Source organism: Curtobacterium sp. MCBA15_005, from assembly GCF_001864855.1.
Taxonomy (GTDB): domain Bacteria; phylum Actinomycetota; class Actinomycetes; order Actinomycetales; family Microbacteriaceae; genus Curtobacterium; species Curtobacterium flaccumfaciens.
This window is the reverse complement of the sequence record NZ_MJGL01000003.1, coordinates 32,916-86,495: the sequence shown is the minus strand read 5'-3', so window position 1 is coordinate 86,495 and position 53,580 is coordinate 32,916. Positions and strand designations below refer to the sequence as shown.

Annotated in this window: 63 protein-coding genes and 1 pseudogene (1 of these 64 cut by a window edge); 32 read left to right on the top strand and 32 right to left on the bottom strand. The window is 70.7% G+C overall.

The genetic code is table 11. The features are described 5' to 3' along the window. On the bottom strand, window positions 1-444 hold the 5' portion of the coding sequence (locus BIU89_RS01615) for a biliverdin-producing heme oxygenase (protein ID WP_071244537.1). The gene continues 240 nt to the left of window position 1, outside the view; only the first 444 of its 684 coding nucleotides appear in the window; its start codon is at window positions 442-444; the stop codon falls past the left edge of the window. A gap of 84 nt (window positions 445-528) precedes the next feature. Here BIU89_RS01615 and BIU89_RS01610 point away from each other — a divergent pair, with 84 nt between their 5' ends. Both BIU89_RS01610 and BIU89_RS01605 read left to right on the top strand, forming a co-directional pair. Then, a complete protein-coding gene (locus tag BIU89_RS01610; RefSeq protein ID WP_071244536.1) occupies window positions 529-1,374 on the top strand; it encodes a siderophore-interacting protein in 846 nt (281 codons plus the stop codon). A gap of 552 nt (window positions 1,375-1,926) precedes the next feature. After that, window positions 1,927-2,493: a GIY-YIG nuclease family protein gene (locus tag BIU89_RS01605; RefSeq protein ID WP_071244535.1), complete on the top strand. Its 567-nt coding sequence runs from the start codon at window positions 1,927-1,929 to the stop codon at window positions 2,491-2,493. 28 nt (window positions 2,494-2,521) lie between these two features. Here BIU89_RS01605 and BIU89_RS01600 read toward each other — a convergent pair whose 3' ends face one another. The 4 genes from BIU89_RS01600 to BIU89_RS01585 form a co-directional block, all read right to left on the bottom strand. Next, entirely contained in the window at window positions 2,522-4,072 is a 1,551-nt protein-coding gene (locus BIU89_RS01600; protein ID WP_027465434.1) for a GMC family oxidoreductase, read from the bottom strand. Beyond that, a complete protein-coding gene (locus BIU89_RS01595) occupies window positions 4,069-5,454 on the bottom strand; it encodes an alpha/beta fold hydrolase (RefSeq protein WP_071244534.1) in 1,386 nt (461 codons plus the stop codon). Before BIU89_RS01595 ends, BIU89_RS01600 begins: the two co-directional genes overlap by 4 nt. 82 nt (window positions 5,455-5,536) lie before the next feature. Then, window positions 5,537-6,553, bottom strand: a complete 1,017-nt coding sequence (locus BIU89_RS01590) for a hypothetical protein (protein WP_071244533.1) — start codon at window positions 6,551-6,553, stop codon at window positions 5,537-5,539. An 86-nt stretch (window positions 6,554-6,639) separates the two neighbouring features. After that, a complete protein-coding gene (locus BIU89_RS01585) occupies window positions 6,640-6,891 on the bottom strand; it encodes a DUF4287 domain-containing protein (protein ID WP_071244532.1) in 252 nt (83 codons plus the stop codon). A gap of 155 nt (window positions 6,892-7,046) precedes the next feature. On the opposite strand from BIU89_RS01585, the gene BIU89_RS01580 reads away from it, so the two are divergent. The 3 genes from BIU89_RS01580 to BIU89_RS01570 are packed head-to-tail and all read left to right on the top strand — an operon-like array spanning window position 7,047 to window position 9,994. After that, window positions 7,047-8,159, top strand: coding sequence for an amino acid ABC transporter permease (locus BIU89_RS01580; protein ID WP_071244531.1), 1,113 nt, complete (start codon window positions 7,047-7,049; stop codon window positions 8,157-8,159). Beyond that, complete coding sequence (locus BIU89_RS01575; RefSeq protein WP_071244530.1) at window positions 8,159-8,932, top strand: amino acid ABC transporter ATP-binding protein; 774 nt, start codon at window positions 8,159-8,161, stop codon at window positions 8,930-8,932. The genes BIU89_RS01580 and BIU89_RS01575 overlap by 1 nt, the downstream gene beginning before the upstream one ends. Window positions 8,933-8,977: 45 nt before the next feature. Then, complete coding sequence (locus tag BIU89_RS01570; protein ID WP_071244529.1) at window positions 8,978-9,994, top strand: transporter substrate-binding domain-containing protein; 1,017 nt, start codon at window positions 8,978-8,980, stop codon at window positions 9,992-9,994. Between the two features lie 418 nt (window positions 9,995-10,412). Here the strand turns inward: BIU89_RS01570 and BIU89_RS01565 are convergent, their stop codons facing one another. The 3 genes from BIU89_RS01565 to BIU89_RS01555 are packed head-to-tail and all read right to left on the bottom strand — an operon-like array spanning window position 10,413 to window position 14,160. Beyond that, the gene (locus tag BIU89_RS01565; RefSeq protein ID WP_071244528.1) at window positions 10,413-11,555 is read right to left on the bottom strand and encodes an LLM class flavin-dependent oxidoreductase; all 1,143 of its coding nucleotides are present in this window, start codon (window positions 11,553-11,555) and stop codon (window positions 10,413-10,415) included. Continuing rightward, the gene (locus tag BIU89_RS01560) at window positions 11,552-12,937 is read right to left on the bottom strand and encodes an NtaA/DmoA family FMN-dependent monooxygenase (RefSeq protein WP_071244527.1); all 1,386 of its coding nucleotides are present in this window, start codon (window positions 12,935-12,937) and stop codon (window positions 11,552-11,554) included. The genes BIU89_RS01565 and BIU89_RS01560 overlap by 4 nt, the downstream gene beginning before the upstream one ends. Further along, window positions 12,934-14,160: an LLM class flavin-dependent oxidoreductase gene (locus tag BIU89_RS01555; protein ID WP_071244526.1), complete on the bottom strand. Its 1,227-nt coding sequence runs from the start codon at window positions 14,158-14,160 to the stop codon at window positions 12,934-12,936. Before BIU89_RS01555 ends, BIU89_RS01560 begins: the two co-directional genes overlap by 4 nt. Window positions 14,161-14,454: 294 nt before the next feature. Between BIU89_RS01555 and BIU89_RS01550 the strand changes: the two genes are divergently transcribed. Then, window positions 14,455-14,856: a GNAT family N-acetyltransferase gene (locus BIU89_RS01550; protein WP_071244525.1), complete on the top strand. Its 402-nt coding sequence runs from the start codon at window positions 14,455-14,457 to the stop codon at window positions 14,854-14,856. A gap of 41 nt (window positions 14,857-14,897) precedes the next feature. On the opposite strand, the gene BIU89_RS01545 is transcribed toward BIU89_RS01550, so the two are convergent. From BIU89_RS01545 to BIU89_RS01535, 3 genes are all read right to left on the bottom strand, one after another. Beyond that, the gene (locus BIU89_RS01545; RefSeq protein ID WP_071244524.1) at window positions 14,898-15,536 is read right to left on the bottom strand and encodes a Type 1 glutamine amidotransferase-like domain-containing protein; all 639 of its coding nucleotides are present in this window, start codon (window positions 15,534-15,536) and stop codon (window positions 14,898-14,900) included. A 258-nt stretch (window positions 15,537-15,794) separates the two neighbouring features. Continuing rightward, a complete protein-coding gene (locus BIU89_RS19080; RefSeq protein WP_175474952.1) occupies window positions 15,795-16,025 on the bottom strand; it encodes a PLDc N-terminal domain-containing protein in 231 nt (76 codons plus the stop codon). Window positions 16,026-16,040: 15 nt separating this feature from the next. Then, window positions 16,041-16,703: a hypothetical protein gene (locus BIU89_RS01535; protein ID WP_139178733.1), complete on the bottom strand. Its 663-nt coding sequence runs from the start codon at window positions 16,701-16,703 to the stop codon at window positions 16,041-16,043. A gap of 598 nt (window positions 16,704-17,301) precedes the next feature. Here BIU89_RS01535 and BIU89_RS01525 point away from each other — a divergent pair. Continuing rightward, on the top strand, window positions 17,302-18,249 hold the full coding sequence (locus BIU89_RS01525) for a DUF4393 domain-containing protein (protein ID WP_083404104.1): 948 nt from the start codon (window positions 17,302-17,304) through the stop codon (window positions 18,247-18,249). Window positions 18,250-18,633: 384 nt separating this feature from the next. Here BIU89_RS01525 and BIU89_RS01520 read toward each other — a convergent pair whose 3' ends face one another. Next, complete coding sequence (locus BIU89_RS01520; protein WP_071244519.1) at window positions 18,634-19,509, bottom strand: HIT family protein; 876 nt, start codon at window positions 19,507-19,509, stop codon at window positions 18,634-18,636. Window positions 19,510-19,514: 5 nt separating this feature from the next. After that, complete coding sequence (locus BIU89_RS01515) at window positions 19,515-19,997, bottom strand: TIR domain-containing protein (protein ID WP_071244518.1); 483 nt, start codon at window positions 19,995-19,997, stop codon at window positions 19,515-19,517. 279 nt (window positions 19,998-20,276) lie between these two features. On the opposite strand from BIU89_RS01515, the gene BIU89_RS17940 reads away from it, so the two are divergent. The 3 genes from BIU89_RS17940 to BIU89_RS01505 all read left to right on the top strand — a co-directional run bounded on the left by BIU89_RS17940 (window position 20,277) and on the right by BIU89_RS01505 (window position 21,978). Next, window positions 20,277-20,633 carry a hypothetical protein gene (locus BIU89_RS17940; RefSeq protein WP_139178729.1) on the top strand — a complete coding sequence of 119 codons (357 nt, stop codon included), beginning with the start codon at window positions 20,277-20,279 and terminating at the stop codon, window positions 20,631-20,633. 101 nt (window positions 20,634-20,734) lie between these two features. After that, on the top strand, window positions 20,735-21,025 hold the full coding sequence (locus BIU89_RS01510; RefSeq protein ID WP_139178727.1) for a hypothetical protein: 291 nt from the start codon (window positions 20,735-20,737) through the stop codon (window positions 21,023-21,025). Between the two features lie 392 nt (window positions 21,026-21,417). Further along, complete coding sequence (locus BIU89_RS01505; protein WP_071244516.1) at window positions 21,418-21,978, top strand: histidine phosphatase family protein; 561 nt, start codon at window positions 21,418-21,420, stop codon at window positions 21,976-21,978. Between the two features lie 69 nt (window positions 21,979-22,047). Here the strand turns inward: BIU89_RS01505 and BIU89_RS01500 are convergent, their stop codons facing one another. After that, window positions 22,048-23,070: a transporter gene (locus tag BIU89_RS01500; protein ID WP_071244515.1), complete on the bottom strand. Its 1,023-nt coding sequence runs from the start codon at window positions 23,068-23,070 to the stop codon at window positions 22,048-22,050. Between the two features lie 68 nt (window positions 23,071-23,138). Then, window positions 23,139-23,978 (bottom strand): DUF1684 domain-containing protein, encoded by an 840-nt coding sequence (locus tag BIU89_RS01495; RefSeq protein WP_071244514.1) that lies wholly within the window; start codon window positions 23,976-23,978, stop codon window positions 23,139-23,141. Window positions 23,979-24,377: 399 nt separating this feature from the next. Here BIU89_RS01495 and BIU89_RS01490 point away from each other — a divergent pair, with 399 nt between their 5' ends. After that, window positions 24,378-25,604 (top strand): cobalamin-independent methionine synthase II family protein, encoded by a 1,227-nt coding sequence (locus BIU89_RS01490; protein ID WP_071244513.1) that lies wholly within the window; start codon window positions 24,378-24,380, stop codon window positions 25,602-25,604. A gap of 220 nt (window positions 25,605-25,824) precedes the next feature. Here the strand turns inward: BIU89_RS01490 and BIU89_RS01485 are convergent, their stop codons facing one another. Beyond that, complete coding sequence (locus BIU89_RS01485; RefSeq protein WP_071244512.1) at window positions 25,825-26,784, bottom strand: SDR family NAD(P)-dependent oxidoreductase; 960 nt, start codon at window positions 26,782-26,784, stop codon at window positions 25,825-25,827. 75 nt (window positions 26,785-26,859) lie between these two features. On the opposite strand from BIU89_RS01485, the gene BIU89_RS01480 reads away from it, so the two are divergent. Both BIU89_RS01480 and BIU89_RS01475 read left to right on the top strand, forming a co-directional pair. Continuing rightward, the gene (locus tag BIU89_RS01480) at window positions 26,860-27,120 is read left to right on the top strand and encodes a hypothetical protein (RefSeq protein WP_027465422.1); all 261 of its coding nucleotides are present in this window, start codon (window positions 26,860-26,862) and stop codon (window positions 27,118-27,120) included. A gap of 125 nt (window positions 27,121-27,245) precedes the next feature. After that, window positions 27,246-28,097, top strand: a complete 852-nt coding sequence (locus BIU89_RS01475) for a glycoside hydrolase family 16 protein (RefSeq protein WP_071244510.1) — start codon at window positions 27,246-27,248, stop codon at window positions 28,095-28,097. A 42-nt stretch (window positions 28,098-28,139) separates the two neighbouring features. Here BIU89_RS01475 and BIU89_RS01470 read toward each other — a convergent pair whose 3' ends face one another. Together BIU89_RS01470 and BIU89_RS01465 are read right to left on the bottom strand one after the other, a co-directional pair. Continuing rightward, window positions 28,140-28,355, bottom strand: a complete 216-nt coding sequence (locus BIU89_RS01470; RefSeq protein ID WP_138803199.1) for a hypothetical protein — start codon at window positions 28,353-28,355, stop codon at window positions 28,140-28,142. Window positions 28,356-28,378: 23 nt separating this feature from the next. Beyond that, complete coding sequence (locus BIU89_RS01465; RefSeq protein ID WP_071244508.1) at window positions 28,379-28,717, bottom strand: DUF3140 domain-containing protein; 339 nt, start codon at window positions 28,715-28,717, stop codon at window positions 28,379-28,381. 123 nt (window positions 28,718-28,840) lie between these two features. Between BIU89_RS01465 and BIU89_RS01460 the strand changes: the two genes are divergently transcribed. The 3 genes from BIU89_RS01460 to BIU89_RS01455 all read left to right on the top strand — a co-directional run bounded on the left by BIU89_RS01460 (window position 28,841) and on the right by BIU89_RS01455 (window position 31,345). Beyond that, a complete protein-coding gene (locus BIU89_RS01460; RefSeq protein WP_071244505.1) occupies window positions 28,841-30,061 on the top strand; it encodes an alcohol dehydrogenase catalytic domain-containing protein in 1,221 nt (406 codons plus the stop codon). Window positions 30,062-30,186: 125 nt separating this feature from the next. Continuing rightward, a complete protein-coding gene (locus BIU89_RS18335) occupies window positions 30,187-30,333 on the top strand; it encodes a hypothetical protein (protein ID WP_163343702.1) in 147 nt (48 codons plus the stop codon). Between the two features lie 64 nt (window positions 30,334-30,397). Further along, the gene (locus BIU89_RS01455) at window positions 30,398-31,345 is read left to right on the top strand and encodes a methyltransferase family protein (protein WP_071244503.1); all 948 of its coding nucleotides are present in this window, start codon (window positions 30,398-30,400) and stop codon (window positions 31,343-31,345) included. Here BIU89_RS01455 and BIU89_RS01450 read toward each other — a convergent pair. The 3 genes from BIU89_RS01450 to BIU89_RS01440 form a co-directional block, all read right to left on the bottom strand. Further along, entirely contained in the window at window positions 31,326-31,742 is a 417-nt protein-coding gene (locus tag BIU89_RS01450) for a VOC family protein (RefSeq protein ID WP_027465416.1), read from the bottom strand. The genes BIU89_RS01455 and BIU89_RS01450 overlap by 20 nt on opposite strands. A 242-nt stretch (window positions 31,743-31,984) precedes the next feature. Continuing rightward, window positions 31,985-32,314 (bottom strand): DapH/DapD/GlmU-related protein, encoded by a 330-nt coding sequence (locus BIU89_RS01445; RefSeq protein WP_139178725.1) that lies wholly within the window; start codon window positions 32,312-32,314, stop codon window positions 31,985-31,987. A gap of 111 nt (window positions 32,315-32,425) precedes the next feature. Further along, complete coding sequence (locus BIU89_RS01440; RefSeq protein WP_027465414.1) at window positions 32,426-33,382, bottom strand: AraC family transcriptional regulator; 957 nt, start codon at window positions 33,380-33,382, stop codon at window positions 32,426-32,428. 106 nt (window positions 33,383-33,488) lie between these two features. Between BIU89_RS01440 and BIU89_RS01435 the strand changes: the two genes are divergently transcribed. Then, window positions 33,489-33,818, top strand: a complete 330-nt coding sequence (locus tag BIU89_RS01435; protein WP_071244497.1) for a hypothetical protein — start codon at window positions 33,489-33,491, stop codon at window positions 33,816-33,818. A 34-nt stretch (window positions 33,819-33,852) separates the two neighbouring features. On the opposite strand, the gene BIU89_RS01430 is transcribed toward BIU89_RS01435, so the two are convergent. Beyond that, window positions 33,853-34,167 carry a hypothetical protein gene (locus BIU89_RS01430; protein ID WP_071244494.1) on the bottom strand — a complete coding sequence of 105 codons (315 nt, stop codon included), beginning with the start codon at window positions 34,165-34,167 and terminating at the stop codon, window positions 33,853-33,855. A 189-nt stretch (window positions 34,168-34,356) separates the two neighbouring features. On the opposite strand from BIU89_RS01430, the gene BIU89_RS01425 reads away from it, so the two are divergent. After that, window positions 34,357-35,190: an SDR family oxidoreductase gene (locus tag BIU89_RS01425; protein ID WP_071244491.1), complete on the top strand. Its 834-nt coding sequence runs from the start codon at window positions 34,357-34,359 to the stop codon at window positions 35,188-35,190. A 137-nt stretch (window positions 35,191-35,327) separates the two neighbouring features. Then, window positions 35,328-35,825: a hypothetical protein gene (locus BIU89_RS01420; RefSeq protein WP_027465412.1), complete on the top strand. Its 498-nt coding sequence runs from the start codon at window positions 35,328-35,330 to the stop codon at window positions 35,823-35,825. 25 nt (window positions 35,826-35,850) lie between these two features. On the opposite strand, the gene BIU89_RS01415 is transcribed toward BIU89_RS01420, so the two are convergent. The 5 genes and pseudogenes from BIU89_RS01415 to BIU89_RS01400 form a co-directional block, all read right to left on the bottom strand. Next, window positions 35,851-36,048, bottom strand: a complete 198-nt coding sequence (locus BIU89_RS01415) for a hypothetical protein (RefSeq protein WP_071244489.1) — start codon at window positions 36,046-36,048, stop codon at window positions 35,851-35,853. Window positions 36,049-36,423: 375 nt separating this feature from the next. Then, a complete protein-coding gene (locus BIU89_RS18840) occupies window positions 36,424-36,774 on the bottom strand; it encodes a hypothetical protein (RefSeq protein ID WP_254791452.1) in 351 nt (116 codons plus the stop codon). Between the two features lie 73 nt (window positions 36,775-36,847). Further along, window positions 36,848-37,426 (bottom strand): annotated as a pseudogene (locus BIU89_RS19075) (permease); the annotation flags it as partial. 92 nt (window positions 37,427-37,518) lie between these two features. Further along, on the bottom strand, window positions 37,519-38,118 hold the full coding sequence (locus BIU89_RS01405; RefSeq protein ID WP_071244486.1) for a DUF305 domain-containing protein: 600 nt from the start codon (window positions 38,116-38,118) through the stop codon (window positions 37,519-37,521). Between the two features lie 107 nt (window positions 38,119-38,225). Beyond that, complete coding sequence (locus tag BIU89_RS01400) at window positions 38,226-38,735, bottom strand: hypothetical protein (RefSeq protein ID WP_071244483.1); 510 nt, start codon at window positions 38,733-38,735, stop codon at window positions 38,226-38,228. A 258-nt stretch (window positions 38,736-38,993) separates the two neighbouring features. On the opposite strand from BIU89_RS01400, the gene BIU89_RS01395 reads away from it, so the two are divergent. From BIU89_RS01395 to eno, 6 genes are all read left to right on the top strand, one after another. Further along, window positions 38,994-39,500 carry a universal stress protein gene (locus tag BIU89_RS01395; protein ID WP_071244481.1) on the top strand — a complete coding sequence of 169 codons (507 nt, stop codon included), beginning with the start codon at window positions 38,994-38,996 and terminating at the stop codon, window positions 39,498-39,500. Continuing rightward, entirely contained in the window at window positions 39,497-40,243 is a 747-nt protein-coding gene (locus BIU89_RS01390) for a 2,3-bisphosphoglycerate-dependent phosphoglycerate mutase (protein WP_071244479.1), read from the top strand. Before BIU89_RS01395 ends, BIU89_RS01390 begins: the two co-directional genes overlap by 4 nt. Continuing rightward, window positions 40,240-40,743 carry a fluoride efflux transporter FluC gene (locus BIU89_RS01385; RefSeq protein WP_175474951.1) on the top strand — a complete coding sequence of 168 codons (504 nt, stop codon included), beginning with the start codon at window positions 40,240-40,242 and terminating at the stop codon, window positions 40,741-40,743. Before BIU89_RS01390 ends, BIU89_RS01385 begins: the two co-directional genes overlap by 4 nt. Next, window positions 40,740-41,111, top strand: coding sequence for a fluoride efflux transporter FluC (locus tag BIU89_RS01380; protein WP_071244476.1), 372 nt, complete (start codon window positions 40,740-40,742; stop codon window positions 41,109-41,111). Before BIU89_RS01385 ends, BIU89_RS01380 begins: the two co-directional genes overlap by 4 nt. A 32-nt stretch (window positions 41,112-41,143) precedes the next feature. Further along, entirely contained in the window at window positions 41,144-41,629 is a 486-nt protein-coding gene (locus BIU89_RS01375) for an inorganic diphosphatase (RefSeq protein WP_071244473.1), read from the top strand. Window positions 41,630-41,765: 136 nt separating this feature from the next. Next, window positions 41,766-43,100, top strand: a complete 1,335-nt coding sequence (gene eno, locus BIU89_RS01370) for a phosphopyruvate hydratase (protein ID WP_083404101.1) — start codon at window positions 41,766-41,768, stop codon at window positions 43,098-43,100. Here eno and BIU89_RS01365 read toward each other — a convergent pair. Beyond that, on the bottom strand, window positions 43,085-44,011 hold the full coding sequence (locus tag BIU89_RS01365; protein WP_071244469.1) for a LysR family transcriptional regulator: 927 nt from the start codon (window positions 44,009-44,011) through the stop codon (window positions 43,085-43,087). The two genes, eno and BIU89_RS01365, sit on opposite strands and share 16 nt — an antisense overlap. Window positions 44,012-44,081: 70 nt before the next feature. Here BIU89_RS01365 and BIU89_RS01360 point away from each other — a divergent pair, with 70 nt between their 5' ends. The 3 genes from BIU89_RS01360 to BIU89_RS01350 all read left to right on the top strand — a co-directional run bounded on the left by BIU89_RS01360 (window position 44,082) and on the right by BIU89_RS01350 (window position 47,387). Further along, window positions 44,082-45,245, top strand: coding sequence for a TDT family transporter (locus BIU89_RS01360; protein WP_071244466.1), 1,164 nt, complete (start codon window positions 44,082-44,084; stop codon window positions 45,243-45,245). After that, a complete protein-coding gene (locus BIU89_RS01355) occupies window positions 45,242-45,826 on the top strand; it encodes a uracil-DNA glycosylase family protein (RefSeq protein ID WP_071244464.1) in 585 nt (194 codons plus the stop codon). Before BIU89_RS01360 ends, BIU89_RS01355 begins: the two co-directional genes overlap by 4 nt. 403 nt (window positions 45,827-46,229) lie before the next feature. Then, a complete protein-coding gene (locus BIU89_RS01350) occupies window positions 46,230-47,387 on the top strand; it encodes a glycosyltransferase family 4 protein (RefSeq protein ID WP_139178723.1) in 1,158 nt (385 codons plus the stop codon). 165 nt (window positions 47,388-47,552) lie between these two features. On the opposite strand, the gene BIU89_RS01345 is transcribed toward BIU89_RS01350, so the two are convergent. Continuing rightward, window positions 47,553-48,221, bottom strand: coding sequence for an arsenate reductase/protein-tyrosine-phosphatase family protein (locus tag BIU89_RS01345; RefSeq protein ID WP_071244459.1), 669 nt, complete (start codon window positions 48,219-48,221; stop codon window positions 47,553-47,555). 45 nt (window positions 48,222-48,266) lie between these two features. On the opposite strand from BIU89_RS01345, the gene chrA reads away from it, so the two are divergent. Beyond that, window positions 48,267-49,472 carry a chromate efflux transporter gene (gene chrA / locus BIU89_RS01340; protein WP_071244456.1) on the top strand — a complete coding sequence of 402 codons (1,206 nt, stop codon included), beginning with the start codon at window positions 48,267-48,269 and terminating at the stop codon, window positions 49,470-49,472. Window positions 49,473-49,486: 14 nt separating this feature from the next. Next, on the top strand, window positions 49,487-49,879 hold the full coding sequence (locus BIU89_RS01335; protein ID WP_027465394.1) for an arsenate reductase ArsC: 393 nt from the start codon (window positions 49,487-49,489) through the stop codon (window positions 49,877-49,879). Here BIU89_RS01335 and BIU89_RS01330 read toward each other — a convergent pair. Both BIU89_RS01330 and BIU89_RS01325 read right to left on the bottom strand, forming a co-directional pair. Continuing rightward, window positions 49,857-50,657, bottom strand: a complete 801-nt coding sequence (locus BIU89_RS01330) for an alpha/beta hydrolase (protein WP_071244454.1) — start codon at window positions 50,655-50,657, stop codon at window positions 49,857-49,859. The genes BIU89_RS01335 and BIU89_RS01330 overlap by 23 nt on opposite strands. Window positions 50,658-50,659: 2 nt before the next feature. Beyond that, a complete protein-coding gene (locus BIU89_RS01325) occupies window positions 50,660-51,187 on the bottom strand; it encodes a phenolic acid decarboxylase (protein ID WP_017885669.1) in 528 nt (175 codons plus the stop codon). Between the two features lie 63 nt (window positions 51,188-51,250). Here BIU89_RS01325 and BIU89_RS01320 point away from each other — a divergent pair, with 63 nt between their 5' ends. Then, window positions 51,251-51,721 carry a MarR family winged helix-turn-helix transcriptional regulator gene (locus BIU89_RS01320; protein WP_071244452.1) on the top strand — a complete coding sequence of 157 codons (471 nt, stop codon included), beginning with the start codon at window positions 51,251-51,253 and terminating at the stop codon, window positions 51,719-51,721. Window positions 51,722-51,961: 240 nt separating this feature from the next. Continuing rightward, window positions 51,962-52,915 carry a nuclear transport factor 2 family protein gene (locus BIU89_RS01315; protein ID WP_071244450.1) on the top strand — a complete coding sequence of 318 codons (954 nt, stop codon included), beginning with the start codon at window positions 51,962-51,964 and terminating at the stop codon, window positions 52,913-52,915. 25 nt (window positions 52,916-52,940) lie between these two features. Here the strand turns inward: BIU89_RS01315 and BIU89_RS01310 are convergent, their stop codons facing one another. Next, window positions 52,941-53,519 carry a GrpB family protein gene (locus BIU89_RS01310; RefSeq protein WP_071244447.1) on the bottom strand — a complete coding sequence of 193 codons (579 nt, stop codon included), beginning with the start codon at window positions 53,517-53,519 and terminating at the stop codon, window positions 52,941-52,943. Window positions 53,520-53,580 lie beyond the last annotated feature (61 nt).

Sequence of the window (53,580 nt, the reverse complement as noted above, 5' to 3'; positions counted from 1 at the left end):
CCGCTCGGCCAGCACCTGTCCGATCACGTGCCCGCCGGACACGTCGCCGAGGTACCGCGTGTAGTGGTGTGCCACGAAGCCGCCGGGCCACTCGGCCGCGACCTCGTTGAGGCGTCGCACGTACGCGGTCGTCGCGGGCAGCGGGCACACCAGCTCGGACCAGTCCGGGCCGATCAGGTACTCGAGGTCGGCGCGGATCGCCGGCATCCGGGTGAGCTGCGCCGTGACGAACGGCGCCGCCACGGGGTGGTCGGCCATGCGTTCCGCCGCCCGCTCGAGCGCGTCGTACACGAAGGCGTACTGTCCGAGCAGGTCCGCGTAGTCGGCGACGTCGCAGTCGCCACTGAGCAGGTCCTGCATGAAGCCGCTCGTGGCCGAGGCACCGTGCGAGCGCCGCGTGCGACGCCGCAGCAGCTCGGAGAACGGGATGACGGTCGAGTCCATGAGGTAAGGCTAACCTTAGTGATGCGCGCGTCAAGCAGGGATCACCCAGGTGGCGCCGAACCCGCGAGAGGAAGCTCCCCCACGATGAGCTCGAAACCCAAACGCCCCCAGCACGTCTTCGTCGTCGACCGCACCGAACGGCTCTCGCCCCACATGGTGCGCGTGCACCTGGGCGGCTCGGCCTTCGAGGACTTCGTCGCCCAGGCCGACCCCGACCGACTCGGCTCGACCGACAAGTACGTCAAGCTCCTGCTCGCGAAGCCGTCGCTCGGACTGGTGCCGCCGTACGACCTCGAGGCCCTGCGCGAGACCCTGCCGAAGCACGACCGCCCCGCCCGCCGCACCTACACGGTGCGTGCGGTCGACCACGCCACGCGGACCATCGCGATCGACTTCGTCGTGCACGGCGACGAGGGCCTCGCCGGTCCCTGGGCAGCGTCCGCGCAGCCGGGTGATCGGCTCGCCCTGTCCGGGCCCGGTGGTGGCTACGCACCCACCACGGACCCGGCGGTCACGCACGTGCTGCTCGGTGACGACAGCGCCCTGCCCGCGATCGGCGCAGCACTCGAGTCCATGCCCGACTCCGCCACCGGGGTCGCCCTGGTCGAGGTGGCCGGGCCCGCTGACGAGCAGGACCTCCGGCACCCGGCGGGGGTCGACCTGCGGTGGCTGCACCGGGACGCCACCGGCGCCCAGCCGGGCACGCTCCTGCTGGAGACGGCCCGCGGGCTGCCGCGTGCCTCCCGGCCGGTCCAGGTCTTCGCGCACGGCGAGCGGACCGCGATGAAGGCGATCCGTCGGCTGCTGCAGGACGACTGGGGGCTGGAGAAGCGCGAGATGTCGTTGTCGGCGTACTGGGCGCTCGGTCGCGGTGAGGACGAGTTCCAGGAGGAGAAGCGCGAGCCAGTCGGGGTGATCTTCACCGACTGACGGCGGCCTGCGTGCCCGTTCTTTCCCATGGCGGGCGCGATGGCTGGTGGGAACGGGCGTACCTGGTCGGAAGAACGGACCAGGTACGCCCGTTCTCGGTCGGCACGCCCGTTCTTGGGCGGTACGCCCGGCGGCCGGGGCGCGCGGCGGCCGGGGCGCTCGGTTCCCGCAGGTACGCCCGATCCTTCCCAGAACGCGCGCGATGGCTGGTGGAAACGGGCGTACCTGGTCGGAAGAACGGACCAGGTACGCCCGATTCCACCAGGTACGCCCGATTCGACCGGGTACGCCCGATCTCGGTCGGCATGCCCGTTCTCGGTCTGGACGGCCGGCGGCCGGCGGCCGGGCGCCCGGTACCCGCAGGTACGCCCGATCCTTCCCAGAACGCGCGCGATGGCTGGTGGAAACGGGCGTACCTGGTCGGAAGAACACGCCAGGTACGCCCGGTTCGACCAGGTACGCCCGATTCGACCAGGTACGCCAGGCACGCCCAGTGCGCGCAGCGGCCGGGAGGCCCGGAGCACGTCGGTGGATCGGGCTAGCGTTCCGCGCATGGTCACCTCGTCGTGCTGCGTGCCGGGTTGCGCGGGCGTGCTCGCGGACGGTCTCGCGGGAGTCCCCCTGTGCGGTGCGCACGTCGCGTTCGTCGCCGATCTCGCGGCCGAACACCCCGGCATCGAGGACACCCTGCCCGGCCCGTGCCCGGCGTGCGGTTCGCGGATCGGGGTGCGCTACCCCTCGGGCATGGTCTGCGCCCGGTGCGAGTGGCGCTGGGGGGAGGTACCGGACGGCGACCTCGCTCCCCCTCGGGTCGACGTCGTCTACTACCTGCGGATGCGCGACGACTTCGGCGACCGCATCAAGATCGGCACGACGATGAACCCCCGGCAACGGCTCGCGGCGATCCCGCACCAGGACCTGCTGGCGTTCGAGCGCGGTGACCGGACCCTCGAACGCCGACGGCACGCCGCCTTCGCCGCCAGCCGGTACCCGGGTACCGAGTGGTTCCGGGTGACGCCGGAGCTCCTCGCCCACGTGGACGCCGTCGCCGCCGGGGTCGACGACCCGTGGGACCTGCACGCCCGGTGGACGAGCGAGGCGCTCGCGCTCCGGGGATGAGCCGCGACCGAGCCGTCGGAGCGCGTGCTCAGGCGGCCTGCAGCATGCGGTCGGCGGTGCGGAGCGAGAGCGCCATGATCGTCAGCGCCGGGTTCGCGATGACCGCGCTCGGGAACACCGAGTTGTCGGCGATCCACAGGTTCGGGACGTCCCACGAGCGGCCGTCCTGGTCGACGACCGAGGTCTCGCGGTCCGTGCCCATCCGCGCGGTCCCGATGGTGTGCGCCGTGCGTTCGAGCACCCGGACGTCCTGGCCACCGGCTGCCTCGACGATGGTCGTCATCGTGCGGACCGCGTGGCGGCGGATCGCCTCTTCGTTCGAGCCCGGGGTGAACGAGACCCGGGCACGCGGGACACCGTGCTCGTCGAGTTCGTCGGTCAGCTCGAGCCGGTTGTCGTCGTACGGCAGGCACTCGGCGTTGATGCCGACGCCGGCCGAGAACGGGTAGTCCTGCAGCGCCCGGACGAGCTCGGCACCTCGGAGTCCGCCACCCCGCACCAGCGAGGTCGCGAAGGTCTGCGGCTGCACGCCCAGGCTCTGGATGAGGTAGCCGCCCGCGAAGTCGGCGTCCGCCGGTCGGACGAAGTCCTCGGTGATGATCGACGACGGGTACCCGCGGTACGAGCGCATCGACTCGTCGAACCGCGCCCACACCTGGGTGGCTCCGTGCGCGGTGAAGTTCCGGCCGACCTGTCCGCTGCCGTTCGCGACACCGGTGTGCAGCAGCAGCCGCGGTGTCTCGACACCGCCCGCGGCGAGGACGAGGGTCCGGCAGCGCTGGCGGTGCTCGCGCCCGTCGGCGGTGTAGAGGACGGCCTCGACCCGTCCCGCCGCGTCGAGCTCGATGCCGTGCACGAAGGACTCCGGACGGATCTCGGCACCGAACGCCACGGCGGCGGGCAGGTAGGTCGTGTCCATCGAGACCTTCGAGCCGTTGCGGCAGCCCTGGTGGCAGGAGCCGCAGGACACGCAGGCCTGGCGCAGCCCGTGGTGTTCCTGGTGCCGGTCCTCGGTGGTCAGGCCGACCGGGGCATCGGTGGCGGTGATCCCGACCGCCGCGGTGCCGCGCATCATCATGTCCGACGAGGCGTTCCGGGCCGGCGGGCGCATCCGGTAGCGACGGGACGGGTCCCACGGGTAGTGCTCGGGGCCGGCGACACCGACGTCGTGCTCGACCTGCTCGATCCAGCCGGTGAGCTCGGCGTGGCTGATCGGCCAGTCCTGTCCCGCGCCGCTCTCGGTCCGCAGCCGCAGGTCGTGCTCGCTCGGCCGCGGGGTGAACGCGCCCCAGTGCAGCGTCGAGCCACCGACGCCCGTGCCGCTGTTGTTGGGGCCGAAGGCGGTGGGGGCTCCGCCGCCGCTCAGCCGCTCGTCCATCCAGTTGATGTCACCGGGGGCGGCGACCTCGTCCGGCACGTGGTCGCCCGGCTCGGTGTTGCGGCCGGCTTCGAGCGCGACGACCGTCAGGCCTCGGCGGGCCAGCGAGGCGAGGAGCGGTGCTCCCCCGGCCCCGGTGCCGACCACCACCACGTCGACGACGTCGTCCGTGCCGTACGTGCGTTGTCCGTCGAGTCTCATCGTGCAGCTCCGGTCGTCGGTGCGGTGTCGATCGTGGTGGCCGTGCCGGGGTCGGCGGGGGCCTCGGGTTCCCAGGCCTCGCGCTGGCCCGCCGCGAGCAGCTGGAAGCCCTGCTTGCGGACGCCGTCACCGCCGTTCGCGTAGCCGTCGAAGTCGATGGCGGCCATGGTGGCGGGGTGTGCGAGCCAGTGCTTCACGAGGTCGACGCTGGCGTCCTCGAACCACGCGCGCAGCTGCTCGGCGTCGAGATCACCGTCGGCGCGGTACCGCCCGGCTGCCACGGACTCGAGGGCCTGGTCGAGCACGCCGTCGCGGGCGGGTGCGGCGAGCACGTCGAGCGCGGCTCGGTAGGCCTCGGCGTCCACCGGCATGCCGTCCGGCCGCCAGCCGTCGCCGAGCCCGGCGGCGAGCTGCGCGTCGACCCGCAGGGCGAGGTCGACCTGGTCGGTGCCGGGCTGCGGGACGACGATCCGCGCGACCGCACGCAGGGTGCCCAACTGCGTCGGCGTCAGCGCGTGGGGTGCGGCCGTCGGGTCGTCGGGCAGGGCGCGCTCGGCCAGCAGGCCTCGGGTCCGAGCGCTGACCCGCGGCGAGGCGATCACTCGGGCGTGCTCCACGGGGACGACCGGCGACCCCTCGACACGGCGCTGCCAGAAGTCGCGGATGCGCTCGGCCACGGCCTCTGGCTGTTCCCAGGGCAGCAGGTGGGCGGCGCCGTCGACGACGTTGAGCTCGCTGTTCGGCCAGTGCGGCAGGGTCAGACGACGCTGGGCGTCGGCATCCAGGTCGCCGTCCTCGGCACCGGCGAGCACCAGGGCGGGCACCGGGTTCGGTGCGGCGTCCGACCAGTCTTCGCGGCTGCCGCGGGACAGCCAGTCCGTCCAGGCTGCGGGGTCGGTCCGCTCGACGTCCTGCACTGCCGCACTGTGCCGCGCGGGCGCCAGGGGTGCCGCGGTGTTGGCGGCGACGAACTCCTCGGCGTCCTCGGTGCCGATCGGGCCACCGGCAGCCCACGAGAGCATCGTCCAGCGGCGGTCGTCGTCCATCGGCTCGGGAGCGAGCGGGGACGCGGCGAGGAGCACCACGGCCCGCAGCCCGAACAGGCCGTTCGCGCCGGAGATCGTGCGGTCGGCCACCACCGTGGCCACCTTGCCGCCCATCGAGTGCCCGAGGAGCATCCACTCCGTCGAGCCGCTCGCCCCGATCGCGCGCTCCACCAGGACGGCCATCTCCTCGACGGTGGTGCCGGACGACGCCGGGCTGCGACCGAAGCCGGGCAGGTCGATGCCGATCAGGTCGAGGTCGCCGAGGAGCTCAGCGCGCAGCAGCGCGAACTCCTCGGAACTCGCGCCGAGGGCGTGGAGACAGAAGACGGTGGTCACCCTGTATACCTACCCGTCGCTCGCGACCGCTCCCAGCCGGGCCGTACCCCGTCGCGCCGCGCCTGTACCCCGATCGGCGTCGTCACCGGGCGTAGGCGTCGACGAACAGCGCGCCCCGGAGGTCGCGCAGGGTGTCCGCCAGCCGCTCGACGGTCCGGCTGGAGATGCCCGAGACCTGCAGGTCGTACGGGCCGAGCGCGGGTAGCCGCCCGGTGCGGATGCGGACGACCTCCCACCCCACGGCGCGGACGGCTCGGTCCTTCCTGCGGTCGGTGTCCTGCCGGGGTCCGACGTGCTCGAGCCCGTGCCGACCGGTGGAGTCGTACTCGATGGCGACGCGGAGCTCGGGAAGGATGATGTCCGGCCAGGCCTCGACGTGGTCGAAGAACGGGCGGTCGAGTCGGATGGCGGAGTGGTCGTAGGTGAACGCGAACCGCTCGGACAGCATGCCCCGGAGTTCGGCTTCGACCGCCGAGGCCGTCGCCGGGGCGCAGACGCTCGTGAACGATTCACCCGACGGCAGCCGCGGGGTCTTCGGGCAGATCGTGCGCGGAACGGACTGGGCGGCCCGACGGGGTGCACCACCGGCCGACCCTGCCGAGCCTGCTGAGCCGGCCGAGCCGGCGGACCCGGCGACGGGCCGACGAGAGCGGGCACGGCTCGACGCGACGGCTCCGGCCGGGACCCCGCGCACCGGAGCCGCCGGCAGGGTCTGTCGTCCGGCGCTCCGGACGACCCGCTGCGGCACGGGCACCGTCCGGGGCCAGTCCGACGGCAGCACCGGCCACCGCTGGGGCTGGGCCTGCACCGCACACTCGGGGCACCACACGGAGCGGCGGCGCTCACGGCCCGGACGGGACCGCTGTTCGGACGGGGTCGCGACGAAGACGTGCCCGACGTCGCACTCCCAGGTGAGCAGGACCTCGGCCGCCGGGGGGACCTGGGTCAGGACGACGCCGTGGTTCCAGTCGGGGTGGTACTGCCGGATGAGCACCGGGTACGGCGCCCAGTCTGCGCGGAACTGTCCGACGGCGTACGGAACAGCTTCGCCGCGCGACCACTGTCGGCGGCGCCACCACGCATCGACGGGTTCGGCCACCCCACCACGCTAGGAACGACCACCGACACCCGTCGCACCACGCAGCGAGCAGCGCCACCGACACCCGCCGCACCAAGCACGTCGGCTCAGGAGGCCAGCGCGTGCTTCACGTAGGCGACCAGGGCGTTCGCGTGCCCGTGCCCGAGGCCGTGCTCGGACTTGAGCCACCCGACGACCTCCATGTGCTGGTGGTCGTCGAGCCGGTCCGCGACCAGGTCGAGCCACTCCTGCACCGGGCGCCCGTACGTCGCCTCGATGCTCGGGAAGTACGACGCCGGACCCTTCACCTTGGTGCCGTCCGCCGGGGGCACCGGGGCGGTCACACGATGCGCTGTCATGGCCCAACGGTAGCGCTCCGTCGGCCGTCACGGAACGTCACGCAGGGCAGGCGTTCTGTGACGCCGCGTTGCGCCGGATGGCCGGGTGTTGCGTCGCGTGGCGGGGTGTTGCGCGAGGCGTTGTCGGCGCCGCCCGTGCCTCCTACGGTCGCGACATGACCGACACCACCAGGGCCCCGCAGCGGGAGGCGACCAGCGTCGACGACGCGGGCCGGACGCCCGAGCCGAGCCGCGCCTCCAGGCCGGAGACCGCGACCATCGACGCGGCCGGACACGCCGCACTCGACCGCCCCGTCGTGCCGCTGCGCCACCCGCTGCGGTGGATCGCCGCGGCCCTCGTGCTCGTGGTGCTGCTGAACTTCGTCGAGACGCTGTTCACCAACGAGCAGTGGGGCTGGCCCGCCGTCGGCAAGTGGCTGTTCAGCCCCGCCGTCCTGACCGGACTGCAGCTGACGCTGACGGCGACGGCGCTGAGCGCGGTGATCAGCTTCGCCGGCGGTGTGGTCGTCGCGATCGCACGGCTGTCGCAGAACCCGGTGCTGTCCGGGCTCGCGTGGGGGTACGTCTGGCTGTTCCGGTCGGTGCCGCTCATCCTGGTGCTCGTCTTCCTGTACAACCTCGGGTCGCTGTACCCGACCATCGGCATCGGGATCCCCTTCGGACCGCAGTTCCAGGTGCCGACCGCCAACGTCCTCGGAGACCTGGCGATCGGCGTGATCGGGCTGAGCCTCAGCGAGATCGCCTACGCGTCGGAGATCGTCCGGGCCGGCGTGCTCGCCGTCGACCACGGCCAGCACGAGGCCGCGCAGGCGCTCGGGCTCCCCCGTCGCCGGCAGTTCGTGCGGGTGATCCTGCCGCAGGCGCTGCGGTCGATCGTGCCGGCGTTCGTCAACCAGGTCGTCGGACTGCTGAAGGCCTCGTCGCTGCTGTTCTACGTCTCGCTGCTCGACCTGTTCGGCGTGGTGCAGAACCTGTCGAGCACCTACCCGACGGACATCATCCCGCTGCTCGTCGTCGCCACGATCTGGTACCTCGTGCTCACCAGCGCGGTCTCGATCGTGCAGTACTACGTCGAGCGGTGGACCGCCCGAGGTTCCGTCCGGGCGCTGCCGCCCACGCCGTTCCAGCGGGTGCGGGCCGCCGTGCGTCGCGGTTCCGGACGTGGGTCGGGACGGCCTGGAGGCCCGGATCGCCCCCGGCAGGCCGCCTCCGCCGCGCGCGTGGTCGCGTCCGGCCCCGCTTCCACCATCGACGACAGGACCATCTGATGAGCGCAAAGATCAGCATCCACGGAGCCGTCAAGGCGTTCGGCGACACGGTCGTCGTCGACGGCATCGACCTGTCGCTGCCGTCCGGCAGCGTGACCGTCGTCCTCGGCCCCTCCGGTTCCGGCAAGTCCACGCTGCTCCGGGCGATCAACCACCTCGAACCGCTCGACCGCGGGGTCGTCACCGTCGGCGACGAGCCCATCGGCGTCCGCCTGCGCACCGGCCGCGACGGGGTCCCCCGCTGGAAGGAGCTGCCCGAGCGGCACATCCTGCGGCAGCGGTCCCGGATCGGCTTCGTGTTCCAGCACTTCAACCTGTTCCCGCACCTCACCGCGCTCGAGAACGTCGCCGAGGGGCCGATCGCCGCCGGAGTCCCCCGTGCCGTGGCGCGCGACCGCGCGGCGGCCCTGCTCGAGCGCGTCGGACTCGGCGACCGTGGCGACACCCGGCCGCGGCAGCTCTCCGGCGGGCAGCAGCAGCGCGTGGCCATCGCCCGGGCGCTGGCGCTCGAGCCGTCGGTGGTCCTGCTCGACGAGCCGACCTCGGCGCTCGACCCGGAGCTCGTCGGCGAGGTGCTCGGGGTCATCCGGGGGTTGGCGGACACGGGCACCACGCTCGTCATCGTCACGCACGAGATCGCCTTCGCCCGCGAGGTCGCCGACCACGTCGTGTTCCTCGACCACGGGCGGGTCGTCGAGCAGGGGCCGCCGGCCCAGGTGCTCGACGACCCGCAGCACACCCGCACGCGCGACTTCCTGTCGCGCGTCCGCTGACCCCTGACCCGATCCCTGATCCCCGCACGCACCCCAAGGAGAACCATGTCCACGAACACCCCGTCCCGCTGGCGCAACCGCGCCGGCTCCCTGGTCCTCGCAGCCGGAGTCGTCGTCGCCCTCGCCGGGTGCTCGGCGGGCGCTTCCGCCGACACGAGCGGCGCACCCGACAGCTCCGTCACCATCGGCGCCGCCTCGAACGGTGCGGCGAAGGAGACGACCCTCGAGGTCACCGAGGACCCGAAGCTGCACGACGCGCTCCCCTCCGCCGTCCGTAAGTCCGGCAAGCTGACGATCGGCGTGGGTGCCCTGCCCGCCGGGTTCCCGCCGCTCGCCTTCACCGGTGACGACCAGAAGACGATCACCGGCTCGGAGCCCGACCTCGGACGGCTCGTCGCCGCGAAGCTCGGGCTGCGCGCTGACGTGCAGAACGCCACGTGGGACAACCTGTTCGTCGGCATCGACAGCGGCAAGTACGACGCCGGCTTCTCGAACGTCACGGTCACCGAGCAGCGCAAGGAGAAGTACGACTTCGCCTCGTACCGGCAGGACAACCTTGCGTTCCAGGTGCTGGCGTCGAGCTCGCTGCGCTTCGACGGCGACCCGTCCGTGCTCGCCGGGAAGACCCTGTCCGTCAGTTCCGGCACGAACCAGGAGAACATCCTGCTCGAGTGGCAGAAGGAGCTCCGGTCCAAGGGCAAGGACTTCACGATCAAGTACTACCCGGACGGCAACGCGGTCAGGCTCGCGCTCGACTCGGGCAAGATCGACGCCTACTTCGGTCCGAACCCGACGATCGCCTACCAGAACACGCAGAGCAAGAGCACCGCGAAGCCGACGACGACCGCGGGCACGTACTCCGGCGCCGGTTCCTCGTTGCAGGGGCTCATCGCCGCGACGACGAAGCGGGACAGCGGCATCGCGAAGCCGGTCGCGGCGGCGATCAACGAGCTCATCGAGGACGGCACCTACGCGAAGTGGCTCGCGGCCTACAACCTGTCGAACGAGGCCGTGAAGACGTCCGAGGTGAACCCCGAGGGTCTGCCGCTCGACAACAGCTGAGCCCGCGCGCGCCCGGTTCGGCGCATCGGGGCCTGGTGCTGATGCCTGGTGCTCGTGCTTGGTGCTGATGCAGAGCGACACCGTCGAGGTCGTACGACCTCGGTGGTGTCGCTCGTTGCGTGCGCGGGCTTTCGCGGACGAGCAGGAACGACGATGTCGACGTCGTACGACTGCGACGATGTCGCTCGGGACGCACCACTCGAGCTGTGCTCGCCCCGGAACACGGGACGGGTCCGCGACGCCACCACGGTGCGGACGGGAGGCCCGTGGCGGCCTGGCACCGTGCCTCCAGGCCGTACCGTGCCCGGTTCCGCACCCCGTGCCCGACCCGCACCCCGTGCCCGGCCCGCACCGTGCGCTGCGCGCACGAACGACTCCGTCGCTGTCGGACGACAGCGACGGAGTCGTTCCGCGTCGGTCAGCGCGCGGCGGCCGCCGGCTCCCGCAGGTCGGCGCGCCGCGCCCACTCGGCGGCGAGCATCTCGTAGGAGCGCACCCGGGCCTCGTGGTCGTGCGCGATCGTCGTGACGAGCAACTCGTCCGCTCCCGTGACCCGCCGGAGCGTCTCGAGCCGTTCCGCGACGTGTGCCGGGTCGCCGACGAACCTCGTCGCGAGCCGGTCCGCCACCGACGCGGCGGCATCGTCCGGCAGCCGAACCGCTCGAGCCTCGTCCGGGGTGGGGTACTCGATTGCCCCGACGCCGGAGCGGATCGAGTGCACCCACTCGGCGTACCCGAGCCCGAGCTCGTCCGCCTCGGCCGCGGTCGGCGCCACGAGCACGTCGGCCGACACGATGACGTGCGGCGCGTCGAGCACGCCCGGGCGGAACGCGTCGCGGTAGGCCTGCACCGACGCCAGGACCGTGCCGGGCGACGTGTGGTAGTTCGCGCCGTACGGCAGCCCGAGCGCGCCGGCGATCCGGGCACTCTCGCCGCCGGTGGAGCCGTGGATCCACAGTTCGACGGCGGCATCCCCGGCCGGCGGGGCCTCGATCACCGCACCGTCCCGTGACCACGTTCCGGCGAACAGGCCGCGGATCAGGTCGAGTTCGCCCGCGAACCGGTCGACGTCGCCCGGCACCCGGCCGAGCAGCTCCCCTTGCAGGGCGAACCGGCTGCCCGGCGCGATGCGGAACTCGAACGGCGCGGGGACGAGCAGGCCGTCGACGACCTGGTCGGTCCGCGGGGCGAGCGACGGCGGCTTCGGGGTGCCGGGTGCTGGTGCTCCTGAGCGGCCGAGCCCGAGGTCGATGCGCGGCCCGTACAGCGCGGCGAGCGTGCCGAAGGTCTCGGCGATCTGCAGCCCGCGGACGTTGCCGACCAGGGTCGCGGCGCTGCCGACCCGGATGGTCGAGGTGGCGGCGGCGACCGCACCGATGACGATCGTCGGTGCACTGCCGGCGACCCCGGGGTTCAGGTGGTGCTCGGCCAGCCAGTACCGGGCGTACCCGGCACGTTCGGCACGCTGTGCGAGGTCGACCGTGTTCGCCAGGGCCTCGGCGGGGGTCGACCCGCTGCTCACCGGCACGAGGTCGAGGACGGCGAGCGGGACCCGGCTCATGCCAGCACCCGCTGCCGGTCGAGGACCCGTCCGGGCAGGTCGAGCGTCTGCCGGAGCGTCGCCCCCTCGTCGTACGACTGCCGGTACACGCCGCGCTCCTGCAGCAGCGGGACGACCCGGTCGACGAACTCGTCGAGCCCGTACGGGTTGGTGTGCGGCACGACGACGAACCCGTCGGTGGCGCGCTCTTGCACGTACCGGTCGATCTCGGCGGCGATGTGAGCGGGCGTGCCGACGAAGCCGCCACGGGTGGAGGCGCGGATGACCAGGTCACGGATCGACAGGTGCTCGGCCTCGGCCAGGTCCCGCCAGGACTGCACCAGGGCGGGGACGTCGCGGGTGTGGCGGACGCGGCCACGGGTGATGTCGGCGCCCTCCAGGTCCGGCTCGGTCGAGGGCAACGGCCCGTCGACGTCGTACGACGACAGATCACGGTTCCACACCTGTTCGAGGAACGCGATCGCCGTCGCCGGGCTGACCTGGGCGCGGCGGATCGCCCGGGAACGTTCCTCGGCCTCGTCCGCCGTGTCGCCGAGCACGAAGGTCGCGCCGGGCAGGATCTGCAGCTCGTCCTTCGACCGGCCGACCCGTTCGAGTCGCTCGGTCACGTCGCGGGAGAACGACTGCGCGTCGTCGAACTCGGTGTGCAGCGAGAAGATGACCTCGGCGTGCCCGGCGGCGAGGTCGCGGCCCTCGTCGGAGTCACCCGCCTGCACGATCACCGGGTGCCGCTGGGGGCTGCGCGGGACCGGGAACGTGCCGGTCACGTCGAACTGCGGGCCGTGGTGGTCGACGTCGTGGATGCGGGAGCGGTCGGCGAAAGCCCCGGCGCCCCGGGTCCCGGCGGCGCCCGACCCGTTCGCCACGATCGCGTCCGACTCCCACGAGTCCCAGAGTTCGCGCGACAGCTCCACGAACTCGGCGGCTCGCGTGTACCGGTCGGCGTGGTCGAGGAATCCCCCACGGCGGAAGTTCGCACCGTGGAACGCGTCCGAGCTCGTCACGACGTTCCAGCCGGCGCGGCCGTCGGTCAGGTGGTCGAGCGTGGCGAGCTGCTTCGCGAGTTCGACGGGCTCGTTGAAGGTCGTCTGCAGGGTGCCGACGAGCCCGATGTGGTCGGTGACCCCGGCCAGCGCGGCCAGGATCGCGAGCGTGTTCGGGCGCCCGACGACGTCGAGGTCGTGGATGCGTCCCTTCTGCTCGCGCAACCGCAGCCCCTCGGCGAGGAACAGGAAGTCGAAGAACCCACGCTCCGCGTTCCGGGCGAAGTGCTCGAACGACGAGAACGCGATCTGGCTCTCGGCTCGGTCGTCGCTCCAGACGGTGGTGTTGTTGACGCCCGGGAAGTGGGCGGCGAGGTGGACCTGACGCTTGGCGCTCATGCTGAGACCCCCGAGGAGACGAAACCGGCACCGGCACCGGTGACGGCAGGACGCGCGTACCGGCTGACCGCCGGGGCGATGCCGAGCCGCGTGCGCAGGTCGGCGGTGGGACGGGACGCCACGTCGGCGCGGAGCCCGGCGGTGACGAGGGCGGGGACGAGCTGCCGCGCGATGGCGGTCGAGTCGATCGGGATGCGCAGCGGACGGAGCCGGACGCCGGCGTACCCGAGGGCCCGCAGGTCCCCGATCCGTGCCACCAGGTCCGGCACCGTCGTCGCGAGGACGGACGTGTCCGACCCGGAGCCGGCGGCGTACCGGGTACCGGCTGCCGCGTCGAGCGCGGCGAGCTCGTCGGCGGCGGCTGCCTGCGACGACCCGATGAGCACCGCGAGGTCCGCGAGGACCGGACGACGGAGGTCGGACCCGGCCGTCTGCTCGGCGTCACGGACGAGTGCCAACGCGTCCTGCGCCTCCAGGCCGTCGAACCCGGGCGTGACCAGCGCGACGTCCGCGGCGTCCACGGCGAACGCCGCCGCGTCGGAGCGGTGCGCGAGCGAGAAGACCGGCGGCCGCCCCTGCGGCGACCGCGGCACGATCGACGCGCCGTGCACCGAGACGAACGAACCGGAGAACGCCGCGTTGTGGATGCGGTCGCGGTCGATGAAGCGGCCGGTCGTGACGTCGCGGATGATCGCGTCGTCGTCCCAGCTGTCCCAGAGGCGGGAGACGACTTCGGCGACCTCGCGGGCCTCGTCGAACAGCGTGGCCGCGTCGCCGCCGCCGGGTCGGCGGCCGAACAGCGCGGCCTCGCGGGTCGTCGGGCTCACCTGGATCCGCCACCCGGCTCGCCCCAGCGAGACGTGGTCGAGGGTCTGGAGGCCCGTGGCGACGTGGAACGGTTCGGTGTGCGTGACCGAGACGGTCGGCACCAGCCCGATCGCGCGGGTCGCGGGGGCGACCGCGCTCGCGACGAGGAGCGCGTCGAGGCGGCCGACGACGGTCGACGTGTCGAGGTCGCCCTCGGGGTCGGTGGGGCCGGCGGTGAAGGAGTCCTCGAGGGTGACGGCGTCGACTCCGAGCCGGTCCTGCTCGACGACGACGTCGCGCCAGTGCCGGAGGCTCGTGAGGCGCTGCGCTGCCGAGCCGGCGGCGCGCCAGGCGGCGGGATGCCAGCCGGCGCCCTGCAGCGCGGTGACGAGGGTGATGCGGTCGGGCACGGTCATGGGGCGACGCTAGGACGGTTCGCCCAGGCGGCGAAGCGGTGTTGCGGAACGTGACCGACGGTGTCGCCGTGTGACGCGCGGCGGTGTCGACGGACTCAGGACTTGTCGCCACCCCGGCTCACGAGTCTCGGCGACGACGCCCGTGTCTCTCGATTCGCCCGAACATCTTGTCGCAGTGCCGACAGCTCTGCGGCGGTCCCGAAAGACGATCCTCCACCGGGACAACCACGACCGACCGAGGCGGCGTTCGGTAGTCGACCGGCTGCGCGGACGGCGTCGCTGTACCGTTTCAGCGTGCATTACTCGTTCACGCCGCCGACAGCGACGGAGCTCAAGGAGCTCTATGACGAGACGGGGTGGGGTGAGTGGGACGTCGAGCGTTTCGAACGAGCGCTAGCCGGGAGCTGGGTCGTCTGCGCCGCGCGCGATGACGCCGGCCTTCTGATCGGGGTCGGAAGGCTCATCAGCGACGGTGCGCTTCACGCGTTCGTGACGGAGATGATCGTCACCGAGCGTGCTCGTGGCTCCGGTATCGGCGGAGAAGTCCTCGCGCGCCTCGTGGGCGAAGCACGTCGCCGGGGTGTGGACGACGTCCAGCTCTTCGCTGCCCGTGGTAGAGCGGGGTTCTACGAGCGGAATGGCTTCGAGCGCCGGCCCGACGGCGCACCGGGCATGGACGTCTCTGCCGTTCGGTAGCCGATCCTCAACCGGGACAAGGGCCGGTAAGTCACTATCGGTCAAGGTTCAGATCGGATGACGCTCAGTCGACCGTTGTCCATGAGCAGAGCCTGGTCGTCGTTCAGTGGGGTCAGGGCGTAGGCGCCGCGGTATGTGTCGAGAGTCTTCTGGATGAGTTCCGGTGGGTACGGGGGCAGGAGGCCGTCCGCGTGTGGGATGACCGTCTGGTCAATCAGTGCGAGTCCGGAGTAGTCGGTGAGCGCGGGCCCGTCAGCGGGATCATCCATCAACGATGCTGGGGTCACGTCTGGTCCGGCGATGATCGAGCCGGCGCTCGCACCGATGTACGGCAGACCAGCCCGAACGCGCTCGACCAGCACGGCGGCGTTCCCACTCTCGCGCAGCGCTTCCAGAAGGGCAAAGGTGCTTCCGCTGGCGACGTACACGGCGTCAACGTCAGCGAGGATCTGGTCGAACCGGTGGGCCACGGTTCCTCGCGCGGTGACGGGGACGATGTGGCCTGCAAGCTCCTCGAGGGCTGCACGTTCCGCCTCGACGAACTCAGCGCCCGCGAACGATTGCTGCGCGTCGTCGATGTAGGCGATTCGGTACCCGTCGAGCGGCCCCTTCGCGCGGTTTGATCCGGTCAGGAAGGGCTGGATCGCCCCGGTGTTACGGGATAGCAGGAGGATCTTCACGGAACGTGACCCTAGAGGGGCCCGCCGACACCGTTGCCTGCTGCGGAAGGGGAGCGCCCGTCGGCGAAGCGCGCCAGGTGCTGGCGGCCCCGTCTCAATAGTCGATCGGCTAGCGAGACGCCGCGAGCTCAGAGAGACTGCTCGCCTGTGACGCATCACGGTGAGTCGCGTGGCGCTCATCAAGATCGTCGCCGCGCAACGTGAGAGGCATGCAGAAGGGCGCCGAACCGGTCGGTTCGGCACCCTCCTAGGCAGTCACTAAGGCGTTGTCACACGCCGGCGCGTGAACGTGAATCCCGTCGGCCTCACGATGAGCCAAACGACGACCCCGACCACAGGGACAAGGAGGAGCACAGTCCACAGCGTCTTCCGCACGAGCCGCAGTGAGCGGGACCGAAGTGTTGCGATGATCGCGAGGATCGCCGGAACCGCGACGACGAGCGTCCCCAGCAGAATCCAAACGTGCGAGTAGGTCGTGGTCTCCAACATCATGTGTCCTTTCGGCTACTGCCAGATCCGGCCGGTCTTGTTCACGTGCATGGTGTGCGACTCGTCCCAGTTTACGAACCCAGCGGACGGGATCGCTGAGATGTGCCACTTCACGTAGAGGTCACGCTGAGCATTTGTGCCGCTCTCGGAGCAAGCCTTCTCTTCTACAATGTAGCCGACTGCCCAGTTCACCTCACAGTGGTGGGTTCCCTGGTACCCCCGGTACTTCGCGGTCACCCAGGCACGGCTTCCGTCGTAGTAGAACGTGCCGCTCTGAGACTGCTTGTCGGTGAGGTTATTGAAGCCTTGGCTGTAGTTCTTCTTCTTGACCGTCCCCGCGGCGGCGGCGGCCTGCAGCTGGGCGAACTTCGCCGAGCTGAGCGTCTGCTTGGCTTGAGCCAGATCGTCGGCTGTGACGACCTCTTCAGGCGATTCAGAAAGCGTCACCGTCGACGTGCACGAATCCAGTGACACGGACGTGTCGCCAGCACTCTGCGCGGCGGTCACGGCCGCGATGCACTCACTGTTCGTCGTCGTCGACGACGACACCACGATGGTCGATGAGGAACCCGTGGCCGTGGACGCTGCCGTGACCGCCATCGCCGGAGTTGCCGCGACAAGCGAGGCTGCCAGCGCTCCCGCACCAACGACGGCAGCGAACTTCGTACTGATCTTCATGAGTCCCCACTTCAAGAGCACGCAGGAGGCCTAGTCCCCCAAAGGCCGTGCCCAACACCACCACGCTAACTAATTCCCCGGGTGGTTGCGTCTGCTGATCCGTACAGGCGGTCGTCCCGCGGGTAGGCGGATACGCCGAGCCGGGTTCAATCTGCGCCATCGAAGTGTCCCGATGGCGGATCGGTGATCGAGACGACCTGGCGAGGATGACTCGGTGCGGTCGCGCCGCGGCGCCGCGCTCCACCTGGCTTTGAGGCGCACCTTGGGTACGTTCTGTCTCATGTCGATGACTCCTGGTCCCGCTGGTGGTGGCGGCTGGCTGCCAAAGAGTCAACGCGGTCGTCAGGTTTTCAAATGGTGTGTTTGGGTAGGGGCGGCGGCCGTCGCGGTCATCATCGTCGTCATCGGCGCGCAGTTCGGCTGGAAACAGGGTTAGCGCCGATGCCCTCCTGCTCCTAGCGGTCGGGCCTTCGTCGTCCGTTAGCAGATCGCTTTTGAGAAGCAATCCTCATCGCGCTCGACTGCCGCTTCAGGTGCGACAAGTTCAACGCGCTGTGGTCGGCTGCGGAGAACAGCACCGCACCGCTAGAGTCGCACCATGACAGGTCTAGAGGGGGCGGCTGCCGGAGCAGCGGCGAAGGCTGTTGCCGACGTGGCCAAGGCTGGCAATGAAGCGGCGAAGGTCGGTCGCGAGGTGCGCAAGGCTGAGGGAATGGCGCTCGTCGAGGCCTCGAAGGACACGCCGGGTTTCAACCGAGCAGCTGAGGTGCGGGGACGCAAGCTGGCGATCAGGGAGGAGCGCGGTCTGGCCTTGATGAAGCCACTCGCGCGGCTCATGGGTGTATCGCGCGAGTACTTTGAAACTGACTTCGGAAAGGACTTCGGCGAGAAAATCGCGAACATCCCTGAGGGCAAATTGCAGACGCCTAGGGCTTCAATTGCGGGACCTGTTATGGAGGGCCTTGGCTACTCCCTCGACGAACCGCAGTTGAAGGAGATGTACCTCGAACTCCTCGCTCGCGCCTACGACCAGCGTGTTGCGCGTCGAGCGCACCCATCGTTCGTCGAGGTGATCAAGCAGCTGACCGCAACCGAGGCCTCGTACCTTCGTCGAGTTCTCGCAGGAGACTCGTTCTCGACCCCGGCGGCAAAGTTCATCGCCCGCTACAAGCCGGAGGACACTTACACCGAGCTGCTAGCAAACGTCATCGACCTCCGCGATGACGATGGCAACCCGGTTATCGACGAGATGTTGCCGACGTACGTCGATAACTGGGTGCGTTTGAGTCTCGTGACCGCCGACTACGCCGGCTTCCTAGTCAAGGAGGGGCGCTACGAGTGGGTCGCTGAGACTACGGAGTACGAGGAGACTCGCACTCACGTTGAGAGGATGTGGGAAGTCGGACGCCAGACGTTCTTAGCTGGCACCGGAACGACAGGCATCGAGTTCGAGGTGGTCAAGGGCACCCTGGACGCAACCGCGTTCGGCCAGGCTTTTGCGGAGGTCGTGGGCCTGACGGACGAGGACGACGACGATATGTCTTGAATGAGACTACCTGCTGAGCGGCGACGCGGACGCGGACGCGGACAGACGCTAACGAGCCCGACCAACACACCGCCGCGCGACATAACTGCACCTTAAACGTCGGCGCCCTGTTCCCACCGCTATTCGAAAGCCCGAAGTGGCACAGCGCTTGTTTCGACGGCGGATCGGCTGCCGGGCGCTGGTGGGCTCATAGCGGACGATATCGACCGTTGAGCTGTTCGTAAGAAAGGGGTAGTGGCGGAGTAGACCCTCTCTGAGGTCATCCGCAGTTTCGACGTCCTCCGTGCCGGTCGTTCATCGTGCCGTCGACGATGACTCCGCCTTCAAGCTGTAGTACCTCTCCGTCACCGCGGTGCAGCTTCCGTGGCGGTGACCGGCTACCGCTCAGCAGCTACTCAAAATGTAGGTCACGAGAGCTCCGCCGACCAAAAGGAGAGGGAGATAGAACGGGGCGATCGCCCAGGACTTCCAGTCCTGCGGGTCGGGCCAGTAGTTGACTTTGGTGCGGTCGGCGGGACTGGCCACAGTGGGATTCATTGAGAACGGTGGCACGGGCCCGCCGCGGGCGACGTGGTCGTACAGAGTGCGGAAGGAGCGCTCCTGTTTGAGGTAGTTCGCGTCCAGCAAAGCGAACACCGCCACCGCCGCGATCCCAAGCACGGCGATCGGCCAACTGCGCTGTACGAATGCGTACGCGTAGGCGGCGGTCATGATCGGGAGCAGCCACGTTTTAGCCGACGCAGATGCGGACGCCATCCTCGAGATGACACCCTGTATGAAGCCCAGGTGTTGACGCCGGTCTTCCGGAGAGCTCACCGGAAGCGGCGCCATGGAGGTTATGCCCTCCAGTTGAGCCCGGATGGTTGCGGCTGTGACGCGCTGCTGATCGCGGGATTCTGCAGCTTTCCGGGGCCAGCGCAGCACCATCTGGTCTCGGCGCCACCGGGGCACCAAGTGCACGTGCACATGATCGACTGTTTGTGTGGCCGCCGCCCCATTGGACTGGATCACATTCAGCCCCTGCGAGTGGAGCGAGTGTCGGAGCGCCTCCGCCACTGCGACGACGGTGCTCATAACCGCGGCCGCGTCTTCGCTCCCCAGATTCCACACGCGGGAGATATGGGTCTTCGGGATCACGAGCGTGTGGCCTCGTGTCGCTGGTTCCAGGGGAACGAACACGACCGTCTCATCGTCCTCGTAGAGGACGATGGCGTCATGGTCCTCGCCCCGCACGATCCGGCAGAATGCGCACTCATCCATGTCAATCAGGCCGTGGCGCCTTGACCAGACCAGGACTCGATGTTGTCGGCGAGGTAGTTGTAGGTGGCCTTCGAGTCGATGTTCCCACTCGAATCCCGTCGGGTGGGGTCGAAGACGGGGATCAAGTGACTGGGGACGTCGGCGATATCGAACGGGTTCGCACCCTCGCCATCGACGGCGCCCATCGAGGAGATGCCATGGATGCGGATACCCAGCAGTGGGCGGTTGTCGGCCCAAGCCTTCTCGATTTCGTACCGCACCCAGGGTCGCTGGGAAGTGTGGCGGCCGATTAGTACAACCACGGCCCGCTTGTACTTCATCTGATCGTCTATCCACTTCTGGATAGCGGCCTCACCCTGCGCCTGGATGCTCTCCCACTCTTGCGAGTTCAGGATCGGCTGCCCTTCGAGAGCGCCGATCTTTTCGACGAGCTGCACTCTGTGCACATCCTGTGTGTAGTGGAAGCTGTAGAACACAGTCTTCGCCATGATCTCTCCTCACCTCTTCGTGTGCATCAGATCCTACGGTCGGCGTCCGACACGAGCGCATGGTCCGCCGTTGCTGGATGCGATCGGGCGCCGGCCCGCGCGGGTTACGACCTTCTCGTGTGGGCGCCGTTCAGGCCGTGTGGGCCGGGTCCTACCAGTCCCCGCTCTCGCTCCGACCGTTAGCCGGTGGAGAACCGGACGCTCGCCGCGATGAGCAGTCCCCTCGGTCGGCCATAACGAGGGTGGCGTCTCGGGCCCCTCTGCCATGATCATCAAGTGGTGAAATCGATCGAGGCACTGCGGATGCCTCGGCCAGGCGAACGTGCAATCGTCGATGCGCTTGCTGACGTGGCCCAAGGCGAGAGCATGAACGCTCTCCGTCAGCAGGCGGCGACGATGCTCGTTGCTGCGAATTGCGGGTGCGGATGTGGAAGCTTCAACGTGTCGTTGACTGGGCCGGTTCCGGCTGCCGCCGCTAAGGAAGTCCCCACTCTGGTCAGCAGCGAGCCTGCGATCGAGCTCTTGCCTGTATTCGGTCACAGCGGCAGGCTGGCGAGTGTCGAGGTCACCTACTTCCTCGATGAAGCGAGCGGCGTTCCGGCTCCAGGCTCGTTGATACCGGGTCCGAGCGGCTGACGCGGGGCCCGCGGAACGGTGGGTTCAGGGCCGCTCAACGATCCTCTTCGGGGCCACGGTGCTGGCGCCTGTGTGATCCTGTGGACATGCGGTACCGGCTCATGAACGACTACAGCGCGGATTGGCCGATCTGGCGGGATGACGGTGGAGCGCCGGATGGGGAGCCCCAGCTACCAGCGTGGCTGGAGGCTGACATCCGCAAGTGGGCTGCGACATTTCAGTCGATGTACTCCTACGAGACCGGGTGGCCGGATGCACGGATCGGCCAGGAGCAGCGACTCAAGGGTGAGCGCCTGGCCGCGGCGATCGCGCGGGAACTGAGTCTGGGCGATTCAATCGTGTTCGCGCACTGGGAGACGAACGTTGCAGGGCGGGAACCCAGCGAAGTTTGAGCAGCCGACCGAGGCTCATCCGGGGTCTCTGCGGACGCCGGCAGTTGTCGCGGGAGGCCATCCGCAGCCGGACTCGGCAGCGTCGCGCACGCGGGTCACTGGCCAGGACCGAGGTCACTGCATCGCTGAGGCCCTCCTCCGCGCGCTGGCTTCCGGCAGTCTCCGTCTCACATAGCTGGTCCGCGATCTTTCGCACGGAAGGTGCGTCATGCGGACGTGTCACGCGAGCTGCCCGGTCCTGGCCTTGCGAACAGGACCGTGGCGAAACCCGCCCGCGCGCACGGCGACAAGTTGCGTGCGAAGGAGACACGTCATTCGCCCGGCGACAGGCGGGGCGGTCGGGCACGGCGGCGTCGCTCGGTGCGCACCTCGCACCGTGCGAGGATCGCCGGATGGTCTCGTCGTTCCTGACCCACGCTGAAGTGGTCGTCGACCCCGCGGTCCCGATCGAGTCGTGGGGGCTGTCGCCCGAGGGACGCGTCCGGGCCGCCGCCGCACACCGGCTCGCCTGGACGCCGGGCTCCCGGCGGATCGTCTCGAGCACCGAGCGCAAGGCCGTCGAGACCGCCGACCTGCTCGCCAGCGCCGTCGGACGGCCGGTCGAGCACGACCCCCTGCTGGGCGAGATCGACCGGAGCGCGACCGGCTACCTGCCGCCGTCCGAGTTCGAGGCCGTCGTCGACGCGTTCTTCGCCCGACCCGAGCAGTCGGTCCGCGGCTGGGAGCGGGCGATCGACGCCCAGGAGCGCATCGTCGCAGCCGTCCGCCGGCACTGCTCCACCGGCGACCTCACGATCGTGTCGCACGGTGCGGTCGGCGCGCTGCTCCTGGCCCACCTGCGCGGCGTCCCGATCACGCGCGCCCTCGACCAGCCCGGCATGGGCAGCGTCTTCCGCTTCGACGCGCCCGCCTGGCGGGCGACCAGCGGCTGGAGACGCGTCCCCGCGACCTGACGGGAGGCGCGTGGCGGGGCCGCCACGGGCCTCCCGTCCGCCGCCTGCGCGGCCCGACCGCGCCGCTCGTCAGACCACGCGGGTCGCGCCCGTCACCGGGCCGGGGGCGGCGTCCTCGTCGTCGGCGTCGTGCAGGGTCCGTTCGGCCTGCCCGAGCAGGTGGTGCACGGCGAGGCCGATCGAGCGGGCACCGACGACCGCGACGAGCACGCTCAGCAGCGCCAGCAACACGGCGGTGGGGATCCAGGCGGACGGCAGCGCGAGTGCCCGGAACCACTCCATTGCGGCGGTGGCGACCGCGGCGGCCGGGAACACGAACGACCAGAACCCGAGCGAGAACGCCAGGCGGACGTACCGCGGCAGCAGGGCCAGCTGCACGAGGACCATCAGGACGCCGAGCCCCGCGATGGCCTGCACGGGCAGGGTGACCGCTCCGTCGGTGAGTGCGAACACCGACAGGGTGGCGACCGCCGGCGGCGCGACCAGGATCGCCATCGTCGGCACGAGCGGCCCCGGCAGCGCCGGTCGGAACGCCAGCCGGATGAGCAGCAGGCCGGTCATGACGCCCCAGAAGAACACGCCGACGCCGAGGGCCGGCCAGGACAGCCAGCCGACGCCGACCTCGTGCGTGGCGACCGAGGCGACCAGGGCCGCGGCGACGGTCGGCAGCAGGTAGCCGCCGTGCACGGACTCCAGGGCGAGCCGGCCCTCGAACCAGGTGCTCAGCAGCCAGGCGGCGAACCCAGCCGCGGTGGCCACGGCGGCGAGCACCACGACCTGCCCGGCGACGGGGGCGAACCGCGCGAGGTCGACGCCGAGCAGCATCGCGGTCGCGGGCACGAGCGCGGCGATCGGCCCCTGCGCCGGGTGGCGGAGCTGGTCGACGAGCCGTTCGCTGACGCGTGCGCCCCGGACGGCGTGCGCACCGAGCAGCCACACCCACGCGACGGCCGCGATCCCCCAGAACACCTGCGGCACCACGGTGGGCAGGTGCAGCACGGGGGCGGCGTACGACCACGTCTCGGCGAAGCCGGCGAGGCCGAACGGGACGGCGAGGGTGTTCAGCGGGATGCGGGAGGTGGGTCGTGGCATGGCTCCCCCATTCTCGTGGACGGGTCGGCTGCGTCGGTGCGCGCCCGGCGGCCGCGCGTGCTCCGCGGTCAGGCTGCGGGTAGTTGCTCGCCCGCCTCGATCGCCACGTCGAGCCGGTTCTCGGCGGGCGGCAGCGGGCAGGTCGCGTGCGGGGTGTACGCGCACGGCAGGTTCGTCGACCGGTTGAAGTCGATGCGGGTGGCACCGTCGGCATCCGGTGCGGCGATGTCGAGACTCCGGTTCGCCGCGTACGTCGTGACTCCGCTCGTGCGGTCGGTGAACAGCACGTGCAGGCCGCCGGCGTGCCCGTTGAACGCCAGGAGCGACCGCGGCCCGTCGAGGTCGAACGTCAGGACGCCGGGGGCCTCGTACACGTGCAGCAGGCCGTCGACGACGCTGCCCACGGTGACCTCGCGCGGGGTGTCGAACGGCTCGAAGTGCGCGTCCACGACGAAGTGCTCAGCGGGGGCGTACGCCGGGGTGCCGTGGTAGCCGACGCGGGTCGGGTTTGACGGGTGTCGCGGGCGCAGCAGGTCGCTGCCGCCGCGCCGGGCGACCTCGATCACCACGGTCTCCTCGCCGTCGCGCCACACCACGTTCGTGCTCGAGCGCTCCGGCAGCGGGCCGAACCGGTGCGTCCCTGTGACCTGCTGCCCGTCGACCTCGATCGTCTCGTCCTCGGCCAGTGCGACCACCGGGCCGTCCTCGTCCGTCGACCAGCTGCCCGGTGCGTCCTCGAAGCGTTCCGGCGTGGCGGTGAGCCAACGGATGCTGGTGATCGCGAGGAACCCGTGCTCGCTCGCTCGGGCCTGCTCGTGGTCGTCGTGCCACGTGGTCCACGACTCGGCGAAGGTCGGTGCGGTCGTGGTGGTCGGGGTCGTGGCGTTCGCCGGGGTCGTCGTGCTCATGGGTCGACCGTACGACGCGTGGCCCGGCGGCGCGACGATCGTGTCGCCGTGCGTCGGCGGGGGTCGCGCGGGTGCGGGCGGGCGGTGGCCGGGCGCGCGCGGGGGCAGTTGTGTGCGCGGGGGCGGGCGGTGGGCTGGTCGACGAGGAACGACACCGTCGACGTCGTACGACATCGATCCTGTCGTTCGGACGCGCCTGCAACTGTCCGCGCGCGCAACAGGCGACTGAGTCGTGGTCGTACGACATCGACCCTGTCGTTCGGCGTCCGCACGAAGCCGTGGTCGCGGAACGTAACGGGCCGGACCCCTCGTGGCAGAGTGGCACTGCAGCGCACCGCGAAGCCTCGCGCGCGGCCCCCGACTCCCGACAGTCCGCACCCATCGAGAGGAAGGCAGCGCATGCCCTTCGAGAACACCGACCGCATCCAGGCCACCACCGCCGGATCGCTCCCCCGCACCGCGGAGCTCATCGCCGCGAACGCCGCACGGCCCGTGGCCGCCGACGGCTTCACACTCGAGACCACCGACGAGGTCCGGGCCCTGACGAGCGCGGCCGTCGACGACGTCGTCGCCCGGCAGACCGCGCTCGGCATCACGCAGCCCGGCGACGGCGAGTTCGGCAAGGCGATGTCGAACAGCGTCGACTACGGCGCCTGGTGGGGCTACTCGTTCCAGCGCGTCAGCGGCCTGAGCCTGACCGACGAGAACATCTTCTCGCAACAGCCGGTCCGGTCCACGCCGGGGAACATCCGGCTCACGAGCTTCCCGGACCGCCGCGACTGGACGATCTTCCACGACGCCTACACCGACCCCGAGTCGGGTATCGGCACCGGCAAGAACGCCACCGCGTTCCCGACCACCACCGGCCCGATCACCTACACCGGCCACGAGGCCGCGGCCACCGACGCCGCGAACCTCAAGCACGCGGTCGAGGCCGCCGGCGCGGACAACGGCTTCATCACGGCGCTCTCCCCCGGTTCCGCCGCCCGCATCGCGAACGAGTACTACGCGACGGAGGAAGAACACATCTGGGCGTGGGCCGACGCTCTGCGCGAGGAGTACACGACTATCCTCGACGCCGGCCTCGTGCTGCAGATCGACGACCCCTCGATCGCCGAGAACTGGGACCAGATCAACCCCGAGCCGAGCATCGAGGACTACCGCGCCTTCACCCGCATCCGTGTCGAGGCGCTCAACCACGCGCTGCGGGGCCTCGACACCAGCCGCGTGCGCTTCCACCTGTGCTGGGGTTCCTGGCACGGCCCGCACACCACCGACATCGAGCTCCGCCACATCGTCGACCTGATGCTCGACATCGACGCCGGCGCGTACTCGTTCGAGGCCGCGAACGCCCGCCACGAGCACGAGTGGACCGTCTGGCAGGACGTCACCCTGCCCGAGGGCAAGGTCATCGTCCCCGGTGTCGTCGGCCACGCCACGAACGTCGTCGAGCACCCCGACCTCGTCGCACAGCGCATCGAGCGGTTCGCGTCGGTGGTCGGGCGTGAGCGCGTCATCGCCGGCACGGACTGCGGCCTCGGCGGCCGCGTGCACCCGCAGATCGCCGCGGCGAAGCTCGAATCCCTCGGCGAGGGTGCCCGGCGCGCGAGCGCGAAGCTCTTCTAGTCGCCCGTTCCTTCCCAGAACGGCTGCGATACCTGGCGAGATCGGGCGTACCTGCCAAGAAGAACACGGCAGGTACGCCCGGTTCCGCCAGGTACGCCCGGTTCCGGCAGGTACGCCCGGTTCCGCAGGGACGCCCGGTTCGGGGAGGTGCGCCCGGCTGTGCACGCACGCACGGGCGGACGGGAGGCGCGGTGCGGGCTGGCACCGTGCCTCCAGGCCGTCAGCGGCGTCGGCGCAGGGCGACGGCCGCGACCGCGACGAGCGCTCCGGCCCACAGCACGGGGCGCGTGACGCGCCGTCGCTTCGCGACCCAGCCGCCGTTCGTCGCGTTCGCGGCGTCGGCGGGGGCGTAGAGGTTCCCGTCGGTCGGGGCGCCCTTGCCACGGAGCGCGAACGTCTCCACCATCGGCTTCGTGATCTTGTGGAACAGGCCCGGGAACACGTACTGCAGCGGCACGAGCGAGGCCTGGATCCGTCCGACGAAGCGGTAACGCTTGGGGTGCGTGGCTGCCTGCACGACGGCACGGCCCGCCCGCTCGACCGAGACGGTGGGCGGCAGCGGGTGCGAGGTCTTGCCGGTGTAGTTGGCACCGTTCTGGTAGATCGGGGTGTCGATCGTGGACGGCAGCAGTGCGGTGAACCTGATGCCGGTGCCCGCGAACTCGTCGCCGAGCACGTCGACCAGGCCGAGGGCCGCGTGCTTGCTCGTCACGTACGCCGACTGGTACGGCGCCGAGAGCAGCGACTGGATCGAGCCGACGAGCACGTAGGTGCCCTTCCCGCGCTGCTTCCAGTGCGGCAGCAGGTGCGTGACGGCGTTGAGGTGCCCGTACAGGTTCGTGTCGACGACGCGCTTGAACGCCTCGGTGGGCGTCTGCTCGAACAGGCCGTAGACGAACAGGGCCGCGTTGCCGACGAAGACGTCGATGCGACCGAAGCGGGTCGTCACCGTGCCGATGAGGTCCTTGACCTGGTGCTCGTCGGCGACGTCCGTCGGGATCGCGATCGCCTCGGCGCCGAGCTTCCGGCACTCGGCGGCTGCGGCCTCGAGGGAGTCGTGCCCGCGTGCGGCGAGCACGAGCGTGGCGCCCTGCCGGGCGAACTCGTGTGCGGCGGCCCTCCCGATGCCGCTCGATGCTCCGGTGATGACGACGATCTTCCCGCGGTACCGATGTCCCATGTGTCCTTGGTACCCGGCCGTGGTCCGTTCCCGCACAGCCGGGTCGTACCCCTGCGCGCGGTGCGAAGATGGAGCATGCGCAAGGACGACCTGACCGTCGACGAAGCCGCGGTCATCGCCGAGCACGCCCGCTCCGGTGTCCTCGACGTCGACGACCCCGAGGTGCGGAAGGTCGTCGAGCAGGCGAACCGGGTGCTGGTCCGTGCACAGATGTGGGGCGAGGAGCGGAGCCCGAAGCTGCGGCGTCGCCGACGGCTCATCGCGGTCGGCGCCCTCGTGATGGTGCTCGTCTGGGTCGCGGGCCTGCTCGTGCCGCTGGCGATGCGCTTCGGGTGACGGGTCCGTCGGCGCCGGCTGCGGTGTGCGCGGGGCGGATCAACCACGGTGCGGCCCTGGTCTGACTCGTCCGGATGGTGCATGATCCGACGACCACACCACCATCGCGCTGCAGGGAGCACGAAATGGACCAGCACATCGATCGACGGCGCTTCATGACGCTCGGACTCGCCGGAGCCGCGACGACGGCCCTCGGCGCGACGGCGATCGGCGCGGACGGGTCGGCGCAGGCAGCGACCACGGCGGCTGCTGCCGCCCCTGTGCTGCTCGCCGCCGACGAGTTCGACGGCCCGGCCGGCAGCGCGCCGAACCCGGGGATCTGGCGGTACGACCTGGGTGCCGGCGGGTGGGGCAACGCCGAGCTGCAGACCTACACGGACTCGCGGCGGAACGCGGCGCTCGACGGGGCCGGCAACCTCGTGATCACCGCACACCGCGAGGCCGACGGCTCGTACTCGTCGGCCCGACTGAAGTCCGAGAGCACCTACACGGCGCAGTACGGCCGCATCGAGGCGCGGATACGGATCCCCCGCGGTCAGGGCATCTGGCCGGCGTTCTGGATGCTCGGCGCGGACATCGGGCAGGTCGGGTGGCCGGCGTGCGGGGAGATCGACGTCATGGAGAACGTCGGGTACGAGCCGGGGATCGTGCACGGCACGGTGCACGGGCCCGGGTACTCCGGCGCGCAGGGCATCTCGGCGGCGTACACGGCCCCGTCCGGAGCAGCCTTCGCCGACGACTTCCACGTGTACGGGGTCGTCTGGCGCCCCGGTTCGATCACCTGGACGGTCGACGGTGTCGCGTACCGGACGGTCACCCGGGCCGACGTCGGCTCGGCGACGTGGGTGTTCGACAAGCCGTTCTTCGTGATCCTCAACGTCGCGGTGGGCGGGAACTGGCCAGGTTCGCCGGACGTGTCGACGCGGTTCCCGCAGCAGATGACGATCGACTGGTTGCGGGTCCACCAGAACGCCTAGCCGGGACCCCGCAGCCGACCCGGTCGGTCCCGCGCTGCCCGCTCAGGGACGGCGGTTCGCCCGGGCGACGAGCCACAGGTAGGTGCTGTGCCCGACCAGGGCGAGTCCGAAGAACACCGCGGCGACCGCGTACACCCGGTCGAGCTTGCCCTGCCCGATCACGAGCATCACGACGCAGAACGCGACAGCGATCGCGAGGACACCGACCTGCACGGTCGACCAGATCCGTCGGAAGCGCGGCATGCCCGTCTCGTTCACGCCACCCATTCTGCCCGATGCCGTCAGTGCTTCTCCGGGTCGTGGCCCCAGTTCATGAGCGAGTACCGCCAGGGGGTGTCGTGCACGTCGCCGTCGGGACGCTGTTCCGAGTGCCGGGCGACGTAGCCGACGACCTTCCGCATGTGCGCCAGGTCGTCGTCGGTGCGGTCGGCCTTGTGCTTCTCGAGGATGCGGATGATGTGCCGACCGCTCTCGTGGCCGGTCGACTCGCCGCCGCCGGACGGCTTCTGCCCGACGGACTTCGACTCGTCGGTGTCGAGCCACTTCCGCAGCTCGGTGGCGGTCATGTTCACCGCGTCGTCGAAGTCGGCTCGGGTCTGCTCGTCGTCGTGCTCGCTCATGCCGTCGAGACAACCCGACGGTGCTGGACGACTGCGCAGGGCGGATGCGCCTCCGACCGTGCCCAGCCCCTCGCGCGTTTCCTGACCCTGCGAACCCCGCACCCGAACAGGAAGAGGCATCACATGCGCGCAGTCGTGTGGCACGGCATCGGCGACATCCGGCTCGACGAGGTCCCGGAGCCGACGATCCAGGACCCGGAGGACGCGATCGTCCGGATCACCCGCAGTGCGATCTGCGGTACCGACCTGCACTTCGTCCGCGGCACGATGGCGCCGATGGTCGAGGGCACCATCCTCGGTCACGAGGCCGTCGGCGTCGTCACCGAGGTCGGGGACGCGGTGCGCGGCTTCAGCCCCGGTGACCGCGTCGTCATCAATTCCACGGTGTCCTGCGGTGCCTGCCGGTACTGCCGGATGGGCAAGACCGCCCAGTGCGACCGCTCGAACAGCAACGGACCGCAGGCGGGCACCGCGTTCTTCGGCGGCCCGGCCTCGACCGGACCGGTGGACGGCATGCAGGCCGAGTACGTCCGCGTCCCGTGGGCCCGCAACACCATGCACCCGCTCCCGGACACCGTCTCCGACGAGCAGGCGATCCTGCTGTCCGACATCTTCCCCACGGGGTGGTTCGGCGCGGAGCTCGCGGGCGTCACGCGCGGTGACGTCGTGGTGGTGTTCGGCGCCGGGATCGTCGGACAGTTCGCGGCGGCCTCGGCGTACAAGCAGGGTGCGGCCCGCGTCATCGTCGTCGACGGCGAGGAGACCCGGCTCGCTGCCGCGCTCGCCCAGCACTGCGAGGTCGTCGACTACAACGCCGAGGACCCGGTCGAGACGATCATGTCGCTGACCGACGGCATCGGCGCGGACTGCGTGATCGACGCAGTCGGCGTGGACGCCGAACGCCCGAAGCGCGGCCCGGCGGCGGTCGACCAGGAACAGGCGGCGGCGTTCGACGCCGAGGTCGCCGCGGTCGCACCCGATGCCGCGACAGACGGCTTCGGTGCGCAGCAGCAGTGGAAGCCCGGTGACGGCCCCTCGCAGGTGGCTCGCTGGGCGGTGGCGAGCGTGGCGAAGTACGGCCGCATCGGGATCATCGGGGTGTACGGACCGACGGCCGAGCACTACCCGATCGGCGAGGCGATGCTCAAGAACCTGACCGTGCGGATGGGGAACTGCGACCACCACTCCGTCACCCCGCCGCTGATCGACATGGTGGCCGCCGGACAGTTCGACCCGACGGCCCTGATCACCGAGCACGAGCCGATCACCGACGCGGTCGCTGCCTACCAGGCGTTCGACCGACGCGAACCCGGCTGGATCAAGGTCGAGCTCGGCACCTCCTGAACCGAACGCGACGCACCGGAACGCGCTGCGCCGGACCGCGCTGCACCGGACCGCGACGACACCGGGTGGGAATGGAACGGCCCCGCCCGGTGTCGAACTCTCCACCGACCACGAAGGAGCCCACCATGAGCCTCGACCTCCACAAGAGCACCGGCGCCGGAACCGTCACCGACGAGCGCACCTGCCTGCCGAAGCCCGTCCTGCCCAGCCTGCACGACGAGCGCACCCCGTCGTTCGGCCGCTGGCTCGGACAGATCAACCACACCGACTGACCCACCAGCGGGATCGAGGGCGCCCTCGGCCCGGGCCCTCGCCGCGCACTGCTACCGTGCACCCATGTCCTGGGGCCGGCGGTACTACGCGCTGCAAGCCGTCGGCGGAGCGGCCTGGTGGATCGCCGTCGCGACGGTGCCGTGGATCCGCACGGCGACGCTCGGCTCGCTCGACCCGGTGCTCGTCGCCGTGTTCGACGTCCCGCTGTTCGTCGTCGGCTCGGCTCTCGCCGCCGCCGGGGTCCGAGCCGCCGCGGTGGTCACGACGGTGTGGACCGCCCTGGTGCTCGTCGCCCTGAGCGTCTGGGCCACCGTGGCCGGCGAGGCCGGCTGGGGCGTGCTCGTCATGCTGGCCGCCACGGTCGGTTCGACAGTCGCCCTCGCCCTCGTCCTGCTCGGACGGGTCCCGACGGAGTGGGTGACGAGCGGTCCGCTGCGGATCCGGACCGCTGATGCCGCGGCCCCGCGCTCCCGGCACGTCACCGCGACCGTGCTGCAGATCGTCGTCTTCTGGGGCCTGTTCCTCGGGGTGCTCCCCCTGGTCATCGCGTTCGCGGAGCACCGCTGGGGCCTGCACCCGCAGCTGCCGACACCCTTCGTCACCGCCCTCACCGTCGTCGGTGTGGTCGTGCTCCTGCTGGCCAGCGCGCTCGGCATCGCGTCGGCGGCGGCGATGTCGACGAAGGGCGAGGGCACGCCGCTGCCCTCGGCCACCGCGAACCGCCTGGTGGTCGCCGGGCCGTACCGGTCGGTACGGAACCCGATGGCACTCGCCGGCATCACCCAGGGCGTCGCCGTCGGCCTGCTGCTGTCGTCGTGGCTGGTCGTCGTCTACGCGATCGCCGGTTCCGTGGTCTGGAACTGCATCGTCCGCCCGCTCGAGGAATCCGACCTGGCGGAACGGTTCGGCGACGACTTCCGCCGCTACGCCGAGCAGGTCCGGTGCTGGGTGCCGCGGTGGCCGGTGCCGGCACGCGTGGGTTCGGTGCCGCTCAGCTCGTCGCGCCGCTGATGTTGACCAGCCACGACACCCCGTGGCGATCGGTCAGCATGCCGAATGTGTCGCCCCAGGGCGCGGTGGTGAGTGGTTCGACGATCGTGGCGCCCTGGGCGAGGCCGTTCCACCACCGTGTCAGCAGTTCGTGGTCGTCGCCGCTGAGCGAGAGCGAGATGCTGCTCTCCGCCGGTGTCGGCATGCCGGACGGCGCGTCCGAGGCCATCAGGAGCAGGCCCTGGTCGCCGTCGAGCTGCCCGTGCATCACCTTGTCGGCGTCGGCGGGGTCCTGGCTCATGCCGGCTTCACCGAACGTGCCGATGGTGAGCGTGCCACCGAAGACCGAGTGGTAGAACTCGAGCGCTTCGCGGGCGCCGCTCCGGAACCCGAGGTAGGGGTTGAGGCGAACGGTCATGACGGTCTCCCTCGTCCTGCGCGGGCGCCGTCGCCCGCGTCGTGATCATGCTGGCAGAGTGCGCGTCCCCGCGGAAGGAGACGCCGTCGTCTTCGTCCGGCGCCGCCAGGTCGTCGAGACGCCTCCACATCCGGCGGCGTCTCGACGGCGGGGCGGCGTCACAGCAGCACGCCGGCGTCTTCGAAGCAGCACCAACGCCGGACGGGAGGCGCGTGGCGGCGCCGCCACGCGCCTCCAGGCCGTCAGGCGGTGGGGTCCACTACCGGCGGCCGCGCGGACGGGGTGAGCTCACGGATCCGCTTGGCGGGGACGCCGGCGTAGACGCCGTGCGCCGCCAGGCGGCCGACGACCACGGCGCCGGCGGCGACCACGACGTCGTGCTCGATGTGGGCGCCGGGCAGGATCGTGGCGCGGCCACCGATCCAGACGTGCTCCTCGACGACCACCGGGCGGCCGGTCGCGACGTCGCTCCAGCGGCCCTCGGCGTCGATCTCGTGGTGGCTCGTCATGATGAGCACCTGCATCCCGATCGCGGTGTTCGCGCCGATCGTCACGGGGGCCACGGGGGCCACGGCCTCGACCGTCACGTTCCGGTTGCAGAAGACGCCCCGGCCGATGGTGAGGTGCTTCGGGTCGCCCGTCAGCGAGAACCCGGATTCTTGCGGGCCCGCGCGGCTGCTCGGCTACGCGCGGGCGCCGTCGCGCGCGGTGGACGCCGTCTGCCGGGGCAGCTCGCCGAACTCCTCGCGGTAGCTCCCAGCGAACCGGCCGAGGTGGGCGAACCCGGTGGCCCGGGCGATCTCGGCGATGCTCCGCCCGTCGCCCGACTCGAGCTGTTCGCGGGCGAGCAGCAGCCGGATGCGGCGCAGGTACATGGTCGGGGTGATGCCGTGGTGCCGCTGGAACGCCGCCTGCACGCCGCGCACGCTCAGGCCGGCGGCCTCGGCGACGTCGTCGACAGTGATCGGCTCGGTGGCGTGCTCGAGCAGGAAGGTCTCGGCACGGGCGAAGCGGGCGGTGGAGGCCATCGCCGGCTCGTGCTGCCCGACCGGCCAGTGCGGGATCGCGGTGAGCAGACCACCGGCGGCGAACCGGGCGAGCTCCCGCTCGCGTTCGATCGGCACGGCGTCCGGTCCGGCCAGCACCTCTTGTGCAACGGACCGCACCATGAGCCACCAGGCAGCGAGCGGGGCGCCCTCGGGGACGTGCCGCGGACGGAACTCGATGGGACCGGGGGCCCAGTCCCCGCGCTCGGCGGCGACCTGCTCGACGATCGAGCGGTCGATGCGCAGGACGTCCTTGTTGCAGGCGATCCAGCGGAAGCGCTGGGGACCCTGACGGAAGAGCGTCGGGCGGCCGGTCTTCACGGTGTTCTCGTCGAGCTGGGCGACCCCGGACTTCATCCAGAAGATCATCATCGCGTCGCCCGGCTCGATCGTGCCGCTGAGGACCCCGGTGCACCGGGTCGACTCGAGCGACAGCAGTGCCGTGCCGCGCACGCGCTCCTCGAACACGAACTCGGCGTCCGTCGGTTCGACCGACAGCCCGTGGGTGATGTGCGTCCGGGCCATCGCCTCGGCCGCGACCGACGGCTCGGCGGTCTGGATCTCCCGCAGCAGGCGGTGCATGGTCTCGGGCACGTGATGATCCTGACGACAAGTCGGCGTCGGCGCAACGAGCGACGCGCCGTGTTCCTGTACGACGGCCAGCCGACGGCCTGTTGGCTGTGCAGATGGAGACCCGGACATGAAGCAGATCCAGTACGACCGCTCGACGATCCTGACGAGCGACGACGTGGCCGACGCCGTGATCGAGTACGCCGCGGCCCTGGCCGGTGGCAACCGGGCGGACACCGTCGCGATCCCCGCCGTGGCCGCCGACGGCACCATGACGACCACCAAGGTCCTCATCGGTCCGTCGAGTCAGCTCGTGGTCGAGGACGCCGAGGAGGACGAACTCGAGCGCGAGGACACGGGCTTCGTGGAACGGCTGCGCGCCGCCGCGCTGACGTTCGAGCACGACGAGGTGATCCACGCGGACACCCGGTCGGACCTGACCGAGGGGCCGGTGGCGTAGGGGCGCCCCTGCAGAGCGCCAGCGGGGCGTCCGCTCAGCGCCCGAAGTCCGGCGGCGACGCGTTGGTGTCGACGGCGAGCACGGCCTCGGTGCGCCGACCGAGCTCGAGCAGGAACGCCTCGCCCTCGGGTTCGAGGTCGTCGTCCGGAGCCGGCTCGAGGGCGACCGGGATCGCCGGGGCCAGGAGCACCTCGATCGTGCTCGCCACCCCGAAGTCGTCGGCCGTCGGGATCGACACGACGTCGCTCAGCCGACTCTGGTGCAGTGCTGCGGCGTACCGGATCACCGCATCGGCGATCGTGTCGCTCGTCAGGACACGGACGGTACCCGCGTAGTTCACGTACTTCAACGTTGCTCCCTGGTGAAGAGGAGCATCCGTCGCGGTGACGGTTCCCTGATCCGCTGCCACGGTAGGCCGCCGTCGTGCCGGGTACACATCTTCGAGCGCGGAACGGGGTACGCCGTGACCCTGGACGGGCGTCCAGTGGCGCCCGCCCAGCATCGGGGACGTCCAGGGAAACCGACCACAGGGAGAGACATGACCGAGCAGCAGCAGCCCCCGGGGAGCGACCAGGGACTCACGCCGAAGGCCGACCACGGCGAGGAGTCGTACCGCGGCTCCGGCAAGCTCACCGGCAAGCGTGCCGTCATCACCGGTGGGGACAGCGGCATCGGGAAGGCCGTCGCGATCGCGTTCGCGCGCGAGGGTGCTGACGTCCTGATCAGCTACCTGCCGGAAGAAGAGGACGACGCCCAGGACACGAAGCGCTGGATCGAGGAAGCCGGTCGGAAGGCCGTGCTGTTCCCCGGCGACGTGAGCGACCCCGCCTACTGCCGATCGGTCATCGACCAGGCGGTCTCGGAGCTCGGCGGCCTCGACGTCCTCGTGAACAACGCCGCCTACCAGATGACCCACGAGACGATCGAGGAGATCAGCGACGAGGAGTGGGACCACACCCTCGCGACGAACCTCAGCGCCTACTTCCACCTCGTCAAGGCCGCGCTGCCGCACCTCGGCCCGGGGTCGTCGATCATCGGCTCGAGTTCGGTGAACTCCGACAACCCGAAGCCGAACCTGGCGCCCTACGACGTCACCAAGGCGGGCGTCGCGAACCTGTCCGCCGCGCTCGCGCAGCTGCTCGGCGACCGCGGCATCCGCGTGAACAGCGTCGCACCCGGTCCGATCTGGACGCCGCTGATCCCGTCGACGATGCCGCCGGAGCAGGTCGAGCAGTTCGGCAAGCAGTCGCCGCTCGGCCGTCCCGGCCAGCCGGCCGAGCTCGCACCCGTCTACGTGCTGCTCGCCAGTGACGACGGCAGCTACGTCTCCGGCGCGCGGGTCGCCGTCACCGGCGGCACCCCGATCCTGTGACGGGACGCCGGTCCGGCAACGGGACCAGGTGACGGACGGGAGGCCCGGGGCACGACGTGCGCCGGGCCTCCCGTCCGTCGTCGGGGGACGCTCCTGGCTGGGTCGCCGCTCACCACGCTCGGCCTACGTTCAGGGCCATGTCCACGCGAGCGAAGACCGTCACGGCGCTGTTCGGCGCCGCCACCGTAGCCCTCCTGCTCACCGCCTGCGACCCCGGCGGAGCGCAGAACATCAACCCCGTCGGCAAGGTCCCCGGTTCCGAGGAGAAGTCCCAGTCGGCCCAGTGCGACGTGGCCGCCAGCGCCGCCGTCGACATGATCGACAAGGCGGTCGGGTCGCACGACACCACCGAGTTCGCGAACATCCAGAAGGGTGACGGCGGCTGGTACCTCGGTGCAGCGATCGTCCCCGCGGACAGCAACGACTCGAACGACGACGAGGTCACCATCTGGGCGACCACCGCCGACCCCACGGCCGACGACTTCGACGGCCCGCTGTACGCCGTGAACGACGTCGCCAAGCAGGCGGTCGCCGACGAGACCACCACGACCTCGGACGCGCCGACGCCGTTCGCCGACGACTCGAAGGCCGCCCAGCAGGTCGAGAGCTGTGTCGTCGAGGCGTCCGACCGCTAGTCGTCGGACACCGTGTCGTGGCCGATCAGTCCTTGGGCTGGTCGGCCACTTCCACGTCCACGTGGTAGTCGTCGCCGCCGTCGGTGCTGATCGTCGACACCGAGTCGTAGACCACGTCGTAGCCCGCCGTGTTCACGTAGCAGTGCACCTCGGCGCCGTCCTCGATCGTGATGACGTCCGCACCACAGTCGACCTCGGGCGTCGCATCCGAGACGTCGGCCAACGCGTCGACGACGACGCGTTCGAAGGCGTCCGGTGTGACGGTCCGTGACGCCGCTCGCCCCGAGATCGGGGACCGGCGGTTCCTCGACGATAGCGGGAAGGTGCGAGGACGTCTGCCACGAGTTCGGGTCAGGAGCAGACGTCCTCGCGCTACGACGCCGTCGGGTTCGACGCGGTGGTCATGACGAGGCCAGCCCGGGAACAGGGTGTCGGGCACCCGCCGGTAGGGTCCGGCGGGGTAGCTTCCCGAGACTGTACGACGACCACGGCTCAGACGTGTACAGAATCCGCCGGAACCGGTGTGGCTGGAACGCTTCGTGGCGTGGTTCCGAGAATGCTGCGTGGCCCAGCCGCCCTGTCGGCGTGGCCGGTCGGGTCAGGGCTGGCTGTGCTCGGCGTTTGCCTGGTCGTGGGTATCGGGGTGGTCACTCATCATGCGGAGCACGGGCCATGAGCCGCTGCGGGCGAAGACGACGAGCAGGAACGCCGCGACGAGCAGGAACACGATGTTGAGCCAGGTGGTGGAGTTCCAGCTGATCGAGGTCGTCACGATGGTGAGGTGCCGGTTCGTGGGGATGAGGTGCAGCGGGGTGAGGAGCAGTTCGACGGCGTAGCCGGCGAGGACCATGGCGCCGGAGAAGATCCATGTGCTGCGGAGGGCTGCTTTCCAGCCGTGGTACTTCCGGTAGATGATGATGATCAGGTCGGCGAAGATGAAGCTGATCACACCGCCGAGGCTGATCCCACCGTTCCAGAGGACCGCTGCGAGGGGGACGTTGCCGACGGAGCAGGGCGCCGGCGATGAGGAGGCCGATGACGATGTCGCGGATGACGGATGCCCAGTCCATGACGAAGTCCTGCGACACGCTCGTGAGCCCGGGCCTCGAGAACAGTCGCCGCCAGAAGCCCTGGTCGCGCTGCATGGACATGTCCATGGCTGCGTGGCCCTCCATCGCGCCGGCGAGGCCCTTGTCGGCCTGTTCGCGTGCGGCGTCGACGATCTTCCCGCGCATCCTGAGCCGGAACCCGAGGGCGATGAGGACGATCATCAGCGGTCCGCCGACGAACTCCGCTGCGGTGAACTGCCAGCCAATGACGAACGCGAGGATCAGGCCGAGCTCGACGACGAGGTTCGTGGAGGCGACCTCGAACGCCATGGCCGACGACAGGCTCGCGCCCTTGCGGAAGAGCGCCCGTGCGAGGGCGACGGCGGCGTAGGAGCAGGAGGAGGACAGTGCGCCCAGGCCCCTTGCGACGCTGATCGCTCGGGAGGAGTCGTCGCGCATGAGCTTGGTGATGTGGTCGGTGCGGACGACGGCTTGGATGATGCCGGAGAGGGTGAAGCCGAGGATGAGCGGCCAGAGGATCTCCCACCTCATCGAGCCGGCTGCTACCAGGGTGGTCCCGAACGGGGAAGAACCGGTCTCGGGCCGAGGCGGGCTACGTTGCCCGCCTCGACCCGCGACTGGTGTCACTTGGACGCGAGCATGTCCTGCATCTGCGTGATCTGCTCGGTCTGGCTCGACACGATTGACTTCGCCATCGCGACCGCGTCGGTGTTCTTGCCCTTGTCGACTTCGCTCCTGGCCATGTCGACGGCGCCCTCGTGGTGCTGGACCATCTGCTGCAGGAACAGCTTCCCGGCGTTCTTCGCGGATGCCTGGTCGAGGTCGGTCATGTCGGAATCGGACATCATCCCGGACATGGAGTGCCCCGACCCAGGGTGCTCCGACTCCGTGGGCTCGCCCCAGCCCTGCAGCCAGCTGGTGAGCTGAGTGATCTCCGGACCCTGCTCGGCCTTGATCTGCTTCGCCAGGGTGACGACGTCGGGGTCGACACCGTCGCCCTTCGCGAGGAGCACGTCGCTCATCTCGACGGCCTGCTCGTGGTGCGGCAGCATCATCTGCGCGAACATCACGTCCTGGTCGTTGTGCGCCGACGCGGCCGAGCTCGACGAGGCGGACGAGCCCGCGTCGGAGCTGCTGTTGTTGGTGGAGCAGCTCGCGAGGGTCAGGCCGAGGATGAGCGAGGCGGCGATCGCGAGGGTGCGCGTGGTCGTGGTGGTGTGCATGGAAGGTCCGTTCCCGTGGATGCGTCAGTTGGTCCGGGCAGGCGGGTGCCTCCCGGTTCTGGGCAGCGGGAGCCGCCCTGCGGCGGTGTGGTCCCGCAGGGGGCGGATCAGATGCGGATGATCTGCAGTGCCGTCAGTGACGGTGGTTTCGGTGCTGCGATGTGGCGCGGCAGCCGGTCAGCCAGCGCAAGCAGTCGCGACAGCAGTGCGAGGACGCCGCCGGGCCGTGCGCGCAGTAGCGCCCATGCGAACAGGGCGATCGTCAGCGCGCACGCCATCCCCATCAGCGAGCACATCAGCGCGCACAGGCCGCTGTCGCAGCCGGCGTCGGTGAGGACCGTCAGCACCGCGGCCGCGGGAGCGGCATGCTCCCCGTGGCGGTTTCCGACGGCCTGGACGTGCTCAGTGGTGGCGGCGGGAGCTGCCATCGGGTGCTCGTGGCCGGCGGTGTGGCCGGCCATCGTGTGCATCAGGACCGTGAACCCGACCAGCAGCAGCAACGCCAGCGTCGCCGTGACCTGCAACAGCAGCCGGCGACGCGGGGAGGCGGTGGCGGTGAGCATCGATTCTTCGATCAGGACGAGGGGTGGCGGATCGTCGGGCTGCAGCGGAAGCACGTTCCGTTGCGAGGTCGACCGAATGGAACTGTACCCCCTGGGGGTATGCGCTGTCTCTGGCGGCTGGCCGATCGATCAGCACAGGGGCCGAGGATTCTTCTGGCGTGGTGCGTGGTGCGTGGTGCGTGATGGTGGGTGCATACTGGTGGTGTCTTCGGACCCGGTAGTGGGGCTTGCCGGACCCAACCTCGACATCTGTCGACAACAGTCCCTATCTCAGCATGGTGCGCGTCAGCGTGCCCGAGATAGGGAGATGACATGGGTGAGGCAGAATCCGCCCGCACGATTGTTGCCGGTGTGCAGTCCGGGCAGGTAGAGGGCGTTGTCGGCGTTGCCACGCTGATCGCGAAGCTTTTCGGTGCGTCGGTGGTGTGTGTAGCGGTGGATCCGGCGCTGCTGAGCGCGGGAGCTCGTCGGGACGGTTCGGAGATCATCGAACCGATCGATCCGGACACGGCGGACACCGAACCGCAGCAGCTGCCCGACCGCGACGTCGCCGTCATCCACGATCTCGCTGCAGCGCGGTCTGTTCGAGTGGAGATCCTCATCCGGGTCGGGGATCCGAGCCGGGCGTTGGCTGCGGTGGCGGAGCAGCGTGACGCGGTGATGATCGTCGTCGGGTCGCAGACGGGCCGACGGCGGGTTGCGGAGTTCTTCAACGCATCCGTCGCCGCCCGCTTGACGCACCAGCAGCACCGTCCCGTCGTGGTCGTTCCACACGCTCCGGTCGGGTTCGAGAGCGCCCTGCCGTGGGATGCATCGTGACGGGCCGGCTGGTGCTGCTGCGCCACGGGGAGAGCACCGCGAACCGGGCCGGCACCTTCACCGGCCTCCGCGACGAACCATTGACCGTCGAGGGTGAACGGCAGGCCGTGACCGCGGGGCGGCTCCTGAAGGCGGCAGGCATCTTGCCGGACCGGGTGCTCACGTCGACGTTGCAGCGCACCGTGCGCACCGCGGAAGTGGTCCTCGACACCCTCGGCATCGTCATCCCGATGGAAACGGTCTGGCAGCTCAACGAACGCAACTACGGCGCACTCACCGGGATGACGAAGACCGATGCCCGCCGAACGCTCGGCGACGACGAGTACACCCGGCTCCGCAGGTCCCGGAACGGCGCACCACCGGCAATGAGCCTGCATGCGTGGACGGCGCTGCGGTCGAGTTCCGCGCTGCGCGACCTGCCAGACGCTGCCCTCCGGCGCACCGAGGCCCTCTCCGATGTCATCGAACGGGTCCGACCCGTGCTGCAGAACCGGCTCGTACCGATGGTGCGGACGGGTCGGAGCGTCCTCGTCGTCGCGCACGGCAACTCGCTCCGCGCCGTGTGCGCGTGCATCGACGACCTCACAGACCTGGAACTGCACGCACTGAACCTGCCCACCGGTCAGCCGCTGCAGTACCAGCTCACGCCGACGGGTGCCCTCGCCCCACGGGGTGGGACGTACCTGGATCCGGCAGCAGCGCAGCACGCCGCGGCGCTGGTCGCAGCAGAAGGCGGATCATGAACACCCGAACGGACATCCCAATGCTCGACGATCAGCGCCCCTCCGACCCGGATGTGGACGTCTCCGATCCCGCAGCGAGCATGCGGCCCGTGCACCTGCGGTGGCGGTACGTCGGCCTCGTCGCGGCCGGTGGCACGGTCGGCACACTCCTGCGCGACGTGATCAGCGCGCTGCTCCCAGCAGACGGCGGGGTGAGCTGGTCGATCTTCTGGATCAACATCAGCGGAGCGGTGCTGCTCGGGGTGCTCCTGGAAGCGTTGGCGCATCGCGGTCCCGACGCGGGCCGCCGGCGTGTCCTGCGTCTGCTGCTCGGCACGGGAGTACTCGGCGGCTTCACCACCTACAGCACCCTCGCCGAGTCCACCGCCGCACTGTTCATCACCGGCCACGGTCTCGCCGGCACCGGGTATGCGCTCCTGACCGTCATGGCCGGTGCGATCGCGACCGCGGTCGGACTGGTGGTCGCCGGCTGGTTCCGCCCCCGGACAGTGTCCGCATGAACGCCGTCATCCTCCTCGCGGTCGCCGCCGGTGGCGGCGTCGGCGCTGCCGGCCGGTTCCTCCTCGACGGGCTGATCAACACCGGCCGGGAGTTCCGGCTCCCCGTCGGCACGTTGACGATCAACATCACCGGGTCCCTGCTGCTCGGGCTCATCGTCGGCGCAGCCAGTCACCTCGGCGCAGCCCCTGTGGCGGTGCTCGGCACCGGGGTGATGGGCGGCTACACCACGTTCAGTACCGCCAGCTTCGAAACGGTCCGCCTCGCCCGCAGCGGCCGGATCACCGCCGCAGCCGTCAACGGTCTCGGGATGCTCGTCCTCTCGGTCGCGGCAGCCATCGCCGGCATCCTCCTCGGCGGTCTGCTGTGACCGCCACCCCACATCCTGGAACGGGCCTTCCCATGCTGTTCGACGTCACGATCGAGGTTCCCCGCGGCAGCGGCAACAAGTACGAAGTCGATCACACCACCGGCCGGATCCGGCTCGACCGGGCCGTGTTCACCAGCATGGTGTTCCCCCAGGACTACGGCTCCATCGATGACACGCTCGGCGATGACGGCGACCCCCTCGACGCGCTCGTGCTGCTGCCCCGACCGACGTTCCCGGGCGTCGTCATCACGGTCCGGCCGGTCGGGATGCTCCGCATGGTCGACGAGAACGGCGGCGACGACAAGATCCTCGCCGTCCCCGCCGGCGACGACCGGTTCGAAGACCTGCAGGACATCAGCGACGTCCCGGAGCACACCCTCATCGAGATCGAGCACTTCTTCTCCCACTACAAGGAGATCGAACACGGCAAGCACGTCACCACCAACGGGTGGGCCAACCGTCCTGCTGCCGAAGCCGTCATCCGCACCGCACAGGAAGCCCACACCCGACACCCGTGATCCACGGGCCCCTCGACCGCCGCGGGGAGGCACTGGCGCTGAGTGATCGCCAGCAGGTCGTCCCCTCCGCCTCCCCGCGGCTTTCCCTTCCAACCGCACGATGACGACGCATGACCCCACCAGAAGGAGCGTCACCATGAACGACTACATCAGCGGCATCCACCACCACGGAGCCCACCAGGGCGAGTACGTCACCCACCACGACCACCCCGTCACCATCGACACCGTCCACGGCACCCGCATCCTCGACTCCCGCGGCTACCCGACTGTCCGCGTCCTGCTCGAACTCGACGACGGCCGCACCGTCACCGGCGACGCCCCCGCGGGCGCATCCACCGGCGCCCATGAAGCGATCGAGCTCCGCGACGGCGGAACAGCGTTCGGCGGCCGCGACATCACCGAGGCGCTCCACCTGATCAACACCGACATTGCGGGCCTCCTCACCGGGCGATCGTGGTCCGCAATCGGACAGGTCGACGCCGCCCTCGCCGAACTCGACGGCACCCCCGGGTACCGCCGACTCGGCGCGAACAGCGTCGTCGCAACCTCCATCGCCGCATCCCGGGCGCTCGCACACGCCGCGAGCCTCCCGCTCTGGCAGTGGATCGCCGAGATCACCGGCTCGACGCCGCGGATGCCGGTCCCGCACTTCAACGTTCTCAACGGCGGCGCGCACGCAGCGAACAAGCTCGACTTCCAGGAGTTCATGATCGCCCCCGTCAACGCCTCGTCGATGGCCGACGCTGTCCGCATCGGCGCGGACGTGTACCACGCCCTCGCGGGCCTGGTGCGGGACCGGTTCGGTAGCCTCGGCCTCGGCGACGAGGGCGGCTTCGCACCATCGATCGCTGCACCCGAGGAAGCGCTCGACCTGCTGGTCACCGCGATCCGCGCCGCAGGCTACGAGCCGGGCGTCGACCAGGTGGCGATCGCCCTCGATCCGGCCGCGAACGAGTTCTCCCTCGGAGACGGCTCGTACCGGATGCTCGACGACAGCCTCGACCGGGACGGGCTGGTCGACTACTACCGGCAGCTCATCGACACGTACCCGATCCGCAGCATCGAAGACGGGTGCGCTGAGGATGACCATGACGGGTTCCGCCGCATGCAGGCGGCGCTCGGTGACCGGATCCAGATCGTCGGCGACGACCTCTACGTCACCGACCCCCAACGCATCCGCGACGGCGGCGAGCAACACCTGACGAACGCGGCACTGATCAAGCCGAACCAGATCGGCACCGTCTCCCAGACCCTGGGCGCGATCGCCACCGCCACCAGCATCGGGATGGCCAGCATGGTGTCGCACCGTTCCGGGGAGACCACGGACACGTTCATCGCCGACCTCGTCGTCGGGACCGGCACTGGGCAGATCAAGTCCGGCGCACCCGCCCGCGGCGAACGGGTCGCGAAGTACAACCGGCTCACCGAGATCGCCGAGCAGCACCCGGATCTGCCCTACGGACTGATCTGACCACCGGCACTCGAGCTGCGAGCGGTGTCCAAGAACGCCGTGACAGCAGGCCCGGGGTGGCCCGACCAGATCGCACGCAGCAACCGGATCAGCGGCGGGCCGAGCAGCGGCACGCGGACGAGGCCACCGTCGGCGAGGTCCCTGCCGACGGTGCGGAGACTCATCACCGCCGGAGCGATGCCCGCTCGAGCGTTGGCGCGGATGATTCCCGTCGTCTCCAGTACCGCCGCTGGCGGAACGAGGGTGCGGCCCGCATCGTCGAGCCACGCCTCGACCGTGGCGCGGGTGCCGGACCCTTCCTCACGGAGCAGGAGCGGCGTCTCCGCGAGGTCATCCGCGGTGATGCTCGAAGCCCGCGCCCACGGATGGTGCGGAGCGACGACAACCACGAGTTCGTCCTCGTCGACCACCAGAGAGGAGAGCTCAGGGGGCGCAGCAGGGGTCTCCGTGAATCCGACGTCGGCAGCGCCGGAGCGAACAAGGTCGATCACAGTGGTGGAGTTGCCCGCGATCAACCGGACCGACGCATCGGGCGCGGCAGCACGGTGGGTGAGCAACCATCCAGGCAGCAAGAGTTCGGCGATCGTCTGCGACGCTGCGACCACGAGGGATCCCGCCGGTTCTCGAAGCGCGACAAGTCCTGCTTCGAGCCGCTGCGACGCCTCCAACACCGGAACGGCCAGACCGAGCACCACCCGGCCGGCGTCGGTCAAGGCTGTCCCGGATGCCCTCCGGTGCGCCAGCGGCTGACCGATCGCCTGCTCCGCGGCACGCAGTCGCGCAGACACCGCCTGCTGTGTCACCCCCAACACTTCGGCCGCGCGGGTCAACGAACCGGTCTCCGCGACGCGGACGAGGACCTCGAGAGTGTCGAGGTCCAGGGTTCGGTCGGTCAGCCGTCGCAGTGCCACAAGCGAACATTGTGCCCCGCCAACGAGTTCGCCGTTCCCGAACCACGGGAAACACGCGCACGCTGGGTGCATGTCCGCGCACCTCGTCCATGCACCCGCACCCGCACGTTCCGAGCACGGTGTGCAAGAACGGCGGTTGTTCCGGGAGCTGGAGCGGCCCGGGCTGATCGTGTCGAACCTGACCCCGAACTGGTTCGCATCGATCATGGGGACCGGGATCGTCGCCGTCGCGGCTGCGTCGTTGCCGCTGCAGTTCCCAGGTCTGCGCACTGCGGCGACGGTCGTCTGGGCGATTGCCGCGGTCCTGCTCGTCGCCCTCACCGTCGCGACGGTGCTGCACTGGGTGCGCTACCGGAGCACCGCAGCGAAGCACCACCTGCACCCGGTCATCTCCCACTTCTACGGGGCACCGCCGATGGCGTTCCTCACCGTTGGTGCCGGAACGATCCTGCTCGGCAAGGACTGGATCGGCCTCCCGGCTGCCGTCACCGTCGACTGGGTCCTCTGGAGCATCGGCACCATCGGAGGACTGCTCACGGCAGTGCTCGTGCCGTACCTGGCGTTCACCCGCCACGAGAACGCGCCCGACTCCGCGTTCGGCGGTTGGCTGATGCCGATCGTCCCGCCGATGGTGTCCGCCTCCACCGGTGCGCTCCTGCTGCCGTACGCCGCCGCCGGGCAGGCGCGGGAGACGCTGCTGTGGTCCTGCTACGGCTTCTTCGGCCTCAGCCTCATCACGTCGCTGGTCGTGATCACGCTGATCTGGAACCGTCTCGCGCAGCACAAGGTCGGCGCCGCGGGCATGGTCCCGACGCTGTGGATCGTCCTCGGGCCGGTCGGACAGTCGATCACCGCCGTGAACCTCCTCGCATCGAACGCCCCCACCGTTGTCGATGCGAGTACCGCGCATGCCCTGCTGGTCGTGGCGCTGGTGTACGGGTTCGCGATGCTCGGCTTCGCGCTGCTGTGGACCGTCATCGCCCTCGCGATCACCATCCGCACTGCCCGAGAGCACTTGCCGTTCAGTCTGACCTGGTGGTCCTTCACGTTCCCCGTCGGGACCTGCGTCACCGGCCTGAACGGCCTGGCCCTGCACTCCGGACTCACCGGCGTCGCCGTCCTCGCAGTTGTCTACTACGTCGGCCTCGTCGCCGCGTGGATCACCGTTGCCGTCCGCACCTTCCACGGCTCCGTCATCCGAGGCACCCTCCTGGCACCACCACAGCCGGCGTGAGCACCGCCGAGGAGCTCGCGGACGAGCTCGCGGACGTTCGATCGCTGGACGCCCTCGCCGAGACATGGCGCACCGCACCGGACGGCTCGCGACGGTTCGTCCCGAGCTTCGACCCACGATCCGGCGGCACATCGAGCCGCGTGCTGGTCCTCATGCAGTCGCCCGGCCCGCAGACCATTGCCGCCGGGCACGCGGCGGTCTGCAGCGAGGACAACCCGGGCCCGACCGCGGCCGCGTTCCGCGCAGCCCGCATCGAGTCCGGACTCGCACGCAACGAGTACCTCCGCTGGAACCTCATCCCCTGGGAAGCCCCAGGCCGCGTACGACCTGCGGACATCGACGAGGGGCGACGCGCCCTCGGAGCGTTGCTCGAGGTGCTCCCCGTGCTCGACGCCATCGTCACGTACGGGACCGTTGCCCTCGACGGAGTCATGCAGCATCTCACCCTGGACGAGCACCCCAGACTCGTACCCGTCATCGCGGCGCCACACCCCTCTCCCGCCAACGGCCGCCACCGCGCGGAACAACATCGACGTTCCGTGCAAGCACTCCGGCTTGCCGCACTGGAGCGACCGGCGTAGCGACTACGAACGATTCCGCTACAACTGTCCGAACCGACGCTCCTCGACCCTGACGACTTCACCGACGCCGTCATCGAAGCCGCCCGCAGCACTCTTGTCATCGGCGTCAGCCAACAAGCCGAGGAACGATGCCAGAACCGGACCATGAGGCGCTGCCGCTGCCAGGAACCGGACGTGTTTCGTCTGTCCGCCACCGTCGCCCGACTGAGCGTGCGCTCGACGATTCGTGAAGGCCCCCTCAGCAGCACGGCGGTTCACTAGACGATCGTCTTCTGAACGCCTACGGTTCCCAGCACCCCGTCCCGCTCCCGAACCGTGAGAGACCGCATGCGCAGCCCCCGCAAGACCACCGTGCTCGAGACCGGCCGCTGACGTGGCAGCGGCGAAGGCGACCGTCCTGCTCGTGAGCGACTTCCCCCTGTCGGCGATGCGTGGTGAGCGCGCCGCGCTGGTCGAGCAGGCGAAGGCCTTCGCCGAGTCCGGTCACGTCGTCTGGGTGGCGACTCCGCGGTCGAGCGAGACCGCGGAGCTGCGGAAGCACGGCGTCCGCCTGTTCGAGGTCGAACCGTCGATCAGCGCCCCGGAGAGCGACCTGCCGGTGGTCCGCAACTCGGTCCGCGTCCGCCGGTGCCTCGGCACGCTGATGCTCGAGGAACGGATCGATCTCGTCGTCACCCACTCGGACTTCGGCCTCGCCGCGGCGGCGCTGACCACGGCGCGCTCCCTCGAGCTGCCGACGATCCACACCGTGCACGGTTCGGCGCCGGTCCGCGGCCGGACCGCGGCGGCGATGGCGCCCCTCGCACGGCACGCGCACCGTGTGGTGACCGGCATCCGGCCCACACGGCACCGCTTCACGGGGCACCCCATGGACGACGCGCGCCGCAACATGGCCGTGGCCGTCTGCGGGGCGGCCGACGTCGTCGTCACCCCGACGACACGGCAGGCACGTGCGCTGCGCGAGGCCGGCGTCGGCCCGGTCCACGTCGTGCCCAACGCCCTCGGCCGCCGGCCGGTCGAACCGCCGCCGGCGCCGGAACTCGGCCCGCTCCGGCTCGTCTGGGCGTCGCGGTTCACCCCGGACAAGCGTCTCGACGTCCTCCTCAACGCGATCCGGCTGGTGGAGATCCGACTCGGTGCACACGCGGTGCGGGTCGACGTCGCCGGCGGGACCGTCCCCCCGACCCGCACGCCGGTGTCGGTCCGCGTCCACGGCCGCCTGTCGTCGCAGGCTGTCCACGACCTGCTGCTGTGCGGGCACGCGGCGGTGGTCTGCTCGCTCGAGCACGACGGCCAGCCGATGGCCGCGCTCGAGGCGTTCCGGGACCACCGTCCCGTCATCGTGTCCGACATCCGCCTGGCGAGCGAGTTCGGCTCCGCCGCCGTCCTGACCGACGACGAGACCGCGTTCGGGCTCGCCACGACGATCATCGAACTCGCCTCGGACCGGACGCTGCTGCGGCCGCACACCGCCGCCGCGATCGAGCACGCACGGCTGGCGACGCCGGAACGGCACACCGATCAGGTCCTCCGGCTGGTCGCCGGCAGCCGCCGGCCCTGAGTGACGGCTCCCCCGCGAGCGCGCGCCGCCCTGGACCCGCCACGCGACGGACGGGAGGCTCGGTGCGGGCCCGCCCCGTGCCTCCCGTCCGCAGGCGGTCGAGCAAGGAGAACGCCCCGATGAGGAGGGGGGATCTCATCGGGACGTTCCGTTCGTGGGGCCGCGTCAGGCGGCGAGGCGCGCAGCGAGCGCGGTGGCGCGGGCCCGGAGGTCCGCAAAGGTGGCCTCGTACGCGTCCGGCGTGCCGACGCGCGACGGGTTCGGCAGCGACCAGTGCAGGCTGTCGCCGTCGTCGATCGACTCGTGCGCGCGGTCGCAGACCGTGACGACCAGGTCGCCGTCGGAGACGAGGTCGCGGAAGGCACGCGGGACGTGGCGGCCGAGGTCCAGGCCGTGGCGTTCCCCGACGGCGACCGCCCCGGGGGCGATGGCGGCTGCGGGACGCGTCCCGCCCGACAGCGAGCCGATCTCGCTGACCTGCGCCCAGACACCCGCGGCCAGCGGGGAGCGCGCGGAGTTGCCGGTGCAGACGAACAGCACGCGGGACACCGGGCCGGGCACCGCTGCCGAACCGTGCGGGACGCCGCTCGGTTCGAGGTGCAGGTAGCTGCGGCGACCGTCGCCGTCGGAGCGGCGTCGCGTGACCAGACCGGCCTGCTCGAGGACGCGCAGGTGGTGCGCCAGGAGCGGCCCGGAGATCCCGAGGGCGGCCCGCGCCTCGCTCGGGCTGGCGTCGGACGCGGCGAGCAGGTCGACGATCGCCAGGCGGGCGACGTCGCCGAGCGCCGCGTGCTGCGCCGCACGCTGCTCGAGGTCCTGCCGCCGAGTGTTCATCGGTTCAATGTTGACTGAACCATCTGCCGTCGTCAAGATGAGCGGGTGACGACGAGCCCCGAGCCCCTGCGGTCATCCGCGGGATCGGTGTTCCTGGTGTTCCTGCGACTCGGGCTGACCTCGTTCGGCGGGCCGGTCGCACACCTCGGGTACTTCCGCGAGGCCTTCGTGGTGCGTCGCCGCTGGCTGCGGGACGACGCCTACGCCGACCTCGTCGCGCTGTGCCAGTTCCTGCCCGGACCGGCGTCGAGCCAGGTCGGGATGGCACTCGGGCTGCAGCGCGCCGGACTGCTCGGGCTCCTCGCCGCGTGGTGCGGCTTCACCCTGCCGTCCGCGGTGCTGCTCGTCGCGTTCGCCCTGCTCGTGTCCGGCACGCCCGACCTGGCCAGCGCCGGGTGGCTGCTCGGGCTGCAGGCGGCCGCTGCCGCGGTGGTGGCGCAGGCCGTGCTCGGCATGGCGCGCTCGCTCACACCGGACCGCCGTCGGGCGACCATCGCGGCAGCCGCCGCGATCGTGGTGCTGCTCGTCCCTGGCCCGGGGCCGCAGGTCGCAGTCATGGCGGCCTGCGGCGTGGTCGGCGTGCTGTGGCTCGGTCGGGTGGTCGGACCGGTCGAGGAGGTCGCAGGCACCGAGGTCGCCGTGCGGCTCCCCCGCGGGGTCGCCGTGTCGGCGCTCGTCGCGTTCGCTGCCCTGCTCGTCGCGGCACCCGTCGCCGCGAGCGGCACCGGGGCCGTGCGCCTGTTCGGGGTCTTCGCGCAGGCGGGCTCGCTCGTCTTCGGCGGCGGCCACGTCGTCCTGCCGTTGCTCGAGTCGCAGACCGTGGCCACCCACCTGGTCGACCACGCGGACTTCCTGGCCGGGTACGGCGCCGCACAGGCCGTGCCCGGGCCGCTGTTCACCTTCGCCGCCTACCTCGGGGCCGTCGCCGACGGGAGTCCGAGCGGGCTCGTCGGCGCCACGGTGGCACTCGTCGCGATCTTCCTGCCGGCGGCACTCCTGGTGGTCGGCGCGCTGCCGTTCTGGCACGTGCTCCGCGCCCTGCCGTGGGCCCGGCGCGTGCTGGCCGGTGTGAACGCGGGGGTCGTCGGGCTCCTCGCCGCGGCGCTCTGGGACCCGGTCATCACCGAGGGGGTCCGCTCGGCACCCGCACTGGCGCTCGCCGTGGCCGCCTTCATCGCCCTCACCCGCTGGTCCGCTCCCCCGTGGGCCGTCGTCCTCGGAGCCGGCCTGCTCGGCGCCGTCGTCCTCTGATCGGAGCACCCCGCATGCCCACTGTCCTGTTCGTCTGCGTCCACAACGCCGGCCGTTCCCAGATGGCCGCCGGCTTCCTGCAGCACCTGGCCGGTGGCCGTGTCGACGTCCGGAGCGCCGGCTCCGAACCGGCCGACCAGCTCAACCCCGTGGTCGTCGCGGCGATGCTCGAGGAGGGCATCGACATCCGGAGCGAGCAGCCGGCCCTGCTCAGCACCGATGCCGTCCGCGCGGCCGATGTCGTCATCACGATGGGGTGCGGGGACGCCTGCCCGGTGTTCCCGGGCAAGCGCTACGAGGACTGGGAGCTCCCCGATCCCGCGGGGCTCGACCTCGACGCCGTCCGGCCGATCCGCGACGACGTTCGCGCGCGGGTGCAGGACCTCATCGCCCGGACCGCTCCCTGACGCGGTCGAGCAGGCGGTCGACGAGCTGCTCGCGCCACGGGACCGACGACCAGACGTGGTCCGCACCCTCGACCGCGGTGAACGTCGCCCCGCTGAGCAGTTCGCCGTAGCGCCGGCCGTACTCGACCGGGACGATCTCGTCGGCGGTGCCGTGCAGCACGTCGACCGGCCCGTCGTACCCGCGGGCCTGGGCGTAGACGTCGAGTCCGTCCCGGACCTCGTCGACGAACCCGCGCCCGAGGGCGGTCCCACCGAAGTCGAACCAGCCGCGGTCACGGACGGGTGCGAGCGGCTGCCCCTGGATGGCGTCGTGCACGGCGATGTCGTCCACCACGACCCCGGCCGGCGACCACAGGGTCAGGCTCCGCACCAGGTCGGGGGCCCGGGCCGCCGCCATCGCCGACTCGACGGCGCCCAGGCTGTGGGCGACGACGTCGATCGGTGCCCCCTGGTCGGCCGAGAACGCCCGGATCATCGTGACGACCTGCTCGACCTCGTCGCCGATCGAGATGTCCGCGAACCGTCCGTCGCTCGTGCCGTGCCCGAGACGGTCGTAGGAGCGGACCGTCAGACCGGTGTCGGTCAGGACGGTCGCGGCCTGCACGAAGAGCTGGCGCGGGCCGATCGACGAGTCACCGAACCCGTGCACGAACAGCACCGCGCCGCCGGCAGCCGCGGGCGCCGACGCCGGGCGGTACTCCCACCCCCGGAGCGCCCCGCCCCGGTGCTCGAGCCGGATGCTCGTCAGGGCACGCTCCAGCGGACGTTCCGCGGTCATGCTCAGTTGCTCCGGTCGGCGAACCCGGCCGGCAGGTCGGCGGGCGCAGTGTCGACCACGGTCTCGTCGTCCTGGCCGACGAACTCGAACAGGGTGATGTGGGCGAACTCGGGGACGACGTAGATCGGGTAGGTGGGGCCGGCGTCGCGGTACTCGCGCATCCGGTCCAGGTGGTCGTTCTGGAACAGCACGGTCTTGCTTCCGTCCTCCTCGACCCAGTGCGGGAAGAAGATCGTGCCGTGCAGCACGCGCTCCCCCGGCACCACGGTCACGACGACGCTCGTGCCGGTCGGCTCGTTCCACGACACCTTGTAGACGCCGGCGGTGAGCACAACGAGGTCGACCTGCTGGTCCTTGACCCAGCGCCCGCCGACCATGCCGGAGTGGATGCGGTAGTCGATGGTGGTGGCGTTCTTGACGTACATCTCGTACTGCCAGCCATTGGCGTACGTGTAGATGAACCGGTGTCCGACGATGCCGGAGAGGTCCTGCGACGGGACGGGCTGTGCAACTGAGGTGGTGATCGTCATGCACTCATCCTGCGCCAAACATAGTTTTGTTGCAAACCTTTTTCGAGGACCTAAGCTGAGGACATGGGCAGCGAGCACGACACCGCAGGACTCCGGGACATCGCCCGGCGGCTCAGCGACCAGGTCGGCCCGTTCCGCCGCACCCTGCTGAACGCATCACGCCGTGACGGTGCGCTGCCGGAGCTGCCCGATGCCCAGATCGAGGTCCTGCGACGACTCGACGAGGCCGGGTGGCTCACGCCGACGGCGCTCGGCCGGTCCCTCGGCCTCGCCCGCTCCACGGTCAGCAACCTCGTGATCGCGATGGAACGCGGCGGGCTCGTCCACCGGCGGCTCGCCACCGGCGACGGCCGCAGCACCGAGATCGCCCTGACCGAGCTCGCGTCCGAGCGGCTCCGGGTCTACGACGCCTCGGCCGAGCACGTCCTGGTCGGCGCGCTCGAACGCCTGGGCCCGGACGGGGTCGACGCGCTGCGCGCCGCGCTGCCCGTACTCGCCGAGCTCCGTCTGGCCATCGACGAGCCCGGAGCGTAGGGATCGGCTGACAGTGCGCGTGAGCCGTCGCACAGGTCCGGCTCGTCGATCACCAGCGCGAGCGGGTCACCCTGGCAGCGCGTGCACAGGCCACCCTGGAGGCGCGCACCGCGACTGAGAAGCCGGTCACGGTCGCAGCGCGTGGCGGCTCCACGGCGCGCGTCGGCTTCCAGGGTCCGGTTCCATCGTTCTGCCGTGCAGACGACATCACTTCTCCCCATCATCGCCAAGGCGTGTGCGGTGGCAGCTCCGGTCGCCATCGCCGTGTCGCTCGTGGCCGGTCCGGCCGTGGCGGCACCCCTCCACACCTCCACCTCCGACACCACCGCGACCGCCGCGCACCACACGGTGACCCGTGCGGCGCGGACGACCTCGGGCGGCACGGCCGTCTCACGGCTCGACCGTCGCGCCGAGCAGCGCAACGAGGCCACGGTCCGGCACCTGTTCCGGTGCGCGTTCCGGTCCCCCGGGTCCGCGCAGGCCCGTGCGGCTGCCCGGACCGCCGTCGCGACCGGTGCCGTCGCCCACGGTGCGACGAGCGCCTCGGGTCCGTCCGCGTTGCTCGCCGAGTTCACCGCGGACCGCTCCCGGGTGCCCGGCGCCCACGCCGTGATCAAGCACGTCGCCGGGGACGCGGACCTGGTGGCCGTGCACTGGCAGATCACCGCGAAGCCGACGGACGAACGCACCGGTGACGCCGCCGTCGACCTGTTCCGCATGCGCGACGGGCGCATCAGCGAGTGGTGGGCACTCCGTCAGACGGTGCCGACGGGGACCCCAGCCAGCGGCAACACGAACAGCATGTTCAGCGACCTGTACCCGGCCGCGAAGCGTGACCGTCACCTGACCGAACAGCAGGAGGAGCACAACCGGGTGCTCGCCGTGACCGCGTACGACCGACTGTTCCGCGACCACGACGTGTCCGTGCTGGACGAGGAGTTCGACCCGGCGTACCTCCAGCACAACTCGGTCGCGGCGAACGGCACGGCCGCTCTCAAGCAGTTCTTCGCCGGCAGCGCCGCGCAGAGCCTGCCGAAGCAGGAGTCCGTCATCTCGCTCGCCGACGGCGACCTGGTGTGGACGTTCTCGAAGCCGGTCGGGGCGAAGGCCGACGCACCGTTCGGTGCGGCCGACCTGTTCCGGGTCGACGGCAACCTGATCCGCGAGCACTGGGACGTCGTCCCGACGAGCTGAGGCTCGGCCGAAGGAGCCGCGCGTCTCAGGACGCGGGGCTCCTTCGCGCCCGCTCCTTGATCGCGGTGATGACGGCCGTCTTCGCGTCGGCGTAGGCGTTCATGTCGTCCCAACTCCGGTCGAGCAGCTCCCGCTTCGTCCGTTCGTACAGCGCCCGGTCACCGGCGTCGGCGCGCAGGTGGTCGCGGAGGAGCAGGTAGTCGTCGACCGCCGCCGCGCCCCGCTCGTAGACGTGCACGTGGACGTCACGGGCCGGCGTCCGGACCAGGCGGTGACCCGGCTCCCGGACGCGCAGCTCGTACCCGGCGGCCAGGAGCTGGTCGAGGTAGCTGGCCTCGGCGGTGACGTCCGGGACGGCGACCACGATGTCGACGATCGGTTTCGCGGCCAGGCCGGGGACGGCCGTGGAGCCGATGTGCTCGACGACCGGGGCGTCCGTGCCGGAGCCGGGGAGGGCCTCCAGGATGCGTCGCCGGTGGTCCGCGAAGACCGCAGCCCACCCGCTGTCGGCGGGGTGCAGGGGCACGGTGACCGGTTCCGGGCCGCCGATGATCTCGACGGTCGTGACGTCCGGGCGGGTGTGGTCCTCGTCGTGGTGGTGCACCCGGACATGATCGCAGCCGGCGGTCGCGGTCGCGGTGGCTTTCGCGGTCGCGGTCGCGGTC

Coding starts and splice junctions, on each gene's coding strand:
- BIU89_RS01525 (WP_083404104.1), top strand. CDS start 17,302: ATGACAGGTCTAGAGGGGGCGGCTGCCGGAGCAGCGGCGAAGGCTGTT.
- BIU89_RS01605 (WP_071244535.1), top strand. CDS start 1,927: ATGGTCACCTCGTCGTGCTGCGTGCCGGGTTGCGCGGGCGTGCTCGCG.
- BIU89_RS01510 (WP_139178727.1), top strand. CDS start 20,735: ATGAACGACTACAGCGCGGATTGGCCGATCTGGCGGGATGACGGTGGA.
- BIU89_RS01380 (WP_071244476.1), top strand. CDS start 40,740: ATGAACGCCGTCATCCTCCTCGCGGTCGCCGCCGGTGGCGGCGTCGGC.
- BIU89_RS01450 (WP_027465416.1), bottom strand. CDS start 31,742: ATGACCGTTCGCCTCAACCCCTACCTCGGGTTCCGGAGCGGCGCCCGC.
- BIU89_RS19080 (WP_175474952.1), bottom strand. CDS start 16,025: ATGTTGGAGACCACGACCTACTCGCACGTTTGGATTCTGCTGGGGACG.
- BIU89_RS01375 (WP_071244473.1), top strand. CDS start 41,144: ATGCTGTTCGACGTCACGATCGAGGTTCCCCGCGGCAGCGGCAACAAG.
- BIU89_RS01505 (WP_071244516.1), top strand. CDS start 21,418: ATGGTCTCGTCGTTCCTGACCCACGCTGAAGTGGTCGTCGACCCCGCG.
- BIU89_RS01565 (WP_071244528.1), bottom strand. CDS start 11,555: ATGAGCCGGGTCCCGCTCGCCGTCCTCGACCTCGTGCCGGTGAGCAGC.
- BIU89_RS01570 (WP_071244529.1), top strand. CDS start 8,978: ATGTCCACGAACACCCCGTCCCGCTGGCGCAACCGCGCCGGCTCCCTG.
- BIU89_RS01490 (WP_071244513.1), top strand. CDS start 24,378: ATGCCCTTCGAGAACACCGACCGCATCCAGGCCACCACCGCCGGATCG.
- BIU89_RS01460 (WP_071244505.1), top strand. CDS start 28,841: ATGCGCGCAGTCGTGTGGCACGGCATCGGCGACATCCGGCTCGACGAG.
- BIU89_RS01495 (WP_071244514.1), bottom strand. CDS start 23,978: ATGAGCACGACGACCCCGGCGAACGCCACGACCCCGACCACCACGACC.
- BIU89_RS01535 (WP_139178733.1), bottom strand. CDS start 16,703: ATGAAGATCAGTACGAAGTTCGCTGCCGTCGTTGGTGCGGGAGCGCTG.
- BIU89_RS01555 (WP_071244526.1), bottom strand. CDS start 14,160: ATGACCGTGCCCGACCGCATCACCCTCGTCACCGCGCTGCAGGGCGCC.
- BIU89_RS01610 (WP_071244536.1), top strand. CDS start 529: ATGAGCTCGAAACCCAAACGCCCCCAGCACGTCTTCGTCGTCGACCGC.
- BIU89_RS01335 (WP_027465394.1), top strand. CDS start 49,487: ATGCCCACTGTCCTGTTCGTCTGCGTCCACAACGCCGGCCGTTCCCAG.
- BIU89_RS01480 (WP_027465422.1), top strand. CDS start 26,860: ATGCGCAAGGACGACCTGACCGTCGACGAAGCCGCGGTCATCGCCGAG.
- BIU89_RS18335 (WP_163343702.1), top strand. CDS start 30,187: ATGAGCCTCGACCTCCACAAGAGCACCGGCGCCGGAACCGTCACCGAC.
- BIU89_RS01475 (WP_071244510.1), top strand. CDS start 27,246: ATGGACCAGCACATCGATCGACGGCGCTTCATGACGCTCGGACTCGCC.
- BIU89_RS01360 (WP_071244466.1), top strand. CDS start 44,082: ATGTCCGCGCACCTCGTCCATGCACCCGCACCCGCACGTTCCGAGCAC.
- BIU89_RS01520 (WP_071244519.1), bottom strand. CDS start 19,509: ATGGATGAGTGCGCATTCTGCCGGATCGTGCGGGGCGAGGACCATGAC.
- eno (WP_083404101.1), top strand. CDS start 41,766: ATGAACGACTACATCAGCGGCATCCACCACCACGGAGCCCACCAGGGC.
- BIU89_RS01420 (WP_027465412.1), top strand. CDS start 35,328: ATGTCCACGCGAGCGAAGACCGTCACGGCGCTGTTCGGCGCCGCCACC.
- BIU89_RS01425 (WP_071244491.1), top strand. CDS start 34,357: ATGACCGAGCAGCAGCAGCCCCCGGGGAGCGACCAGGGACTCACGCCG.
- BIU89_RS01345 (WP_071244459.1), bottom strand. CDS start 48,221: ATGAACACTCGGCGGCAGGACCTCGAGCAGCGTGCGGCGCAGCACGCG.
- BIU89_RS01485 (WP_071244512.1), bottom strand. CDS start 26,784: ATGGGACATCGGTACCGCGGGAAGATCGTCGTCATCACCGGAGCATCG.
- BIU89_RS01455 (WP_071244503.1), top strand. CDS start 30,398: ATGTCCTGGGGCCGGCGGTACTACGCGCTGCAAGCCGTCGGCGGAGCG.
- BIU89_RS01580 (WP_071244531.1), top strand. CDS start 7,047: ATGACCGACACCACCAGGGCCCCGCAGCGGGAGGCGACCAGCGTCGAC.
- BIU89_RS01515 (WP_071244518.1), bottom strand. CDS start 19,997: ATGGCGAAGACTGTGTTCTACAGCTTCCACTACACACAGGATGTGCAC.
- BIU89_RS01395 (WP_071244481.1), top strand. CDS start 38,994: ATGGGTGAGGCAGAATCCGCCCGCACGATTGTTGCCGGTGTGCAGTCC.
- BIU89_RS01585 (WP_071244532.1), bottom strand. CDS start 6,891: ATGACAGCGCATCGTGTGACCGCCCCGGTGCCCCCGGCGGACGGCACC.
- BIU89_RS01385 (WP_175474951.1), top strand. CDS start 40,240: ATGAACACCCGAACGGACATCCCAATGCTCGACGATCAGCGCCCCTCC.
- BIU89_RS01325 (WP_017885669.1), bottom strand. CDS start 51,187: ATGACGATCACCACCTCAGTTGCACAGCCCGTCCCGTCGCAGGACCTC.
- BIU89_RS01435 (WP_071244497.1), top strand. CDS start 33,489: ATGAAGCAGATCCAGTACGACCGCTCGACGATCCTGACGAGCGACGAC.
- BIU89_RS01465 (WP_071244508.1), bottom strand. CDS start 28,717: ATGAGCGAGCACGACGACGAGCAGACCCGAGCCGACTTCGACGACGCG.
- BIU89_RS01575 (WP_071244530.1), top strand. CDS start 8,159: ATGAGCGCAAAGATCAGCATCCACGGAGCCGTCAAGGCGTTCGGCGAC.
- BIU89_RS01330 (WP_071244454.1), bottom strand. CDS start 50,657: ATGACCGCGGAACGTCCGCTGGAGCGTGCCCTGACGAGCATCCGGCTC.
- BIU89_RS01405 (WP_071244486.1), bottom strand. CDS start 38,118: ATGCACACCACCACGACCACGCGCACCCTCGCGATCGCCGCCTCGCTC.
- BIU89_RS01500 (WP_071244515.1), bottom strand. CDS start 23,070: ATGCCACGACCCACCTCCCGCATCCCGCTGAACACCCTCGCCGTCCCG.
- BIU89_RS01600 (WP_027465434.1), bottom strand. CDS start 4,072: ATGAGACTCGACGGACAACGCACGTACGGCACGGACGACGTCGTCGAC.
- BIU89_RS01560 (WP_071244527.1), bottom strand. CDS start 12,937: ATGAGCGCCAAGCGTCAGGTCCACCTCGCCGCCCACTTCCCGGGCGTC.
- BIU89_RS01320 (WP_071244452.1), top strand. CDS start 51,251: ATGGGCAGCGAGCACGACACCGCAGGACTCCGGGACATCGCCCGGCGG.